This window comes from Bacteroidales bacterium (assembly GCA_031275285.1).
In the GTDB taxonomy this organism is placed as follows: domain Bacteria; phylum Bacteroidota; class Bacteroidia; order Bacteroidales; family UBA4181; genus JAIRLS01.
In genome coordinates this window covers 57,672-111,956 of the sequence record JAISOY010000203.1, presented here as the reverse complement: position 1 = coordinate 111,956, position 54,285 = coordinate 57,672, and the positions used below count along the sequence as shown (strand labels likewise).

The following is a 54,285-nucleotide window of genomic DNA, read 5'->3' as shown; positions in this document are numbered from 1 at the left end:
ACTCGACGAAGTTACCAACGTACCCAGGGAATATGCAGGTGCATGTTATACTATGTTGAAAACGGAAATTGTGGATACTTTAAGGATACCGGAAAAGAATTTTATCATGCCCCCTACTTATTCGGACAATTTCGAAAAAGAGTGTGTATTATTCCAGAAAGCACTCGAAGAAAGGGGAGGTATCGATATGCAGATGCTTGGTTTGGGTACTAACGGACATCTGGGTTTCAATCAACCGGGTACTCCTTTTGAAAGCGAAACCTGGCACTCCAGAATGGATGAAGTACTGGAAGAAAGGATCAGGAGGGAAACCAATACTCCACCTGAAAAGGAATTGGGCGGCCTGACACTGGGTATAAAAAATATCATGCATGCCCGTAAAATAATCCTGGTAGCCAAAGGAGAAAGCAAAGCCGAAATTGTGGCTAAGATGTTGAAAGGCCCCATAACCACAGATGTTCCGGCTTCCATATTACAGTTGCATCCCAATTGTGAATTCCTGTTGGATACAGATGCCGCTAAATTTTTGTAATTCAAAGTTCCGGATTCAAAATTCAAGATTACATGCTTACTCAATTTTGAATCTTGAATTTTAAATTTTGAACGTTTATTAATAAACCATCATCATTATAAACAATATTAACCTAAAATCATGAATCAAGAAAAGCAAGTCAATTATGTAGGGCCATTTATTACTTTAGTCTTCCTGTTTTTTGTAGTCGGTTTTCTAACTACAGCCAACGGCCAGTTTCAGGGACCATTAAAAGAAGCCTTTTTAAAAGGTGCAGGCGGTTTGAAAAATACCTTCGTTACGTTGATCACATTTTCGTGGTTTCTAGCATATCCTCTTACGGGCGGAGTCGGTTCATCATGGGTAACCAAATACGGATATAAAGGAACACTGGTTCGTTCTATTTTTGTCATGATCGTCGGGTTAGTGATCTTTTTCCTGTCATCATGGTTTACAGTAAAGTTTCCGGAATCGAATGTACAGATAGCATCGGCAACTGTTCCCACTGGCTTTTTTATCTTCCTTTTGGGGTCATTCGTCGTAGGAGCATCGGCTACCATCATGCAGGTGGTGATTAATCCATACCTTACAGCATGTTATGTTCGCGGTACGCAACCCATTCAACGTCTGGCTATCGGTGGCTCTGCCAATTCCATCGGAACTACCATGGCTCCGTTCTTTGTTTCCGGGATCGTTTTCGGTGGATTAGCTATGGAAGACGTACAGGTCAGTCAGTTGCAGGCACCGTTTTTAGTATTGGCAGGTATTATGTTACTTGTTGTGCTGGTGCTTCTCAAACTGGCTTTACCCGATATACAAGGTACGAAAGCAGAAGTCGGGGAAAAACTGGAGAAGAGTGTATGGTCGTTCAGACACCTGACATTAGGCGTGATCGCTATCTTTTTCTATGTAGGCGTTGAAGTCTGTATCGGTACGAATATCAACCTGTATGCGATTGAACAGGAAAGCCTGCACGGTTCTTTCTCGTTCTTTGGAAACAAATCATTGACGATTTTCGGGATCAATTTTGCTATTCCGGCACTGATGGCCACACTTTACTGGGGAGGAATGCTGATCGGCCGGTTAGTGGGTAGTTCACTGAGTAAAATACCGCCACGGGTACAGTTAATTACCACTACAGTTTCGGCAACTGTCCTTACGGTATTGGCTATTGCTATGAATAACCCATGGCTGCTGGTAGCTGTCGGATTATTCCACTCAATTATGTGGGGTGCCATTTTCACCCTTTCTGTTGCCAAGTTGGGAAAATATACCTCGGTGGCATCCGGCGTTTTTATGATCGGAGTAGTTGGTGGCGCCATACTACCGTTATTGCAAGGCGTGTTTGCCGACGCGATCCATGGATGGAGATGGACATGGGCGATTGTTATTTTCGGGGAATTGTTCATGTTGTATTATGCCCTGATCGGTTCCAGAATCAAACAATCGGCAGAATAATCATCGGAAAATTTTATTCGCGTCATGAATTATAAAATCCTTATTTGCTTTTCTTTCCTGATATGTTTGTTCATTCAGGTGCAGGGACAATTTGTGGTAAGCGAGCCCCGTACCTGGGACAGATATCCGCCCGAGGCCCAAAGGCGGGGATTTGGACTGCATAAATCCGAAACTGTCCAGATGGACGATGATCCTGCATTGGAAGAGGTATTGTTGTTTAGTGCGCACAATGGTCATTATCCTTATTTCGACCTGTTCAGGAATTATTATGTCATTCTGGATGCCTATACCAAGAAAATCAAGTATATGTCCGATGTTGTCATTTCAACCGAAAGGGAAATAAAACTCGAAGACCGTAACAAGGACGGGAAATTCGAATTATACCGCCGTTATATCAAAGACGGAAAATTTACGGTCGATGAAAAGGGCAATAACCTGTCGACACAATGGGTGTATGACACCATTGAATGGAAGCCGGAAAAGTAAATTCAAGATTCCGGGTTCAAAGTTCCGGGTTTAACGTTGAACTGTATAACTTTTGATGTTTACGGGTTCATGAACGGTAGTAAATAATATTCAATATTCTATCATCAATATTCAATAAATTAAATGAATACAAAAAGCATTGATTTTACCCAAAGAAATGTTGCAATAGACATTTTAAGGGCCCTCACCATGTTGTTGATGATCTTTGTCAATGACCTGTGGACCATAAAAGGAGAGCCAGCATGGCTGGGTCATGCCGAAAGTAATCAGGATTTCCTGGGACTGGCCGACATCGTTTTTCCCTGTTTCCTTTTTGTTGTGGGGATGTCCATACCCTTTGCCATCGAACGGCGATTCAGTAAAGGAGCTCCCGGCGTAAGTACGGTCGGGCATATCCTGATGCGTACTTTCGCTCTTTTGGTGATGGGAGTATTTATTGTAAATACCGAGTCGGGTGTTTCCCATGACACAGGATTTACCCTGGCCACATACCGGATACTGATGGTTGCCGGTTTTTTCCTCGTATGGAACGTTTATCCGACTAGCGATAAACCCATGAAACACCTGTACACGGCACTGAAAGTACTTGGTGTCGTGCTTCTGGTATATCTGGCGATTGTATTCCGGGATTCTAATGGAGGTATTTTCCGTGCCCGCTGGTGGGGTATCCTCGGACTTATCGGATGGACATATTTTATATGTGCCTTTATTTATCTTTTCACCCGTGACCGTCTGAAATATCTGATCTCTATCTGGTTGTTCTTCATTTTGCTATGTATACTGAAAAGCGGTATGTTGAGCGGAGAATCACTATGGAAACTCCCGCGGGGAAATTTCCTCGATGAGATACTGAATATCCTGCACATAGGAAACGGTGCTTTACCTGCATTTACAATGGGAGGTATTGTGCTTTCGCTGGTCAGTACGAAATATATCAATGCTGCCAATAGTAAAAAGGTCATTTTTGCTGTTTCGGCAGTAATCATATTATTAGTTGCCGGATTTATATCACATCGTTTCTGGATTGTATCGAAAATACAGGCCACACCGCCATGGATCTTCTATTGTACGGCTGCTGCAGTCGGGACATATGCCATTATTTACTGGTTAGTGGAAAAAGGAAAGGCATCGTGGTTCAATATCATCAAACCGGCAGGTACAGCAACACTGACCTGTTATCTGGTACCCTACCTTACCTATAGTATATCCAGTCTATTGGGTATACGGCTGCCCGAGTTCCTGACAACGGGATTTGTCGGTATTCTGAACTGTGTCGTATACTCGTTCTTGGTGATCGGTATTACTTATCTGTTGGGACGTATCCATATCAAGTTGAAAATATAGTTCAAAGTTTATCTTTGATGAGCTCGCAAGCTCGGTTCGGGTTCAAGATTCAAGATTTAAAATTCAAAATTCATCGTTCATCATTCAAAATTCATCATTACAATCATGAAAACCATCCAGATATTCATCATAACATTGCTTATAAATAGTGCCTGTACAGCGCAAACATCCAGGAAAGAAGACAAAGTAGTACTTGCATATGTCACATCGTGGAGCCGGATCGTTCCTGATCCCGAATATGTCACCCATATCAATTATGCCTTCGGCCATGTAAATAATACATTCAACGGTATCCGTATCGATAACGAAGACCGCTTGAAAATGATCGTTGGATTAAAAAAACAAAAGCCATCGTTAAAAATATTCCTTTCAATCGGAGGATGGGGAAGCGGCCGGTTCAGCGAAATGGCTGCTGATGAAGCCAACCGGAAAGCTTTTGCTGCCGATTGCCAACGCGTGGTCAAAGAGTTCGACCTGGATGGCATCGACCTTGACTGGGAATTTCCGACCACTTCCATGGCCAATATTTCCTCATCGCCAGATGATACTAAGAATTTCACTTTGCTGATGCGGGATATCCGTGAAACCATTGGCAAAAACAAGCTTCTGACACTTGCTTCGAATGCCAGCGCCAAATATGTCGATTTTAAAGCCATCGACCCGTATATCGATTTCGTGAACATCATGACTTACGATATGGGAGGAGCACCGAAACATCATGCCGCATTGTATGCTTCCGAAAATTCCGGGTGGATGAATGCCCATGAGTCGGTAGATGCCCATGTAAAAGCCGGAGTACCCCTGAACAAACTTACATTGGGGATGCCTTTTTATGGTCGGGGCAGTAAGGAAATCGGTGATTTTATGGATTACAAGAAAATCATCACACTTACCGGATTTACCGAAAAATGGGATGATGTTTCCAAAACGCCATACCTGGTGAATTCTGCGGGAGAAATCGTATGTTCTTTCGAAAATCCGCGTTCCATTGAGATCAAATGTAAGTATTTGCTGGAAAAAGGAATGCTGGGCGCCATGTATTGGGATTATGACGGTGATGATGCAGAAGGAACCTTACGCAAGGCTGTCTATAACGGAGTGATCAAAAGGGATTAATGATTATGCGTCCCAAATATGATGTATTTTCTCAAACCTTTGCTAAGTATTCAGGCATTAGCCTGTTTATCCATGCGGAGCATACCATATTGACGATTTTCCGTTCAAGCGCAGCCAATAGGCGGAGCGCGTTAAAACTTAACGGAGTGATCTCATGACCGAAGGGAATAATCGTCAAACCGTTTTTGGTTCTTTTTGCGGTATCAAAAAGAACAGAAAAAAGAAAAATGATATGTTCTTTACAATTTCAAAGATGAAAATAACAAGATACATTCTATTGGTTTTCATTTTCTTCGCGGGAATGAACTCTCATGTTTCCGCCCAGAAGAAAATCAAAGCGATGATTGCTACCGGCCAGGACGGAAGCCACTGGTGGAAAGGCGGCAATGATGCCATGAAACAGATACTTGAAAATACAGGTCTGTTTACAGTCGATATTATTGAAACACCCGACTGGGGCGGCGATATGAAACTGTTCAATCCTGATTTCAGTAAATATGAGTTGGTTATCATTAATTACGGAGGAGCCACCTGGGCCGAAGAGACGAGGAAAAATTTCGAAAAATTCGTGGCGGATGGCGGCGGAGTAGTAGCCGTCCATTCCTCAATGGTTCCGATGGAGGACTGGCCAGCATACAATGAAATCATCGGCCTGGGCGCATGGAACGGACGTAATGAAAAATGGGGCCCTTATGTATACTGGGCCGACGGTAAATTCGTATATGATTATTCTCCCGGATGGGCAGGACATCATGCACTTCAACGCATGTCCACCATCGAGCACCGTAATCCTGAACATCCCATACTGAAAGGGTTGAATCCGGTATGGCGTCATTTCAAAGATGAGATATACTCCAAACTGCGTGGCCCTGCCAAAAATATGGAAATATTGGCTACCACCTGGGATGGCTCTGAGGATGGCGGTTCCGGACGGCATGAACCGATGATATGGACGGTAAAATATGGAAAGGGAAAAGCATTTGTCACCCTTCTCGGACATGCCGGAAACGATCCGGAATTGCGGTATGCCATGGAATGTACCGGGTTTCAGGTGACATTGGCCAGGGGAGCCGAATGGGCGGCAACCGGAAAGGTTACACAAGGCATACCGGATGATTTCCCGACGGAGAATGTGTATACCCTGCGGCCGGAGTTCAGGTATATTGATAAAGGAAAAGTAGTAAGTAAGAATTGATTGGTTTAGTAGTTGATGTTGTTTGTTTCTACCGGTGCACGTTTTGAAACGTGTGCCGGTAAAAAACAAAACACCGGAATCGATCATATAAAAAATAAAACGCATGTTCCAATATTTATCTATTGAGTACGCAAAACCCACAAGGTTCACCGAAGGTAACCGGGTAAATGTAAATAACCACGGGTATAACCTGTGGCAGGAAGATGCTTCTCACATGATGTCCCCAAAGGGGGCAAATATTCTGGATATGAAATTCGCCCCTTTCAGGGACGGTTCGTTGGTTTCGCAATTGCCCGTGAGTTACACTCACGGTTATTTATTTTCAGTCCCTTCGGGACAATCGAAACAAGTATTTTTAATCCTTGATCCGCATAAATAAATTTATCTCATGAAAAAGACACCTGTCAGTTTTTTACCGGCTATTGTGTTATTTCTCCTGTTCTGTCTGGGAACCAATACCTGGGCACAAAGATTTCCACGCTTTAAGGTACTTGCATTTTATAATGATAAAGTCGAAAAAGCACATGTGGAGTTTGCCCTCGAAGCAGTTAAATATTTTAATTACCTGAATATCGGTAAAGGATTTGTCTTTGATGTTACTTCCGACTTTTCGGATTGTAATATTGAGAAATTGAACCAGTATCAACTGGTAATCATGCTCAATGACCAGCCTCACGGGAAAGATCAGCGTGAAGCCTTTCAGCAATATATGGAAAACGGCGGCGGCTGGATGGGATTTCACGTAGCAGCATACAATGACAGGAATACCAATTGGCCCTGGTACCTCGATTTCCTCGGAGGAGGGGTATTTCACCGGAATAACTGGCCGTCGATGACAGCCAAAGTGGTAGTAGATAAAGAGCATCCGGTGACAAGGGGATTACCCCAGGCTTTTGTCGCACCCGAAAATGAATGGTACCAATGGAAACCCAGTCCCCGGGAAAATAAAGACATCGAGGTGCTGGTAACCTTATCCCCTGAAAACTATCCTTTAGGGCTGAAGGATATACTTGTGGACGGTGATCTACCCGTTGTATGGACCAATACGAAATACCGGATGATTTACCTGAATATGGGGCACGATGGAAAAGCATTTACCGATGCGACACAAAATCATCTAATTATCAATGCATTCAGATGGGTAGTGAGCATCGATAAAAACGGAGATCCGTTCAAAAAATAAAATTGTTGTGATATGAAGATAAGAACAACCCTTGCAGTGCTGGCAATCAGCTTCTATGGAGCCAGTTCCTTTGCACAGACAAAATTGACACAGGACCCTGTTCTGGAGAAAGAGATCATTAAAACGGGCCTGATTCACAGCCCCCTGTCCCTGAATACCGAAAATTCCTTCGAAACAAACGGTTTGAAGAAAAAAATATCAACCGTCAGTACCCTTTGTGATATGAAAACCATTAACGGATGGAGTCATTCCGGGCAGGGCAGGATGAGTCATTCGAAACAGAAAACCGTATCGGGAAACGGCAGTTTACGGATAGAATACCCCACTTACACCGGGAAAAGAGCCAAAGGATCACCTTCGGACCCCGATTATGCTACCTATGGTAATGTCGGAGTTACTTATCAAACAGGTGAAGCCAACTGGGAAAACTATAACCGTATTGAATTCTACATTTATCCTGATTGTGACGGAGCACGTGTTGTCAACCTGAACTTATCTTTTCATAATAATGGTTCATCGGATAGTCCTGGTCCGCGTTCCGCTTCGCACCTGATCAATCTGGTCAACAAACAATGGAATCGTTGCTTTTTGGACATTGGCGACTTTCAACGGAATAAAGTGTCGAGGATCGGCTTTAATGTCAGTATCAAAGGAAAAGACCGGACGAGCGGTGATTCAGCCATATATTACATTGACAAAATTGAGTTACAGCAAGTAGATGACCCAGAAATCGTCAGCGGATGGTTGCCCGGAAAGAATAAAATAGTCTATTCTACAACCGGGTACATGCTGAACAGTGATAAAACTGCCATTGTCAATATGGATAAATCCCTGCATAATAACCGGTTTCAAGTGATGAATGCACAAACCGGAAAGGCTGTTTTTAACGGGCAGATAAAACAGGAAAAAACCACCATCGGTGAATTTGATGTGCTGGATTTCACTGCCTTTAACGAGTCCGGTGATTACCGGCTAAAGGTCGGCAATGTTCTTACTCCATCTTTCCGTATCGACCAGCATATCTGGGAAAATTCCATGTGGCGCGTGCTGAACTTTATTTTCTGCCAGCGTTGCGGTTATCCGGTTCCCGGAAAGCACGGCACCTGCCATACCGATCTTTGTTCCAAACACGACGGAAAAATGATATCCTATGCCGGTGGTTGGCATGATGCCGGTGATTTATCGCAACAGACTTTACAGACGGGAGATGTCACCTATGCCTTATTGGAAGCCTACAATAACCAGAAAGATAAAAACCCTGCCCTTGCCGCCCGTTTGCTCGAAGAAGCCGAATGGGGACTGGAATTTGTGCTGCGTAACCGTTATGGCGACGGATACCGTGCCAGTAGTGTCGGGTTGTTGATCTGGCAGGACGGTGTATTCGGAACACTGGATGATATCACAAGTGTCCGTGTACAGAACCTGGCCTTCGATAATTTCCTGTATGCCGCTTACGAAGCTTATGCTGCCTTAACTATCGACCGCGACCCGATGTTACAGGAACATCTCCGGCGTGTAGCCAAAGATGACTTTGAATTTGCCATGAAAAAACATGCCGAATCGGGCTATGGCGGCTTTATCCATTTTTATGAGCATAGTTATAATACTTCCGAAAGCCAGTATATGGCCACTATTTCATGGGCAGCCAGCATGTTGTATAAATTGACCAAAGAACCGTACTATGCCGGGCTGGCAGCCGAATACATCAAATATACCCTGGATTGCCAACGGAAAGAGCCTCTGGGTGATAAAAACAAAACCAAAGGATTCTTCTACCGCGATAAATCAAAACAATCCATTGTCCATTATATACACCAGTCACGTGAACAGGTGTATATGCAGGCAATAGCTTTGCTTTGCGAAACACAACCCAGACATCCCGATTATAATAAATGGACGGAATCCATCCGTCTGCACGGCGAATACCTGAAAGGCCTGATGCAGTACACAGCGCCTTACGGCATGTTGCCCGGCGGTGTGTATCATATAGATGAACACAAGGACTCAACAAGTTTTTATAGCCTACATCTCTTTCCACCCTCTAATGCAAAAGAATTGTATGTGGAGCAGGTAAAGAGAGGACTTCAGTTAGACAGCAAACATTACCTGAAACGTTTCCCCGTCTGGTTCAGTATCTTCAACGGCAATACAGCCATACACCTTTCCATGGGAAAAGCAGCTGCCATTTGCGGAAACTTCCTTAAGGATAACGAACTGCTAGGTATTGGAAAGGAACAGTTGTATTGGACCGTCGGAAAAAATCCTTTCGGACAGTCCCTGATATACGGTGAAGGACACAACTATCCCCAGATGGACAGTTTTTCTTCCGGGGAAATGGTAGGGGAAATGCCGGTAGGGATACGCAGCCTTGATAATGAGGACATCCCGTATTGGCCCCAGGTGAACAATGCCTGTTATAAGGAAGTTTGGGTTACGTCGGCCGGAAAATGGCTGACTTTATTGGCGGAATACTAAATAAGAATTGAGAATTGAGAATTGAGAATCGATAACCTTTAGCTCGGCGAACTTAGGCGCAGCCGGTCCCATGAGTAACAGCGAATAACAAAACCAATTGAAAATGTTTAGGAAAGCTTTAAAAATAGTATTATTGGCAGGTATTGTGATCTCTTCTTCCTGTAAAGAAAAATCTATACGTTTAGCCATGATTTCGGGAATGAACGAAAAGCTGGATACTGCACTTTACGCTCCATTGTTGGAAAGTCTTGAAAATATTACATGGAAGGTATACAATAACCGGGAGTCACAGGAATTGTTCAAACCGGAAAATACGGATAAATATGATGTCATCCTGTTTTATGATATTTGCCTGGAAGAATTCCCGGAAGCAAGCAGGCAAAACCTGATAAAGGCAGTGAGCGGGGGAAAGCCTGTTTTTATCCTGCATGATGGTTTGCTGACCTATAATACATGGCCTGAATTTGCTAAAATAGCCGGTATAAAATATTTCATGAGTCATCAGGATGTGGATGGAGTGGAATATGGCGTGTCAAAATACAAACACGATGTGGATATTCCTGTGAAAGTGGTAGATAAAAAGCATTTTATCACCCAGGGAATAGATGAAAGTTTTCTTCTTCACGACGAAATATACGGAAAAATGTGGAGTTCCCCGGAAATACACCCTTTACTGGTCACCGATCATCCGGACAGCGATCCGGTGATCATGTATACACATCAGTACGGCAAGGGTAAGATAGTCGGCATCGTACCCGGCCATGGTCCAGGGATCTTCAGGGATAAAAATTTCCGGATAGCTTTTCAGCGGGCGATATTATGGCTGGGAAGATAAAATATCTTAAGAATTGTCAATAGATAAACACAACAATCTGAGGTATTATCTCCGTGTACTTGTAGAATTCCTCCCGGGCGTAAGCCCGTTTATCAATGCGGAGCATTCCATATTGCCGATTTTCCGTTCAAGCAAAGCCGATAGGCGAAGCACATTTAAATCGCCAAGCCGTTTTTGTTTCTTTTTGCGGCGTCAAAAAGAAAAAGAACAAAGTGATACATTTATTTTTTTACAATGCCTTAATTATAATGGAAAACCAGGTTAACAGGCGTGATTTTCTGAAATTATCTGCTGCTGCCGGAGTCGGATTTGTTCTGGGAGAACAAACAACAAAAGGAAGCAACTCCTGCAAAAAAGAGACTTTACCCCGCCGCACGCTGGGGAAAACAGGAATTCAACTGCCCGTACTGAGTATGGGAGTAAGTTCTAATCATTTGCCTGTGGTAAGGGCGGCCTATAATTCGGGAGTCATTCATTTTGATACGGCCAACGGATACCAGAACGGTAAAACGGAAGAAATGCTGGGTGATTTTTTTGCCGGAAAAGACCGTGATTCATTTGTCCTGGCAACGAAAATATATGAGAAAACGCCCGGAGATCTTTCCCAACGATTTGCAGAAAAATTCGAAACAAGCCTGAAAAGGTTGAGAACAGATTATATCGACATCCTTTATTACCATGATGTCAGTACTACTGATGAGGTAAACTGCCAGCCGGTACTCGATGTGATGCTGAAACTGAAAAAAGAGGGCCGGGTGAAACATATCGGAATTTCCACGCACAGTAATGAGCCGGAGGTCATCCATACCATGGTGGATAATGGTAATTATGATGTAGTACTTACTGCATATAATTTCAATCAACAGCATCATGACCCGTTGAACGCGGCAATAAAACGGGCAGTAGAGTCGGGCATGGGGGTTATTGGCATGAAAGCCATGATGGGGGGATATATGGACAAGGAACGGACACAAAAAGTAAATGCGAAAGCAGCACTGAAATGGGTATTGCAAAATCCCGGCATACATACGGTACTTGCGGGCTATACCTCATTCGAAGAGCTGGAAGAATGCCTGGAAGCCGTATCCGACCTTAAATTGACCGAAAAGGAAAGCGAATTCCTGACATCGGTAAATAAACATACATTGTTGTATTGCCAGGGATGCCGGAAATGTGTCCCCCAATGTCCGCAAAAATTACCTGTACCTGACATGATGCGTGCCTATATGTATTATTACGGGTATAATGATCCGGCTATGACCAGGGATATAATTTCAGCATTTCCTTTATCTCAAAATCCCTGTAGTTCATGTGTACAATGTAATATTCGTTGTTCAGCCGGCTTTTTTGTGAAAGAAAAGATAAATGATATGATGCGGATCCGGAAAACTCCGGATAAGTTTATGATATGAAAAACTATTGTTGAAGCTAATCAAGGGCTTTGCTCTTATTCTTTTAAATGTTGAAACTAAATATAAAAATCAGCTAAAATTAGAAATTCTGAAAACGTTTTTTGCTACCTTAACGGACCCTAACTAATTCAAAACAGTATATAAGATTTAGTCAACAGGGCTGTATCGACTATAATAGTATTCTGTAACTATGATCATGGTTATTTTTCCATTTCCATAGTTCAGTATCTGCATTCATTACCTATCATGCTCCATTCCGGGCGGTAAATTCCATCTTCCGGTATTTTGAGTGGACAATAATCTGTAATGATATTTCTAAAATAATCTATAAAAATTCATGTCAGTAAAGTGAGCATTTCATGCAGCTTTTATTATACAAAATGAGAAAACCTCAGGATCGTGTCGGGATTGACATAATCCTAAGGTTTTGAAAAAAGTCTGTCTCAAAGTATTTTCGAGACAGACTTAATCATCTAAAATCAAGGTTGATATGTGAACCTTATTGCCCTGAAGTTACAGTTGGCTGTTGCGAAATAGAACCTGAGCCGCACTGTTCCTGCAGGTAAAGTAATGGTACTGCTTGCCGTTTCCCATTTATAATTGCTCCAGCCGTTATTCGCAGGAAGGTTCATAGATACCAGGGTGTTCCACTCGTTCCACGAATCGCTCTGTTTGTCTATCTCGAGTCTGACAACAGATGCGGCGTTACATGCTACCTCCGCTTCAAAAGTATATTCACCGGCGTCCTCCACTTCAACGGTATAGACCAGCCATTCGCCTGATGCGGTATAACCAATATTATTACCAGCACCTTCGATAGCAACACTTCGTGTATCGTTGTCACCGCCATCTATCCGGTATTGAATGCCGGCTGTACCCGCTTGGCTTTCTCCCGTGTTAGCATCATACCAGGCTTTATCACGACCCCCATGGTCGAAATCAGCGGCTTTCAGTGTGTAAGGAGCAACTGAGGAAAGGGTATGCGGCCCTTTGAAAGCTGTTGTAGGCCGTGGTCCAATGGACACCTCCACAGAAATGACTTTTGTAATGGTCTTTTCCGTTCCTACAATAGTACACTCGACTTCTGTAGTTCCGTAGGTCCTTCCAATCACGAGGCCTTTATAGTCTACCGTGGCAATATCCTCATCCATCGAACGCCACTCAATCACCTTGTAATCATTGGCATTCATCGGCTCCGGAAAAACCTGGACTGACATTTCACCATCACGTCTCAGAGAGAGGGAATATTCATTTAGTGTGAAATCCGCCAGCGGTATTTTGGTATCGACTGTAACAGTCACATTCAGCTTTTGACCGCCCGAACTTATAATAATGTCGGTTGCACCTGCGCTTTTCGCTGTTATCAAACCGTTGGCAGAAATTTCAGCCACTTCGGGTTCTTCGCTCACCCATGAGAAAGACGCTTCATCTGGACTGGCAGTCAGCTGAAAAGTTTCGCCTACAAACATATTCACAGACCGATGATTGACCGTAATGATGGCATCAACTTCCTTGGCATCATAAACATCGCAGCCCGCAATACCAACAAGGAACGGAAGGCATATTACAACAGCGATGAAAATATTTTTCATTTGATATTTCATGATTACTGTTTTACTTGGTTAATATTCGGGGGTCATTGATATCTTCCTTGAAATCAATACGCAATTCTTCCTTAAAATTGTAAAGAACGCCGTCTGTATCCCTGTATGTATATGAGAGTAGGAAGGTTTTATAGGTTTTGAAACCGTCATCTTCTACCATGATCACATTCGGGTAATCTTCATCGCCGTCATTTTGGGTGATTTCCTGATCGTAATAAGGTTCGATCCTGAGCTTGTCACCGTCAAGAATGGTAATTTTCATGGACCTGTGTTTGTACACATACGGATCAGAATCGTCATTCAACATATCGCCCGCCATGATACGGAACGAATTCTCGCTAAGCGGAAACACCAACTTGCTACCAAATTTGTCCAACAACATAGAGGAACCATCCTCTGCTTTTTTGGCCCGCTGGTCATAACGGGTGCCGCCATACGAAGCCCACCAGTTTTTGATACGAACCTGATAAAGCAGATATTCCTTGTCGGGATTAGCTTCATATACATTATACGAATCAATCCTTAAAGCGATGAAATAGGAAGAGTCGGGTGACAATCCTTCGGGACGGATCCTGACAGGAATGACACCCCTCACTTCTCCGGCCGGAATGACCAGTTCATAACTGGGAATGGTGTATTTGCTGCGATCCAGCGCTTTGATGTATTTCGACCTGTTCAAATCGTAAGTCAACACATTATAATCATCTATCAATTTGGTGTCTTCCACCAGCGTCACCCGGATGTCTTTGTCCGTCGGGTTGGTTCCGCCCAGCGATGCAGTCACGTATCCTTCCGATTCGCTCAACCGTAGATCGTGAAACCAGGTGGAAACATTGTCGTCGTCACTCACTAAAGCAAACAGGCTTTTGTACTGTTCCCTTTCAAATACCTCATACTGGTCGCAGGAAAACGAGGCGAAAACGAGAAAGGTTGCCAAACATATCTTGATATACTTATTCATATATTTTCGAATTATAAATTATTGATTCATTCCGGTCATTAGTCTTGCCATCCCGGATTCTGGTCTAACGAAGGAAGTCTCCTTACTTCGGTCAGGGGAAGAGGAACCAGATGCAGTCTCTTGTTCACTACCCGCTGGCCAATACGGGAGTTGTTGGGGACCACGCGCCTGTAATAACTACTCTCGTCTCCTTCGATGTTCATACCGGTCATGGTTGTCGATTCCGATTCTTCATATTTTCCCCAACGGCGGACATCGTAATAACGGCGATTTTCGCAAAGAAATTCCACCATCCGTTCCTGTTCAATCAATGATTGAATGGTTTGCGGATTACTCAATTCCGTTTCGCTTGGTGCAGGAAGACCTGCGCGGTGACGCACCTGCCCGAAAGACAGCCGGATTTCTTCCATATCCCTGGAGAATGTCTGCTGTACACCGTCCACTTCAACAATATGGCTTGTGGTGAGGTTATTCAACGCTTCGGCATACGAGAGCAGGATCTCTGCATAACGGATGATCGGCCAGCCTTTGGCCAGACGGCGTGCATTATCTCCAAACCACGAATCCGTCGGGTGGACAAACTTTTTGAGTACGTAACCCGTAGCGGTATGGTTGACCTGGGCGTCGGCGGTAGCCGAATTTTTCCCGTTGTTGCCGTTCACCAGATATGAGATTTGCTTCACACCCGCAGTGGTGTTGGTTACCGAACCGAATTCCCACCAGCAGTTGGTAAAACCTATGGATGCATAGAATCGCATTTCGCGGTTGATATACATATTATAGGTACCACCTAAGAGCTGGTAATCCGAAAAGTTTTCCGGAGCTGGCGAAAATCCTGTTTCCGAATAGGGGTATAAGCCATCGGGCCTTGGTGAATCGTAAATCGTGCGGCCATCGAACATCCGGTAGGCATCAATGATCTTCTGCGGTACGGCCAGTGAACCCCATCCCGAGTTCGTCAAAGGAAATGCCATCCGGGTATTTTCAGCGACAGTACCCGAGTTACGTCCCCATACGAATTCAGTATTGGTGGGTATTACGGATTCGCCTGTAAACATGTCCGAATAGGATTTGAAATGGTCAATTTCAGCAGCGCCCTCCGGCCATGGTTTGTAAAAGTCCGGGTCGGCAGTGATACCTACCGGCATCGGTTTGCTGAAAGCGCTTGCCGGAGCCACATGCAATTTGTACAGGCCCATATCCATCACCCTCTTGGCAGCAGCGGCAGCCACAGCCCAGCGTCGTTCGTCAGGAACCTGCGATACATAATACGCATCGTCCGTTGAGCGTTTCCATCGTCCGAAAACGCTTCGCGCCGCAGGACCACCATTATACAGCGGACTGGCGTGAATCAGGCGCAGACGGGCAACTAACCCGTAAGCGGCGCCTTTGGTAGGACGGCCAAAATCCATCAGGACCGTTTTAAGTTCAAGTCCTTTGGCGGCTTCTTCCAGTTCGGAGCAAATATATTCTACTGCCTCGTCATATGTGCAGCGGGCACGATCATAAAAATCCAGGTCCTCGTTGTTGGCAACCATGTCTTCTCCCAGCAAAATCGGTGGTCCCATGTCCACCAGTATCTGATAATAGGCGTAAGCCCGTATGAAACGCGTATTCGAAATTATCCTGAGGCGTTGGTCAGCCGTCATGTCCTTCGCTTCGTCTATACGGTTGAATATAGTATTGCATTTGCGGATCGCCATGTACATCCTACCCCATTTGTTGAGGTTATTCATATAACTTGCCGAGGTTTCACCCAGCGCAAAAGACAGACCATTGATCTGGTTGCCCCCGATGTTGAAATTACAGAAGGCTTCGTCGGTGGCCAACGGACCGGGGGTATCATTGTACTGCCAGATGGCGGCCTCATCATTAAAGTGCCTGGGAATATTCCACATATAAGCTTCCACGTAACGGAGCTCCATAAAGATGGAATCCAGCTTTAACTCTTCGCTGAAATAATCGTCGATATTCAGGTAGTCCTTGCATGAACCGAACAGAAGCGGTAAACATAGCAAAAATGGGATGAATCTCTTGATGATCTTTTTTATATTACTCATTTGATGATTTATTACAAGTTAATGTAGATTTGCAGGGTATAAGTAGTAGGTATCGGGTACACGATCCCGTTACGAGAAGCCTGTTCAGGATCAAAGTCTTTCACTTTATCCCACACATAGAGATTGTTTCCTACAAACTGTAAATCGATGGACGAAACACCGATCTTTTGCAGTACCGGATTCCTGAGATTGTAATTGAGGGTGATTTCCTGCAAACGCAAATAACGGGAATTAGCCTTCCAGAAATCGGATGTTTGTGTATTGTTGTTATCGCGGCCATACCTCAGCCTTGGAAACTTGGCGTTCGGATTTTCGGCCAATGAGGGATCAATACCGTTTGCCACGGCGTAATCTATCGGGATCCACCGGTTGGCCGGATCGTTGACGGAGCTCAATACATTACCGAATTTGCCATCATAGAAAGGTACATAACCATAACCGTTACGGAAATAATGCGTATCACCGGTGCCTTTGAACAATACACCCAAAGATAAATTCCTGTACCTGAATTCACCTCCGAAACCGTACATCAGCCGGGGGTAATTACTGAATGTCAGTGGCACACGGTCGTCCCCGTCAATTTTACCATCGCCGTTAACGTCGCGGTATTTGAGATCTCCCGGCATCACCGTCCCGAATGTCTGTATCGGGCTGGTATCGATATCATGCTGGCTTTTAAAAAAGCCCAGGTTCTGATACCCGATGGTGGGTTCGAACGGATAGTCGCTCTTTCCCTGGTAGGGATATTTCGGATTGGCCTCCTCCCAATTACTCACAACATTGTTTGAGTAAGTGAAATTACCCCTCACCGTGAAACTCATATTTTGATTGATCTCATGCATAAAGCTGACATTACCATCGGCACCGTAACTCCTCATCTTACCGACATTGCCGTAGGGAAGGGTGGGCAGTCCTGCATAATCGGGTACCTGCACACGCTGTTGGAAAATACCGTTGCGTACATCGTTGAAGAAATCCAGTACAAACGAAATCTTATCTTTCAGAAAACGGGCATCAATACCCACATTGGACTTGGTTCCCTTTTCCCATTCGAGGTTATCGGCGCCAATACTGCCATCATTAACAACCTCTACCAAAGAGGAACCCCAGGGACCATAGCTAGTGCTGTTTACCGTGGTCAGATAGGGGAAACGTTGGTTGTTTGAGATGCGGTCATTACCCACCGTTCCGTGAGAAGCCCTGATTTTAAACAAATTAACCCATGGCATATTCTCCCTTACGTAGTCGTAACCAGTCAGTACCCATCCCACCGCTATGGATGGGAAAAATCCATACTGACGGCCCGGCTGAAAGTTCTCCGAACCGTTGTAACCAAAGTTAAAGTCGATCATATAAGTATCCTTGAAGCCGTATGTCAGCCTGCTCGATACACCCTGATATCGTACAGGGATAGCATTCAGATTAGTGGTTGATGCGGATGAATATTTCTCATCGCTCAGGTAATAATAAACCAGCGCTGAAACGCGGTGTTTGTCGGCGATCACTCTTTCCCAATTGAGATTGGTTTCCAAATGATATTTACGGTAAGTGTTGGTAGTTTTGAGATATCCTATATCATCAGCCTGCTGCCTGTTGATGGTAACCAACTCGCCTTTGGTATCGCGACCTTGAGCTTCAAACAGAGCCGGAGTAACAATTCGCGCTTCGTTGAAGAAACTTTGGTTATCGTAGGCGCCCTGCACCTTCACTTTCAACCCCTTAACGAGCATATCCATATCCTGAGTGATTGCCAAGGTAGCTTTGCCTTTAAATTCCTGATCCGAACGCCTCCCCATGTGGTTCACCATCACTGAGGGCGAAATCTCAGTCAGATCGCCGACACGCGCTGCCGGCAACTCGCCGTTGGAATACCTGACAGGCAACAGCAACGGGTTAAGCCGGCCCTGCGCATTCCATATCCAGTCGGTGTTGCTTACGCCCGGCGTGTTGTTGATCGAAATAAAGCCGTCCGTACCGAAATAGACTTTGGTGGTTTTTGTTAAATTCAGGTCTAGGTTCAGACGGTAGGTATAAGTATTGTAACCTACATTGCTGGAATATACCGATTTGTCATATTTGTAGGCGGCATCTTCCTTGCTTCCCCCCAGGCTGAAAAAATAAGTGGCCACATCCGCTCCACCCCTTGCGCTGAGATAATACTGCTGTTTAAAGGAGTTGCGGCGCATAACTTCACGTTGCCAGCTGACATCCGGATATAAATCGGGATCCAGGCCTAACCTGATGATGTCTAATTCCACCGGATCGTATTGGGGTTCATCACCTCTCAGCACCAGCGCTTCGTTGGTCAATTTGGCATAATCGTATGCGCGGAGATAATCGGGCATGCGGCCCAAATGCGAAATAGTCCAGTTGGCACGCGCCGTAATACTCATTTTGCCCGCCTGTCCTTTTTTGGTAGTGATCAGCACTACGCCGTTGGCACCGCGTACGCCGTAAACGGCGGTAGCCGATGCATCCTTCAGGATCGAGAAGGATTCGATATCGGCGGGGTCGAGACTGTTGATATCGCCTTCCAGACCGTCAATCAGAACCATTGCGCTTGCATTGGCGCCAAAAGTACCGATACCACGAATCCAGAATTCTGAAAGGTTCTTTCCCGGTTCACCGCTCGTTTGCAGCGAAACAACGCCTGCGATACGTCCTCCTAACAGGTTGGCCACAGAGGCAACCGGCACCTGAAGATCTTTGACGTCGAGACTACTAACAGCAGCAACGGTTGAAATTTTTCGCTGCGAACCAAGAGCTACAACCTGTACCTCTTCCAATTGTTGAGACGATTCGGCTAATTGGATTTCAAGATCTTGCTTTTCTTCGGTTACTAGGTATTCAACACTTTCGAAGCCCAAAAACGAAAACACGATCATATCGCCACGCTGCGCCCTGATGGTAAATTCACCGTCAGCATTGGTAGTGGCTCCCCCGGGTTTGTTTTTTAGTTGAATAGTAACTCCCGGAACAGCGCCGGTCTCGTCGTATACCTTACCTTTCATAGTATAGGTCGGTTGTTGTGCCGGCAGCGTAAAACAAACCGCCAACAACATGACCCACAGCACAGATGCCCGCCGTAAGTTTTTTCTAAGATTAATTTTTATCATATTATTTAAATTTAAAAATAATTCCTATTCATTCGGTACTAATTGACAGACAGTTTCCTGAGACGCCCATTTCTATAATCGGCTACATACACCGAACCGTCCGTACTAATTGCAATCCCTCTCGGATTATTGAACAGTGCCTCTTCCCTGGAACCATCCTTATAACCTGCCACGCCGGGGATCCCTAATACGGTTTCCACCTGATTTTCGGGTGTAATTCTGCGGATACAGTGATTACCATAATCAGCAATATAAATAAAGCCATCGTCATCGCTGAATATCTGTGCAGGCTGCCTGAACTGGGCCATAGACAGTGGGCCGTCTCGATGGCCGCCGGAAGTATTGGTACTGCTCAGTTTCGTTACCACAGGCGGATCTTCGTTCAAATCAATGGTACAGATGCTGTTCTGATGTTCGTGAGGGTCGCTCCAGAATGCGAGATACAGGATATTGGGTTCACCCGGGCGGAATGTCATACCATAAGTATTGCATGTTCCGGTCTCCATCAACACTTCAGCCTCGTAAGTGTTCGGGTTGACCCTTACCAAAGCCCCCTGATACCAACGCGTGTAAACGAAATTAACATCGTTCCCATTAACATCCTTCTGAAGGGTCGGATTCACCACCATGCAGTGTTTCCATCCATACTGGTTATGCGCCGGTGCGGTTAGCCATTTCATTTCCCGGCGCCTGGGCGCCCAGTACTCAGTGGGATCGCAGGTAATAAACGAACCTATGGAAGACTCGGTAGTAGCAGTGATCACGCCTGTAACAGGGTCGGCACAGGGAACATTGGCCTGTAATGACGAGGATTGAAGACGCTCAAAGATATTCAGTTCTTCGTTGAGACGGCAAAAATAATTGTATGTCGTGTTGTCCGAAGAACGGGAGGTAATGAAAACATTGTCATCTTTATCCATACAGATGTAATATGGCTGGAAGACGGCAGCGGCAAGGGTACCTTCCTGGAATTCCATAAGGGCCCCATTTCCGGCAATCGTAGTGACAGTTACTGCTTCTTCGTATATAAAAGTGTCGTTATAGACCAGTGAATCACCGTTAATAACCACCGATATTTGGCATACGCCTCTTTTGTTACCCGTTCCGGAGGGCTCCGGCTCCGGGAAACCTTCCGCATTGCCCGGCAATCGCGGGGCCATCACATACATTTCTTTTCCCGTTGATCCGATGACAGGTGCAATACGTTTATTGAAATACACCTTAATAAGTTTAGGATCGTTAGGAAGGTTCTCTCCGTCAAGTATGATCTTTTGCTGAAATTTCCCTTCTTTAGGATAAAATGAAGAAACCTGGAAAGGCTGATTAGGGTTATACTTGTTGTCCTCATCATCGCTTCCGCATGAAACAAATAAAGCCACCATGCATATTGGAAGAATGACCAACCGCCAGATATTCCACCCGACAAGTTTAGATTTTGTTATAGGTATATACATAATTATTGATATATTAATTGTTTAATTTTGTACTTTTTCATTAGATTGTTTTGGTATTTGAATCGGTTTACCTGTGTGTACATCTCTTTCTTCTAATTCAGTTCTCGCTTTTTCATCGTTAAACAGTTTTTATTATTATACTTAAAGATTCAGTTATTAATAGTCTTACCGGAACAAAAGCGTCCGAAGGATTTGCGTGTGTTTTTAACAATTTTTTGAATTATTTCATAGGCTGATCAGTTTAGTTAATATATTAATACACAAAGTCCGGACATTGTATTACATAATACAATGTCCGGACTTTGTATCCGAAAATACGATAAAATATGTATCTTAGGCTCTCTCTCTCGCTCTCTCTCTGCAATAGCTGTGCCACAGAGCATTAATGCATCAATCCCAATAAAATAACTATCCACTTTATTACAGTGGTGGTTTTTATCAAAAAGATGATGATTTACTATATATCGGCACTTTAATCTCATGATGCAAACGTACAATGTCCTGTGATCATAGAGGTTCAATATTTGATAAAAAAGGTTTGTTATCTATCAAAAAATGAATTGGCAGATAAGTAATTGAATCATTACTAACTAGCTGAAAAACAGGAATGCCGAACTAAAGGAATATATCCTTATAGAAATAGGTTGTGAGGTAATATCTGAAACCTCTCCAAAATTTTTGAATTACCTTAAAAAAGAAATTTAAGTCGAAAAATGAGCAGGTACTATAAAAAGAAGTTAGCACGCGTTATTAATTCGGGTCTGTTCAAAACCTGATATCATTCAAATAAAAGCGTATTTTCAGCTAAAAAGTGCAAGATGTTATGACCAAAAGCACCCACCTTTTATACCTCCCCAGAAAACTCCCGAAAACTATGATTTCTTAATGAAATCATATAACAATATCTGAATTAATCAACGGAAAAGTAAAAGAGTACCTCCGCATGAGTTTGAAAAGTAGCGAAAAAGAAACTATAAGCCTTGCGGAATAAATTGAAAAGCAAGGTGAATTATTGGTGTATTCGTATATTACTCAATCACTTTTCTTTTTCGATATCATCCGGTCATAAAGGAAAAGAAAGAATGCGGCACAAAGTCCGACTGCCAGTAATACAGACCAGAGGCGGGAGGGATGATAGGTCGACCACAGCAGATTGGTCAATTCCTGTACGCCCAAATTCATTTGACCGGCAACTTCTTCAAAATAAGCATTGGTAGACAATCCTTCCGGTATCTGTAATCCTTTTTCCGATACGAATTTTCGTACGATCATTACCTTATCCGACATTCCCTGGTAAACAACACCGGAAATCAAACCTGCCAGGATATTCCCCACAAAAACCGGAATAAAAGAATATCCCATATACAACGCTTTCTTATCTGCCGGTGCGATCCGGCCAATGTACTCCGTTATTTTCGGCGAACCGGCCATTTCTCCCAAAGCAAAAATCAAAATTGCCAGCATGGAAAACAATACATTCTGGGAAACAAGTGTAAGTGCCATACCAATGGAACAAACGATGAATCCGGATATCATGGAATGCAATGGTTTTAATTTCATTACAATACTGGAAACCAGTATCTGGAAAAGAATGATATAAAAAGCATCCAGGTTGGTGATGAACTCGGCATCCATCACACCGGGTGCAGGACTATAATTCTTGCTGATAAAAGGAATATAGGTATGGAAAAAATTATATAGCGCACTGGTATCCACCCATTGGGAAACAAATACGGGGAGTGTGAAGAAAAGCTGGTTGTACATGGTCCAGAATCCCGCCACGATCAGTAAAAATACCATGAATTTACCGTCTTTCAGTATGCTGCCCATATTCCGGAAGATCTGTCCGAAGATCTGCCACAACGATCCGGAAGGCCGGTCAACTGCCTCCCCGGGCTCCCGGTAAAAGAACAACAAAATAAAATTCAATGCAAGAATTCCGGCTGATACATAAAAGATCAGGTGAGAAGTATCTTTGAACAATAAAGTAACCATCGGACCAAAAAAAGCACCGATATTCACCATCATATAAAAAATACCGAATCCGATAGAAGAGGTTTTCTCGGTAGTGGTTTTGGCAATGGTGGCTGAAATGACCGGCTTAAATAATGCTGCACCTACCGCCAGATATAAATACATGATAAAAACCCCGGTAAAGGTGGAGAACATGGGCAGTAAGATGAACGCAGATACATAAATCACAAAGGAAATAAACAACACTCGCTTATATCCGTACCTGTCTGCAATGGCGCCGGTCAATACCGGAAGGAAATAGAGGATACCCGTACCAACCCCCATCAGGATACCTTTCTGGCTTTGGGAAAACTCCAATCCTCCTGCATCCGAAGAACCGGTGAGATAATTGGCAAACAACATAAAGAAACCGTACCATGCCCAACGCTCAAACAATTCTATGAGGTTAGCTACCCAAAAAGTACGGGGAAAGTCCTTAAACAGATTCATATTGGCAGTTATTAAATCATTGAAAATTAAAAATGGATCATTGAAAATTACCTGCGATGAGGTGGCAAGTCCGGTTAAAAATCATATTAATCATTATCAATAAACTGATTGAAAAAAAAATATATTCAATTGTCCTTTATTTATTTGAGCGATTTTACAAACTTTTTAACCGTGATAATGCCATCTGGTAATCATTCACTAATTTCTTCATCACATCGGCTACCGGACTGATGGTATCGATCATGGATGCTACCTGGCCGATCTCCAGTTCTCCGTTTTCCAGATCGCCTTCAAACATACCTGATTTGGCCCGGCCTCTTCCAAGAATGGTCTTCAGTTCATCGGCATCTGCACCTCTGGCTTCCGCTTCTTTGATTGCATCGAAAAACGGATTTTTCAGCAAACGTACACCCACTGTCTTTTTCATCATCAACATGGTATCCCCTTCCCCGGCATCCAGAATACATTGTTTGAAAGCCGGATGAGCAGAAGATTCTTCGGTTGCGGCGAATAACGAACCAAGCTGGACCCCGTCGGCACCTAAGGCCATTGCAGCCAGCATGGCCTGTCCCGAGCCGATACCTCCGGCTGCGATTAACGGTAGATCTACGACTTCCCGTACATGGGGAATTAGCACCATAGTGGTGGTTTCCTCGCGCCCGTTATGCCCTCCGGCTTCAAATCCTTCGGCAACAATAGCATCTACCCCGGCATCAGCGGCTTTTTTTGCAAATTTGGTATTGGATACTACATGAACAACAGTGATGCCTTTTTCTTTCAGGAAAGATGTCCACAAAGCCGGGTTCCCGGCCGAAGTGAATACTATTTTCACTCCTGATGAAACAATGATATCCATTAGCTTATCTATCTCCGGATACAATAACGGCACATTCACACCAAAGGGTAATTGGGTGGCTTCCTGACATTTTTTGATATGTTCGGCCAATACATCAGGATACATGGATCCGGCACCGATGAGTCCCAATCCTCCTGCATTACTGACTGCCGCTGCCAAACGCCAGCCGCTGCACCAGACCATTCCTCCGGATACTATGGGATAACGGATATTGAATAACTTACAGATACTATTTTCGGTCATTTTCGTAGGTTTTTATATTTTTCATATTCTTCAAGCGACATCGGCGTTTTAGCTTTTCTCATCATTTCTTTCAATATCTGGAAAAAAGCCCTGACAGTACGCCCTGATTCCTTTCGTAAGGAATGAGATGGAAATATTTTTTCGATCATCTCCTGAGTCCATTTTTGAGTAAAAAAAGAACTGTAATATTCATCTTCCGGATTAATGATGAAATCAATATCATCTTCCCACTCATATCTTACATTGTGTAAATCACCGTATGTATTACAAAGTAACCTGTAGGCAATGGATTGAAAAGGCAGGTATGTTAAAAAAAGATTTCCGAAATCCGGTATAAATCCGCCTTTTATTCTGGATTTCTCGTAGAGAACCAGCCGGTTATCTATTTCCAGTATTACCCATCGATGGGATTCTTTGGGAAATAAAGCCTCTCCGATGAAACTGGGTGTTTCCATATACCCTCTTTTTGCTACCCGACATTGCTCGTTGATAAATTGCGCAGGATCTTCCGCATGTTCCAAAGCATGGCAACAGATCACATAATCAAATTCCTTCTCCTTAAACGGAAGAGATTCTCCGGAAGCATTTACCAGCGTTTGATGCGAAAATATCTTCACATCACCAGATCTATGATAGTTGCTGTCAATATATTTCTCTGCCAATACATCAGACCTGTAGTTCGGATTATGTCCGGAACCGACTTCCAAAACCCTGTCCTTCTTTTTTATCGACAGGCTATTTCTATTTATCGGATTACGTATTTTCATTGATATCTTTTATCTGATCAATTACGATTTTCATTTGCTTATTCCAGGATAATTCATCGATAATGGAATTACGGATTTCCTGTGGGTTCATTTTCACTGAATGATAAAAATCAATCAATGAGGGTATATTTACAGGTGTGTCATCTGCCGGTATTTTCATTACATAAGGCATATTCTCAAAATCTTCATCGATTTCGGAATAAACAAAAGGAATACCCCGTGCTGCATACTCACGGTTTTTTAAAGTTTTTATTCGGGTTATTCCACTACGGTGTCTTGCCAGGCTGGCGATGCCCATATCTGATATTTCAAAAAGATCGTCCAGTTCTTTTCCAAACCTGGTTCCATGGAAAACAACATATTTTTCCAATTGAAGATCTTTTACCATACTCCGCAAAGGTACCATATCCCCTGATCCGACAATATGAAATACTACCTGCTCCGATGGTGTTTTTTTATAAAAATCTGATAATCCTTTTATTATACGGTCAAACCCATGCCAGAAATGTATTTCGGCAACTCCTATCAGGTTTAACTGGTCTAGATTTTCATTTACTATTTTTTTTACTGGAATTTCGTCAAAATCAATGCCATTGGATATGTGAATGGCTGATACTCCAAATATAATCCCGGCATCAGAAAAAGTAACCATTCTGTACAAATATTTGGCCATGTGTTTCCGGAAATAACGATCTATCTGTAAGTGAATTCTTGACCGCAATGATGAATGGTTATATTCCTGATCATAAGGATAAGTAGGTATCTCCATCAACAGCTTTATTCCATGCTTATGAAGTTTTTTGAGCATCCGTGTAAGACAGGGATTGGCATTATGTGCGGAACGTATATATACCAGCTTTATTTTGTTGGACAGGATATACTCAATTAAACTTTTATAACGGATTCTCTTTCTTATTTTACCTTTTATTCCTGTCCCATAATCTTCCAGAATTTTATCCCCGATCATTCTGATATGATGATCATTTTCTGTAATTTTCAAATACGAAAGCTGCGTTTCTATTCCATTATAATTGAGCGCTTTCACCTGAGACATTATTTTCTTACTAATGCCTTTGTTATAGCTTTCAAACCCATGAAATATCAAGAACAAAGCTTTCATGTTATTTTCTTTGAATAATCTGTTTTATTTTCCCTTTAATATTATACTCTCCGGTCAGTTGCATATAAAACAAAACGATGGAGAAAAAGGCAATTGATTTTATAATCAGACTCATCCACAAGCTGTAATCCCTGACCAACTGATTTAAAAAAAACATAATAATCAATGAAATAATACTAATAACCAAAGGTGAAATAAATTGCTTCCAGAAAGACAACATATCAACTTTCAATGTTATCCGGTACATTATAACATAACAAAGGACAAAATTCAATACAAAGGAAATACAAATCCCCCATGCGACAGCAATTAAGGTTTTAAAAATAAAAAGCCCCACACATAATCCTGTAACTGTCAATAAAGTAGAAATAATTCCACTTACAAAAAGCATCTTTGTATCATTAGCGGCCTGAAATATAGACCCGGATGTTGACAAAATCATCTGAATTCCTACAGATAACGCCAATATCTGAAATACCGGGACGGAAGCCGTCCATTGCATTCCGAATATCAGAAGAGTGATTTCCTTCGCTGTAAAAAAAAGAAAAACAGATAATGGAAATCCGATAAATGCAAGGAATCTGACAATTTTTATATATGATGCCGAAATCTGGGACATATTCTTCTGTAAATCTGATAAAACCGGATGGAGTACCGGAGTTATCACATGAGTGATATTCTGCAATGGCAGCATCATCAAACGATAAGATTTTTCATAATACCCCAAAGGCGTCATACCTAAATATTTACCAATCATCAGCTTATCCAGATTACGACTAAAATAGTTAATCATTTCAAACAAAAACTGATAAAGCGAATAAGCAAAAATCTTCCGGACTGCGTTTATTCCAAACGTCCATTCTATCTTTTGAGGGTAAACATATATTCCAATAATAAATCTTGCAACAGCAGTGAGAACAGGTGCAATCAACAAGGCGTATAGTCCCGCCCCTGAAAAAGCTGCAATAATAGCAATTATTCCGGCAATTAATTGGATGATAAGATTTCGTGTGGCAATAAATTTGAATCGTTTATTTTTAAGAAATAAGGAATTGGGGACAATGTTTATTGTCGCAAAGAACAATTGTATAGATAAAATTCGACATATACTTAATAAATGAGGGCTTTCATAATAAGATGCTATCAATCCGGATAAAAAGAAAAAAATAACAGATAAGATTAAAGCGATCCAAATGGTAAAACAAAATATTTCCGATAAATCTTTTTCCTCGAGTTCTTTGTTTTGTACAATGGCCGGAGCAATGCCCAAATTGCTAAATGTATTAAAAAAGGTAATAAAAACCATAGCTATAGCTACGATACCAAAATCTTCCGGAACAATCAACCGGCTTAGAATTGCCGCAACAATAAGGGATATGAATATACCGCTGTATTTTGATACTGCTGTATAAGTAACACCTGATATTAGTTGTTTTTTTGTTGAGGTCATTTCTTCATAATTTGTTTTCTTTTCAATTTTGATTTAATCTTCAATAAAATTGGAAATAAAAGTACGAGCCATGACTTTAAAGAAATATATTTTCTGTATTTTTTCCAGCATTCTTTAAATACCCATAATCTTTGTTTCCGTGGCAACGAATTAGCCATGTATATTGCAGGGTTTAAGGAATACGCGATATTCTTGTCAATAATATTCCGGATTTGCTCATTTTTGTTTTGAGAAAAAACAAGTAAATATTCTGCCACAACGAAATAAGTTTCTATATTTTTTATAGAATATTTTTTGGTCATAATCGACTCCTCCCGTAACCGTCGTTTAAAAAAGGCCTTTGGAATATAACCGACTTTCTGGGCATTAAGATACAACATGGATGTAAAAATCTGATCCTCATGTAATAGTCCAGTTATGAAACCGATATTTTTATCAATCAGAAACTTTCTGTTAATAAAACTTAACCATGGTGGAACCTGATAAGCTTTTGCATCCAATAGTATTTCCATCACATCTATTCCGGAATAAATCAACCCAGGGTCTACCACATTACGCCTATCATAAGATATCGGTAACGAAAGTCCATTGTTCTGAATCAAATATTCTGCATCAAAAAATACAAAATCCAATCCATTCCCCGTTGCTTGTTCGTAACAAGCAGACAAAGCTTCCGGTTCCAGATAGTCGTCACTATCCATAAAATAGATGTATTCACCTATTGCTTTTCCCAATCCAACATTTCTGGCGACAGCCTGTCCTTTATTTTCCTGATTGAAAAACTTGATCCGTTCATCCGATTCTGCAATTCTCCCTATTATCTGAAGGCTATTATCTGTTGATCCGTCATTAATAATAATAATCTCAATATCCGGTAAAGTTTGATCGACAATGCTTAAAATTGCTTTTTCCAGATATTTTTCTGTATTAAAAACAGGAATGATAATACTTACTTTAGCCACCCTATAAATTTTTATTGTTTATCATCTCTCAAATTATATGGCTGATCTTCATAATAGGCATGTTTTGTAAAAAACCGGGGAATACGTTTTATGTCCTTATATACATGCCTCCACATCATTCTAAGCAAAGACCCATCACCGTCTTTATACAATCTCCGGGAACTGGTTTTTACTCTTGCTTTTTGACTTAATACCAGAACCGGCTTCCCGAATCTCTTTAACTCGGTTAACATTGCACCGTCTTCTCCTCTTAATATATGGGTTCTCCATCCTATTTCTTTTGCATGTTCGGTATAAAATGCGAAAGTTGCTCCCCCTACACAATACTCCGGACGCTTATATGAGCGCAGCCAAAAAATTTTATCCCTAAAAAATTCATATATCTTTAATAATCCTTGTTTTTTACCATTACCAACATAAAATCCGCATGGTGTAAAAACAGCAGAGACATTTGGTTTAGAAAGGTATTTTATCATTGTATCAATATATGTCGGCGGATATAATGTATCTGAATCAGCTGTAAAATGATACTTTCCTCTTGCAATCTCCAAGCCAGCCTGACGGGCATGGCCATGTCCCGGTTTAGGCTGAAAAACATTCCGCACCCCCATTCGATCAAGGATTTCCTGTGTTCTATCTGTTGATGCATTATTTACAACTATGATTTCTACAGACAAATCTGTCTGCATTTCTGATAACGACCATATACAAGGCAGAATATTACCTTCCTCATTGTAAGCAATTACCACCACAGACGCATCAACCTGTTCACGTTCCAGTTTGCGTAAGTTATCATGAATCTTCCGAAAGATATCATCCGATATATTACTAAAATCGCCAAACGCTGATAAATATTTTGTATACCATTTCATTTTTGGACGCGTTCCATTTCATGAATAAATTAACTCCATAAATCATATGGAAAAGATGCAAGCAATTTTTCTCTCATCATATCAAATTTTGGAGGAATATCTAAAGATATTTTCAAAGCTTCTTCTATGGTAGATGCTATTTTATATGAGTTCCTATTGGTACTGTAATAATAATCATCGTATTTAAAATTTCCTCCTTTTTCATAATTTTCAGGTTTTAATAATATTGCCGGGACACCATACGCCTCTGCAACAATAATTCCATGTAAAGAGCTGGAAATCACAAACTCAGAACTTAAAATCTCATCTATAAAATTCCTCCATTTTTTAGTTTCTATATCAACTATTTTGTTTATATATTTATTATTTATATTCCGGTTTCTTGAGCCCATCCAGTGAATTATAGAAAAAGGTTTATTTTTTATTGCTTGTTGAGGATGATAGAATAAGGGCAGCAATATTGCTGGATCACCCATAATATCAGGACATATATGTCCCATTGATTCCAGTATCCTTTTCGTTTCGGGTCCTCTGAGCGCTCTGATGTCATATTGTGATTGTTGCAGTTGAATTTTATAATGTATTGGGGAAATTATTCCGCTCCCCCACACTGTTGCATTTATTGTACTGAATCCCAATACAGAGCCAACAGCCAATAAATGTCTTGTTTCATTCGTTTTCCGGTTAATATCAATTCCTTTTTTATCCAATAATTTCTCTACAATAAGTTTTGATAAATAATCTCCTAAATTGTGGGAAAACATTGTGGGCCTCCAATAATGCAAATTGACTCTGTTTTTCTTTATTTTTCTTTTTGAGTCTCCACAAATGAAATTCTTATCTCCACCAGACAAGCTTACATATATGTTCCTGAATTTCTTTTTTAATGTTACCATAATAATCTACATTCTCCTTTTAGCTTTTTCCCATTTTGCATCCTGTTTTTTCCGGATATATCTGAAAAATCCTAAATATACAGCTAAATTCATGATGAAGAAATAATACGGGATAAAAAATACTTTATATTTAAGTTGTTTTTTTTCTAAAAACCAACCTAAAAAAGCCAATAAGTAAAAACAGACTTGTAAACCTAAAACGATCGTAATGGGATGATGAATGGTAAAACTCATCCGGAACGACAAAACGAAATTACTCATCAAAAAAAACAATAAACTTAACGGGGCCAAAGTCCATCTGAGTACACGATGTGAAATATATTGAAACGACAAAACACCAAATCTGAAAATATTCAGCAGAGGCGATAGTCTCACAATTGATTGTATTCCACCTGCGGCAATCCTTACCTTTCTTTTTAGTTCTTCCCTGACATCCGCCGATGGTAATTCATAAGCATATGCTTCCGGATCATATTGGGTAACATATCCCTGCATAGCAATGCGTAAGGATATGATAAAATCATCCAGTATGGTATCTTTTTCCACTTCAGTGAAGTACTCCCGCCGTATGGCAAATAATTCTCCGGCAGCACCTACTACAGAATATAGCCTGGCATCATACTTTTTAAGGAATGACTCATATTTCCAGTACAATCCTTCACCTGCTCCGGCAGCCATGTCTTTGTCCTTACTAAGGATGCGTTTTTCTCCGGAGACACAGCCCACCTTCGGATCGGCAAATAAACGTACGATCCGCTCTATGGATTCCTCCCCCAGTAAGGTATTAGCATCGGAAAAAACAACAATCGGAGATGTTATTAACCGCATTCCCCTGTTCATTGCCATTATTTTTCCTTCCCGGGAGGATTGGTGGTAGACAATTATATCCGGATATTGCTGCAATAGTTCAGGGGTTCCATCGTCTGATCCGTCTGTAACCCAAACAATTTTTAATTTTTCTTTTGGATATTTTAAATTACGGCAATTCCTGACTTTTTCATCCACATAATCTTTTTCATTGTACGCCGGGATAAACAGTGTGACTTCCGGGAATTCTTCCAACGGAAGTATATATTTTCTACTTTTTATCAATTCTTTGATCTTCACTAAAAACCACAACAATATCCCATAACCGATATAGGTATAAACAATGATAATGAGCGAAATACAGAATATCACTTCAAATACATACATATTGCTTTCTTACAAATCAACTAAACACTTATTTCAGAATTCATCATGGATGAAAAAATAAAATGGTATATACGTAGGAAAAAACTTCAGTCAGAATGTCTTTCACGCCTTCACTGCTCCGCCACCAGCGGTCGGATGGATATCCTCCTTCGGGGAAAGAAATCACGCCTATTTCCCATGTGTCTCCGAAAGCTTTCTCAAACAATATCCGCGACCTCCGTCCATGAACATTACTGCATATCAGATTTATTTTTCCACCATTATAGCCTGATTCAACCAACTTATTTTTTACAGATAATGCCATGGCGTATGTTCTGTCTCTTTCTACAGGTACAGCCGGAGCGCTTATGACCTGCAATGGGTCTACACCTTCGGAAAGAACTATTGAAGCATTATAATCGGAATAATTAGCATATTCCGAACAGAGTATTCCCTTACTTATTGGTAATCCGGAACATATGATCTTATCAAAACCGGCAATCGTGATATACTCAACAGCCTGTTTGATAATAAAATCGGGCACATATCCTTCAATTACATACAATTTTGTTTCTACCGGTTTATTTTCTGCTAAAAAACCATAAACTTTCCTGAAAAACAGAAGAATGGCTAAAATCAGGCAGATCAGAATCAACAACCAACTCCAGAAAGTTAACCTTTTATAGGTACCGGTTTTTATTAATTTGACTTTCAATTATACATTCAGTTTAATGTGCAGTATACATTTTCATAAACTTCCAGTACTTCTTGTGCCGACCGTTCCCATGAAAACGCCTTACGTCTTTGCAATCCCCGTCCAATCATCTTTTCACGTTCTTCAGGATGAGATTCCAAAAACAACAATTGATCACTTATTTCTTCAGGATGAAATGGATTTACATATAGTGCCGCATCTTCCCCGATTTCCGGCATCGACGACACATTAGAGGTGATTACCGGTACTCCGCAAGACATCGCTTCCAGAATGGGTATACCGAAACTTTCATGTAAAGACGGATACAGGAATACCTGTGCTCCATTATATATGTATGGCATGTCCTTATTGGGAACATAATCGCAAAGCCGTAACATTTTCTTTATTTGCCGGTCGATACCTGCCTCTTTCAGAAAAGTATCAATATGTTTCTCTTTTATATCCAGTATCAGCAAAGGTAACGGATTTTCCGACTGTTGTATATATAAATCATAAGCTTTCAATACCCTTAGTGTATTCTTTTTGGGGTCGGTGTTTCCTAAAAACAGGATGTATGATTCATCATCAATATATTTCTGAGTGATCATTCGATAATCATCCAAGATACGGAACCTGCTACTGCAAGCATTATAAACAACGGTTAATTGCTCCGGAGTAATTTTTGTTTGTTCTAGTATATATTGTTTCTCTGAATTTGATACGGTAATGATCTTTTTACATTTAGGCAGGATCCGGGGAAGAAGATGCCGTCTGTATCTCCTACCTAAAGCCTGATAAAAAGATTTGCTTCCTGCGTATTTTTTTCCCATAAAGATAATATCGTGTAATGTTAGGATTAACGGAACATTATTGGATAGCGGAGCTGTGCTACTGGTACAATGAAGAATATCCGGTTTTATTTTACGAACGGCTCCGGGCAAAGCAATTTGTTCCCAGAATACATAAAACGGGCATTTGATTTCAATAACACGGACATTTCCGGAAGAAGTCAAACAGGTATCTTCACCTGGTTTTACAAATATATAATATTCGTTCTGCGTATCCATCTTCTGTAATTCCTTAATGATTTCCAGAATCACAAAATCCATCCCGTGTTTGTTTTTCCTGAAAATCCGTTGTGCCTCTATTGCGATTTTCAAACGTTCTCCGTCCGCCGTTAAATTGGTGGGGCCGGATATAATCCCATGCTTCGTTGCATGGAATTTTTTTGCGGCTCCTTTTGTCTTAAAAACAGAAATCAGCATAAGCACAGCACCAACAGGAAGATAAAACATAGAGCTGAAAAGTTGTTTGTTATACATCCGGCGAGGTATACTCAAGGCCATAGATATACAAACACAAAAAGTGATCAATATCCACCACAGGGAATAGGAAAACGGTAAAAATATAATAGCCGGTATGGCGAACAAAAACACCGATGAAAGCAATAATATCCTGGGTAATAGAAAATGTTGCAATACTTTATCGAAAAAATCAAAATTACCGCGAAAAAGTTGTATCACACCTTGTCCCAGATTATTTCTTGCCTGTAGTATCTGGTTGGCAATCCACCGGGCCCGTTGATGGACGAATGAATCTGCCTGCTGGATCTTTTCATCCAATATGATCAGATTATCGGCATAGGCTATCCGGATATGTTTTTTCAATAATTTCATTTCCAATTCCTTATCTTCTCCCGATGAAGATATATCCGACATTTGTTCCTTATACAGGGCATAATCAAAAGCCATCCCCGAACCGATCAAACCAGAAGAAAGTCCCAAGGTTGCATGTCCACGACGAAACAGATGGTTATTGATTTCCTCGCTCACTGCATCCAACAGGGCTAAACTGGTATTGGTATTTTTAGCTGTACGATGGGTTTGTAAGGCTTTAATGCCTGATTCAAAAGCATCATTTATTTTGTGCAGGTAATCTCTCTCTACAATCAGGTTATCCGCATCCAGAACTAAAGCGATGTCATAATTATCAGGCAAATCAGATAAAATCGTATTGATGGCTAATGCTTTGGTCCTGTTTTCGTTTGAAAAGCGGATCACCTTTACGGATTTGGCTCCCAAACGATTTAAGGTATCTTCTTTTAGACTATCTGCAATGATAATCAGATCATATGAAGGGTAGTCCTGTAACAAGACATTTTCCGCTAATTCTTCTATTACATTATCCGCTTTATATGCAGGGACCAATATGGCTATTTTCCTGTATCTTTTTGCCGGCAAATATTTCGGATTCTTATAAAACAAACCACTTACCGCATATATAAAGATATATAAGGTGCAGAAAACATAATATCCGGTAATCAGAAAAAAAATGATCTTCAGTACAAGCATATCATTAATTTCTACAGATATTCGTATTTACACATCGACCGCGGCATTCTTATGCTTGCCCACCATGCACGGAATACCGCTTTCATATTTTTAAAATGTCTGCGAAACAGGAATTTCAACATATTCTTAGGCATAACTACCAACAGCTGGTAAATGATGCTTATTATTTTCTGCATCCCGGATGTATTACATTTCACATACAGCACCCTGTTACGATTCATATAATATACCTGTAAAGAGCTGTTTTTTCCGGTTGAAAGCGCTTCCTTATGCAGAATATAAGTATCCGGAATATATACGATCCGGTATCCTTTACTCCTGATACGTCTGCTCCAGTCCAACTCTTCATAATACAGGAAATAATGTTCGTTCATTAAACCTGTTTTTTCTATCACCTCCCGCTTCAACATCATAGCCGCACCATGGGCAAAAGCAGTTTCGCGCCGCAGATCGTATTGCCCGTTATCCGGTTCTGCATATCCAATACTTCTATTGCGGAATGTATATTCAGACATTTCCGTGTATCCGGCAAACTGAATGATATCAGGATCCGAATAGAATTTTATTTTCGGACAAACCACTCCAATTGCCGGATCATCCGCTAAAACCGTAACCAGACACTCCGGATTCCCTTCTGGAATAACAGTGTCATTATTCAATAAATATATATAGTTCCCGTTTGCTTCCTTCAATGCGATATTATTCCCACCGGCAAACCCGAGGTTTATTTTATTCTGTATAAAAATGACTCCGGGGAATTTTTCTTTTATTTTTTCTGCATTATCTGCTGCCGATGATGCATTATCCACGACGAACACTTCCAGATTCGGATAACCGGAGGCATATAATGATTCCAACATTTCGCAGGTAGCATCAGATTGATTATAATTCACTGTAATAACCGATATCAATGGCAGGTTCTTCATTTTTCCGAAAGTGATTGATCCATTTCCCCATCTATTCTCGACGCACAGAATATTAAAGCTATACTCAAAAACATCACCAACGAGGTAGGATGCTGAAGCATCACCGGATTACCGTAATTGGCAACCGCCATCCCTCCGATTCCGGCTATCAGGGCAATAAGCACTGTCCTCAACCAATCATTTTTGATGTTAAACCATACCTGCCAGGCTCCTTTCGTCAGAAAATAGACAATCATGGCCAAAAACATGACCAATCCTACAATTCCCTGTTGTCCCCAGATAGTTACATATCCACTGTCAGGTGGCGTTTCTCCAAGAAATGTCCCCGGCGTTCCCGCCGCAATAGAGCCTATTCCCCCTCCGAAAGGGCGGGAAGATAAATAATCACGGAACCTTGCCTGGTTGGCTTTCCTCACCTGATATGATGCATCTTTATCGGGATTAAATGCACTACGCATACGTCTTATTTCATAATTACTATGCCCGACATAAGTAAATTTCATTGCATAAAAGAAGGTTCCCCCACACAGTAAAACAAGTAACCATAATTTGGCATTCCGTACCAATAACAAATAAGTCAATCCTCCGCCAAGGAGTACAAACATAGCTGTTCGGGTACCACTGATGAACATACCATATATTCCGGCGATACAAACTATCAAGTAAAATAATCGTTCTTTCAGACTTTTTGCTCCCAGGAACAATATGGCGCCGACCAATCCTGCATGTGCCTGCGAGGCTCCGAATTGTCCGGCATCACTCAGGAATGAAAAAACCCTTAATTTCCCCCATAATAAATGTGTATTCTTCAACCTTCCGGCTATTAACGACTGTTCAACAGTATCCAATCCGATGTTAAGCTGGATAAAGCCTTTTATAGTAAGCAATATTGAAAATATTCCCCAACAGATCACAAATATCTTTAGCGACTTGGCATTCAGCAACATGCAAAACAAAGGAACGGTCAGAACCATATATAGGAAAGGTCGGACCCCTATTAAAAAAGAAGAAAATCCCGGACATTCGGGATTAAATAAAGAAGTAAAACAGTAAAGCAGCCAGATAAAAAACACAAAAACGGGAGCATCTCCGGCTTTCTTCCATTCGATCTTCTCGGATAAACTTTTAAACAGCAGGATCACATAAATATAAGCAATCAATGCATCGACCAATATTCCTGTCGGGAATAAATCTTTTACAAAATACCTGGAAATAATGTTTAGGAAAAAACTTAGAAAAAATAATGCGTATAATCCCACTATCGGCCGTTGATAAGTTGCTATAACAAAAACTATAGCCACAGGCAGCATCAGGATCACCAAGCCGGATACCATACCATACAAATGAATCAACCATGCGGACAGGATGCATAATCCGGCAAGCAAGAATAACTGTTTCTTGTCAAAAAACCGATCAGCCAAAGAGAGTGGATATTTCATGAGTGAAATATTAACCATTGATCTTTCCCAATAAATCTCTCACCACATCGTCATTTACTCTGTTCAGGATAATATAAGGAATTGTCTCCGAGACATTAACGAAACTATCCAGCGCAATCTGATCGGCATTGGTCCATTCCCTGTTTGCATCACAAACCAGGAAAACGATGTTGAACTGCCGGATCAGTTTGATCGGATAATCGTTGGAAATTAACGGAGGTAGCTCCCAAAGAAGAATATCGGCATCATCCAGTTTATCCGCAGGCACCAAATCTTCAATGGTGGACCGGAGAAATGTATGATCTGTGTCATAATTCAAGGTATTGATACCTGTTATGTTAAGATGGGGTACAGCTACCATGGTCTTTTTTCCTTTCTGGATCAACCTTTCGGACAAAAAGTTCCCTATCACCGTTTTACCCTCACCCGGTCTTGTACTGATGATAAGTATTTTTTGACATCGCTGATCATACGAATGATATAATTTTTTCAAAATAGTATCAGCCAGACTATGCCTGATAATTTCAGCATTTTTATAATTATTCAACCTTTTGACATAGGGAAAGATTCCACCGACCTGTAACTTTGTCATTCTTTCTGCTCTTTCGGGAGTACTTATTTTCCTACCGAAATAAGCGATTGACAAAATAAGGATCACAGGAATCATAAAACCGGCCATCCCGCCCATTACCACTTTCAGTTTACGGGATCCTGATTCGGCCTTTACCGGATAGTTCGGATGATCGATAATCTGCAATGTCGACATGGATTGGTTCTGCTGGCGCGTTTTGCTCTGGTAGAAATTCTGTAATGCTGAAAGATAAGTCTGTTCTTTGATATTTATTTCCCGTTGAATCCTCTTCAGAGTATCTCCCATTGGCAAAAAATGACTATACTGGAGGGCTTTCTCATTATTCCTGATTTCCAAAGCTGCTAATTTCGCCTTACTTTCTTCGTAGGCTACCACCCTGTTGAAGTATTCCGTTCCCATCACTTCACCCGAGACATTACCACTATTAAAAGAAATATCCTTAATCAGTCCATGCAGTTTATCTTCCAGTTGTTTTTTCTGTGATTGTAGAAAAGATATCTTATCCATGGATGCTCCGTTGATCTCAGCTATGGTCAACTGATTATACAATTTCCCCAATTGTTCACGCACACTTGTCAACTCCTGGCTTTTTGAAGTTCTTACCGATACGTCCATCTGCGATTCTATATTCTTTAATACGGCTTCGGTCGCTGATATAATCTCCTGTTCTTTGTGGATCTGATCCATGATATCCTCACGTTGTGATATCACAATTTCTGTCTGTACATCATAATTAACCAGGTTATTGGCTTTTTTAAACGACAATTCCTTTTCTTCCGCCTGTTTCAGTTCCTTCCTGGCCAGCTCCAACTGATGCTGAAAATAAGAAACTACAGAATCCGTCTGGCTCTCATTGAGTCTTCTGAAATTCCTGATACTAATATCAATTAATAATTCCAGGGTGTTCCGGGAAACACCCCTGTCATTCGATGCATAAGAAACTTTTACCATATCTCCGGATAATAAACGGACAACATCTACATTGGATAAATCCCGGATACTGTAATATGAACCATCATCATTGAGTAATGAAATCAAAAACGGGTCTGAATCAGCTATTTCCGAAATATTCCGATAAGTTTCGTCTAATGTTCCGGCCTTTAAAGACAAAATATGAGGAGGTAGCTGCCGGTGCAGATCATATAAGTGTTCCCCTTCAATGATCATCTGATCTGCTTCTTCCAACATCAAATGAATGGATAATAATCTCAAACTAACCTCCTTAAGCGTCTCACGACTTTTTACAATAATTAGCATATTATCCAATATGGAATTTGCAGCATTGTTATCAAACCTTCTTTCCATGACCGATTCCGGAGTATAGCCTGTCCTGATACCGGTAAATACAGTAGCTTCCGACAGGTATTTCCTGGAAGTTCCTATGGTAAATAATAGGACCAGAACTCCGGTAAAAACCGCACAACCGATAATAATGGCCGCATGCCTGTATAATATTTTAAATATCTGATGAATACTCATACCATAGTTATTTAACTATTTTAGTCCCAATTACCTCTTCCATTAATCTCACAGCCTTAAAAAAAGTATTTTTTTGCATCTCCTGGTTATTTTTGGTTCCAAGGTATGTTTCAAAAACGGAATTATAATCCTTTAAAGAAATCTTATTGGATGCATAATCATTTTTGGCTTGTTCGTACAATATATTATTGGAATACATGACCTGCGTATACATATCCAATGTGCTTTTTATCGACAATAATTCAAAGTAATTACTGATGATTAACTGCCGTAACGAGGATTCCAGTTCTTCTTTCTTTAATTCGGCCTGTTCAATAGCAATTTTTGCGCCCTGCTTGTTGATTTTCCGATCGGTAAATTCTGTAATGGGTACCCTCACATATGCGCCGACACCATACCGCCATTGGTTTCTGTCGCTATAAGGAACCCATATATTATTCTGGTTGTAAGAATTATCCGCCCCATAACGGGCATCTGCCTGAAGTGAAATACCTTCCACCCATGTCCTTTTTACCAATGTTAAGTTATATTTACTCAGGAGGATTTCATTCCCTGCCGATTTTATCACCGGGGAATACAACATGGCGGAATCGATCAATGCCTGCAATGGTGGTAAAGACCATTCCAGACTATCCGTATTATCTGGTTGGATAGCAGGTATATCTTGTGCATCTCCGGTCCCGGTAAAAGACAAGTGTAAAAAAAGAGCAAGAATTACGATCCTCATATTTTATTTAATATCCTGATACGATTAAACATTCATTTTCCGGAATAATGCCGGGATTGTCCTCAGAAGCAATAACAAATCGCCCCAAAAAGAATTCTTTTGTGCATACATATTATCCAGTATAAAACGGTCTTCTTCCGACATAAATCCTTTACGTTTCCGGAATTCTATCTGCCATAAGCCTGTCATTCCTGCTGCTGACCTGAAGCGTCTCGACCAGCGGGATTTGGTTAAAGCATGCGCCTCATATACCGGCAACGGACGATTACCGACAATGGACATATTTCCCTCCAACACATTAAATAACTGGGGCAACTCATCGATATTGGTAGTACGGAGAAAACGACCGACTTTCGTAACCCTCGGATCGTTCGGTATTTTCCAGAATGCTTTCTGGGAATTATTCCTGATCAGTGCCAACCGTTCACAAATACGCTGACCATCATAGTAATATGCTGGAGAGCACAACTCACCTTCAGGCAATTTGGCACATTCAGAACAAACCAATTCTACTGCTTCTTCCTGTATTACATATTGGTTTAAATTACCCATTTCCCTCAGGCGGCGATCGGCATCTTCATACATAGATCTGAACTTGTAAAAATCGAATTCTTCATAATTACGTCCGATCCGTTTTGACTTATAAATGACTTTCCCTTTCGATTCTAAGCGGATGACTATGGTCACCAGCAAAAAAACCGGAGATAAAATGATGATGGCTAAAGAAGCAACTATCACATCAAAAATACGTTTCGCAACCGGTGTTTTATATGGACGGGCAAAATCATCATGTTTTTTATCTAAAAGTACCGGATGGTGATCTTGTAAGTATCGTATACGATCATAAATACGATCTGCATTCAACGGTTTTTGCAAACATCCGTCCGCATAAAAAGACCTGGCTTTGCTTCTTAAAGCATCCGTTATAAACTGTGCGACCAGGATAAATACAATTCCCCTGCTTAAATGTAGTTTACGTATTTCCTGTAATAAGGAAAGGCCATTTAAACCTGGCAAATTGATCTCGGATATAATTGCATCTATTTCAACTCGTAGTTCTAAGTTTTCCGGCGGACCAAATGCTTTAAATTCCCCTCCGGTCATCCACTTGATAGCCATCAACCCGTTGGGTTCGTGATGCATTTCGAACAGACGGCTGTTTTCAAAGGTATTTATTACCGAAGGATCATTGCCTATGTATAATATTTTAACCGGAGTTTGTTCCATTTTTTAAGTTCCTATCCGGCTCAGGAAACGTTCCCGTACTGCAAGCCGGCGCTTAATACGTGCTATTACTTCGCTCGGATTAAATGGCTTTACCACATAATCTTCAGCACCCAGTTCAAAACATTTTATTTTGTCTTTGCTCCATTCCCTGCCTGATAGAATCATGATCGGGATATCATCGAAAAATCCACTGCTCTTTATTTTTTCCAAAAATTCAAATCCATTCATTTCCGGCATTACCAGATCACAAATAATTAAATCCGGAAAATTACCGGTTTCCAGATAGTCAATTGCTTCCTGCCCATTTGGCAATGAAACTACTTCAAACTCTCTTTTAAGGGTATTTTCGATAATGTAACGGATACTTTTTTCGTCATCAATGACCAAGATTTTCTTTTTTGACATAAAATAACCCTTTTACAATATGATGAATATGTGTATTATCTAATACGGATTTTTAGTTAAAAAGTTCCAAAAAGAGTAATTACATCCCGTTCAGGAAAGGATTATGCATCATTTCCTGCCCAATGGATGTTTCAGGTCCATGGCCGGGAAAAACAATTGTTTCCGGAGGTAACACGATTAGTTTCCTTGTAATTCCATCGATCAGCTGGTCATAATCTCCACCGGGCAGATCGGTCCGGCCTATGCTTCCGTTAAACAAAACATCGCCAACAATTACATTTTTATAGTCGGGAAGGTGAAGAACAATACTCCCGGGTGAGTGACCGGGAATATGATATATCTTGATTTTCACATCCCCCATTTCGAGTACTTCGCCATCATTGAAGAATACATCCGGCATAGGTGGCTGTTCCACAGGAAAGCCGAACACCTCACCTTGCTTGTAGGCATTCTGCAACAGGAAAAGATCACCTTTATGCGCTGCTGCTTTCACTTTCCAGGTATTGTATACATAAGCATTGCCTATTACATGATCGAAATGCCCGTGGGTATTGATCATCCAGATTGGCTCAAGCTCATTGTCTTCAATGTATTTTTTCAACACAGCCTGCTCATTTGGAGAATAGCATGCCGGATCTACAATGATGCTTTGTTTGTTGTCGCTTGATATAATATAGGTATTTACTTCATAAGGGTTAAATACAAGATGATGTAATTTCATTGCTTCCGGTACTTTAATTTATAAATGATCAGTTGATATGCTGTGGAATGGTGAATTTAAATACTTCCGAATCGGTATGCGCCTGGGGGATAATTCGTCCCAATTCACTGATTAATTCGGGATGTCGCTGCGCAAGGTCATGGTCTTCATGAATGTCTTTTGACAGATCATACAATTCGATACTGGTTTTTTCAGGACGATTAACATTAAGCCAGATTGCTTTCCAGTTTCCCTTCTGCACAGCTATCTTACCGCCCTGCTCATGAAATTCCCAGTACAGGTATTCATGTTTTTTTTGTTTTCCTTTTCCGAATAATGTGGGTAAAAATGATATTCCATCTGTATGGTTCCGGATATCACTTCCCGACAATTCGGCAATTGTAGGCATTACATCCCAGAACGCAGACACATGATCGCTTACGCTTCCCGCTTTAATTTTTCCCGGATACCAGGCTACAAAAGGTACCCTGATACCGCCTTCATACAAATCACGCTTTACACCCCGCAAAGGTCCATAACTATTGAAAAAATCAGGATCCGCCCCACCCTCACGGTGTGGACCATTATCACTGGTAAACATGATAATGGTATTTTTATCCAACCCTTCTTTTTTCAATAAGTCAATGATTTCTCCCACATATGCATCTAAACGGGTAATCATTGCTGCAAAGTCGGCCTTCGGATGAGGAGTACTCCCATAACCCCCATTCTTGTATGATGGGCCGCTATCTACTCCGTTATAAGGCTTTTCAGGGAACTTGTCTTCATATGTCTGCATGATACTGTCTTCCGGGTTCACCAATTCTGCATGCGGAATAACATAGGTCAAAAAGGCAAAAAAAGGTTCATCTTTATGATGAATGATAAATTTTAAGATTTCCTCCTGGATAATATCCTGGGAATAATCCTCTTTGCCAGTCCCTCTGTTTCCTTTGAGCCATACTGTATCCTTGTTGTGCCATAGATAATACGGATAATAATTATGGGCAATACGTTGACAATTATAGCCAAAAAACTCATCGAAACCTTGGTTCTCCGGAGCTCCTTCCGATCCCGGATAGCCTAGCCCCCATTTACCGAAACACCCTGTAGCATAACCGTTCTCTTTTAACATTTTGGCTATGGTATAAGTGTCACCGGGTTGAGGATATTGTCCTTCCGGTTGATGTTCCTTGTTTCCACGGATAGGTGTATGCCCGGTATGTAATCCGGTTACCAGCGAAGAACGCGATGGAGCACTTACCGTACATCCTGCGTAATGACGGGTAAATAGCATACCCTCTTTAGCTAATTTATCAATATTAGGTGTACGGATATACTTTTGCCCATAACATCCTAAATCGCCATAACCCAGGTCATCAGCTAAAATATAAATAATATTAGGCTGCTCAGGTGTCTTTTCCTGCCGGCATCCTGTAGTAAATACAGAACAGATCCCTATCCCGATATATGAAAATATTGTCGGTTTCATCAATATTTTTTCACAAAGATAATTGTATCATGTTCAACAAAAAAGTTTATTTTATCTTCCTCCGGGAGGAAGATTTTCTTTCCAGTATTTATCGATCGACAAGCGTAGATGCATGGTGGTATTTTCGCCTTCATAGATGCCATGTCCCCGCATCGGATAAGACAACAGGGAAAACATTTTCTTATGCCGGACCAGTTCATTGATCATCAGTTCACAATTCTGGTAATGTACATTATCATCACCCGTACCATGTACCAATAACAGATTTCCTTTCAGATTCCCGGCATACTTAACTGTCGATCCCTGTTCAAAAGCGTCGTCATCACCTGTGGGTAAACCCATATAACGCTCCTGGTAAGCGGCATCGTACAGTTTTTGGTGTGCGATAAAAGCAATAGCAATACCGGTTTTGTAAATTTCCGGATATTGGAACATACAAGTCAAAGTAGTGGATCCTCCCCCACTCCAACCGGATATACCAATCCTCTCCGGATCGATAAAATCATATTGCTGTATCATCTTTTCCATTGCGGCGGCCTGGTCAGCTGCATTAAGAATGCCTATTTTCCGGTAAATACTTTTACGCCATGCCCGGCCACGGGGTACATTAGCGCCACGATTATCGATACTTACGACAATATATCCTTCCTGCGCCAGATAACGATGCCACAAATCCCCTCCGGACCAGCTATCCTGAACGGTAGAACCGGCAGGTTCCCCATATACATGGACAATCACCGGATATTTTTTGGCCGGATCAAATCCTAACGGTTTGATCATCCAGGCATCCAATATAATTTCCCCGATATCCACCTTGATAAATTCTTTTTTTGCCAAAGACAAGTCATCAAATTTCCGCTTGGCTTCAGCATTATCCTCCAGTATCCGTATCGTTTTGTTCTGGGGAAACTGTACCATGCCGTATTCCGGAGGGGTTGATGCGTTTTGAAAAGTGTGTACCGCCCATTTCCCTGTCGGCGAAAAATTATATGAGTGTTGTCCCGATTGCCCGTCAACCGGTATTTTCTCCACTTTGCCCTTACCTTTCAATGAGGCTCTATAGAGGTAACGCTGGGTGTAATTTTCTTCTGTTGCCATAAAATAAACATACCCTTTTTCCTGATCCATACCAGTTACCTGTATTACATCAAAAGCGCCGGGTGTAAGACATTGAATATCTTTTCCGTCACGACTGATTTTGTATAAATGGCACCATCCGTCGCGTTCGCTCATCCATGTAAACGAACGGTTCTTATCCAGCCATCTGATCTCATCATTCACATCTACCCAGGCATCATCTGTCTCGGTAAAAAGCACTTCTGGCTTTCCGTTCCTGAGCATCCATACGGTATTGATATTTTGCGCCCGGTTGAACTGATGTACCATCAAATCATTGCTTTCCGGAACATAATCCATACGTGGGAGATAATTTTCACGGGGATCACCGGGAATATCCATCCATTCGGTAGCTCCGCCGGAAACAGGTACAATACCGACTTTAACTGCAGAAAGTGTAGTCCCTACTTTCGGATAAGGCAATGGTATCATCTGTGAATAAATGGAATCAACATTATCAATCATATAAAATACACCTGTTCCCCTGGTATCCGATTGCCAATAGGCAATACTTTTTCCGTCCGGACTCCATCGAAACCCATCCCGGCAACTGAATTCTTCTTCATACATCCAGTCAAAGGTACCGTTAATGATCGCGTCGCTTCCGTCAAAAGTAAGCTGGGTTATTTTCTGACTGGAAATATCTTCCACATAGATATTATTACGGCTTACATAGGCTACATAATTACCATCCGGAGAAAATTTGGCAAACATCAATGATTTTCCGGCTAATCCTTTTCCCAGCACCGTACGTTTCCCTGTCTCCATATCCAACACCTGGTAATCCCCCCTTGTCGGATATCGCCACACCCTTTGCGCATTATGGTACAAAAGCATTTGCCGGTTATCTTTACTCCAGATATAGTCCTGTAGCCGTAATGATTTCCCGGTCGCTTCATCTTTCAGCCATCCGGAAGGAACGATCACGGTACGATGATTGGTTGCTACATCATAACGAACGATTTCATTGGCATTGTCTTCCTTATTAAATTCTATGCGGCTGTAACTTTTTCCATCTTCCATCCATTTCATCATCTGGATGCCTTTGGTATGAATTACTCCCGTAGCATATATTTTCTCAACAGAAAGTGCCTTTTCCTGGGCATTTGAATAGAGTGTAAAGAATAGAAAACAGATAAATAAAATACTTTTCATTTTTTCCATATTAAAACATCTTACAAGTTACGTATTTTGCTTCAAATATAGTGAAAGGTGAGAGCAATTGTAGAAAGCTTGCTTTCAAAAAATTGCCGAACCGCATCCTATATTCTACAAATATGCAAAAAAATGTGTCTGTAAAAATTGATTTTTATCCTTTTTATTTTAAATCAGACTGAGATAATCGATTGTTTTATATTTTTGAATGACTATAAATATTCAATCGGAGCAGATGAAAAAGAAATTGGTTGTTTTGACAGGAGCAGGGATCAGTGCAGAAAGCGGCATTACCACATTCCGGGATTCCGGTGGTCTCTGGGAACAATACGATGTAATGGAAGTGGCCAGTATTGACGGATGGAACAAAAATCCGGAACTGGTACTGCAATTTTACAATGATCGCCGCAAGCAATTGGACTCCGTAGAACCCAATGCGGCACATCGTATTCTTGCCGAACTGGAAGATCAGTTTGACGTCCACATCATCACCCAAAATGTAGACAACCTGCACGAACGTGCCGGAAGCACCAATATTCTCCATCTGCACGGAGAACTGACAAAGGCCCGCAGTTCCGTAAACCCCGGCTTAATTACAGACATCGGGTATCGCCCGGTCAAATGGGGAGAAAAAGCAACAGACGGCAGCCAGTTAAGACCACATATTGTCTGGTTCGGAGAAGCTGTTCCTATGATTGAACCAGCCATCAATATTGTTGCTTCGGCAGATATCCTACTGATCGTCGGCACATCATTAAATGTATACCCTGCAGCAGGACTTGTCGGTTATACGAACAGGGCTATTCCCATCTATTTAATCGACCCTAATGAAGTCTCATACCCGGGAAGGAATATCAATGTTATCAAAGATAAGGCAACAACAGGAATGGAAAAATTCCGCAAATTAATGGAAACTTAATCCCAAACGACTTCATATTATTTTATATCAATATAAGTACACTTCAAAAGCACCTATAAATCAGCGATCAATACTACTGACGGAATAAAGCCTGTTCCCTAATTCACACATTCAACCTATAGTTTAAGGGTACTAAGACCTATCCGGATCCCTTTCGGCAACTCACGCTATCATTTCAGTATTCAAAAAATACGCTTCGGTATTCTTTTCAATTTATTCCATTGTTTGGCTAATACTTTTGTAATGTAAAAATAAATCAGACATGGATAATAAAATTTCATACCCAACAAACAGAATAAAAATGAGACCGTTTTTTTCCGTTGCACGCATTCCATCAGGTAATTTTTCGTTGCCTGCACAAGTAGTAATAAAATAAAAAATTATCCTTATGAAGCTGTATCGGGAAATTGAGCAGGAAAAAAGTTTCACTCATTCACTCATCATGACAAAAGAAGAAAAATATGCAAAAGTACTCGCCTTATCCATCATCTATGAAAAGGAAGAAGGCTGTAGGATGCCCTTCGTTGAAAGGATCGCATGTCATGAAAATGAAGTCGAAGAAATTCTAAATGCTGTTCATGACAAAGATTTCAAAAACTGGATCAAATCAGTTGCCCCCTATTTTAAGTATCACTAAAATCAAAATAAACATGAAAAGAGAGGAGATATTCATCCGTTTTCTGTCCCTAGTCCGGACACATTTCAAGGAAGAATTCAATATTGGGTTTTACTCAGAACATCTTGGAGTAAGTTCAGATGAACTTTCTGAGATCATCTGGGAAAAGAGTGAGAGCACCTTATCAGATTGGTTGGACACCATGCAGAAAAGAGCATAGCAATAAAAAAATAAAAGTTAAATCATAAAATAAATCTATCATGGAAAAGGAAAAATTGTTTCTCAGGTTTTTGACACTGGCAAAACTGTATTTCAAGGAAGAACAAGACACAGGTTTTTATGCAGAACAACTTGGAATAAGTCCAGTAGAGCTTTCGGATATTACCATGGAACATACCGGAAGAAGTCCTTCCGAATGGGTAAAAGAAATGCGAAAAAGGGCTTGAATATCTACTTGATATCCAAAATGTAACCGGATATGAATCCGTAAATCGAAAAATAGGAACGACTCATGAATATCGGCCGATAAGTGAGTCCTATTTATTATACACAAATCTAATCACCAAAAAATTTAGAAATCATGAAAAGAATAATTTTATCTCTGGCAGTTATATTAGCAGCTGGCTTTACACAGATAAGTGCTCAAAGCGTAACAAGCGGGGTTAAAGCAGATTTAAATATCTCGAACTTTATCCTGAAGGACCTGGATCACATGGATAGCAAAATGAAAGTAGGCGCATCGTTAGGTGGCTTTGTAAAAATAGAGTTCACACAAAATTTTGCAATACAACCTGAGTTATTGTTTCATTTCAAAAGTTCGGAAATAAAAAATAACTCTACCCGACCAAAGACCAAAAGCGATTATGAGTACTGGGGAATGGAAATTCCGGTATATGCAGTTGGTCAGATGCAACTGGGGCTAGGAACAGGTTATGTAGGGATAGGTCCTTATGTAGGCTTAGGATTCAGTGCAAAATCAAGTCCGGGAAGTAGTGATTTGTATAAGAGAGATGTTTTGCAACGCTGGGACTTCGGATTTGGCGCTATGCTCGGATATGAATTCGACTTTGGCCTTCAGATCAATGCCGGGTACAAGATCGGGGTAATCAACGCAATGGATGAAGGAAGCGATGATGCCAAAATGTTACCGCAAATGATCAGTGTGGGATTTGGATATAGATTCTAATCTTCAAAAGCACAAAAAAGCTGTCTTCAAAATCCGTGAAATTCGTCAATGCAAACAAAGTGAAGCGACTAACACAGTAAATTCATCCTATATGCAGATGATAAAAATGCTTCTACCAGTTCTGTATTAATTCCCTCCTGTAACGACAACATGTTCACGAATTTTGGACAGCTTTTTTCCTGAGTTATTAAGAATCCATATATGAGTACCTTATTTTTATGAAAAAGCTTTTATTAGTATTGACATTATTTATTTCCGGATGGATACATCCCGGGATAAAGGCCCAGTACAATATCAGCGTCGGATTTAAATCTTCCGCTATTGGCTTCGATTATATCATGAAGCACAAAAACGGACATTCAAGCGACATGAGATTCGGAGTATCTTTGGGAGGCATGATTCCAGTGGAAATTTCAAATCATTTCATTGTCCAGCCGGAATTTAATGTTTATTACAGGTCAAACATGATCAAAAACGATATGGACGGGACTTCCCGGGAATTGATGATCTGTGGTGCGGAAATACCGATTTATGCTTTATACCGATGGGGATCTGATAACAGTTCTATCCATATGGGTGCGGGAATATACCTGGGGGCAGGATTTATTGCTTCAGACCGGACAAACGACATAGACCTGTACGATGAAGAATACCTGAAAAGAATGGATTTCGGACTTGGATATATGATCGGATATCGTTTTAAATTCGGACTTTCTCTTCAACTAGAATATAAGATAGGAGTACTCAATGCGTTGACATCACAAAATAACAATAACAAAATGTATCCCCAATCGGTAGGAATAGGTCTGGGGTATATATTTCCTGCTATTAAGCCAAAATTTACCGGGCAAGCTTTATCAGAGCTATAATAATATACTTCTGGCCTACATCACATTAAAGCTTTATGAGAAAACGAGTGTTCTTTTCCTGTCAAATTCAAAGTCATGACCAGAGGCGATCTTTTCCAGATGTTCTTCAAAGTACACCATAAAATGATAGTGTCGGTCAATGGACAACTGAAATCTTAACTTTTTCCCATAACGGAAATAAAAGTCATAGTTGCGAACACTGGTTCCATTATAATTCCTGGTACGGATTTTTATCCGGACAAGTTCCCGGAAAGTAATATCGCGGCGGATATATGTAATATTGAATGTTCCCTTTTCCCTGACATCTGCTATCTTCAGGTCATCATAACAGATATATTCCTTTCCGCCCCAAAAAGGCAGGCTACAAAGGAACAGGATAACAACAGGTATTGTCACGATAATACTTTTGAAGAAAAAAGGACTCAAAAAAACGGAAGAAAAAAAAGACAAGCAATCCGACAAAAACACTGTATTTGTAGGTATATCCTGAAAGAACAACATGTTTCGGGTTTACATCTTCATTATATTGTTCCTTAAAAATCCCGACAACAAACGTTGCTTCGTTTTCAGGAGAAACAGAAACAATACGTTTTTTTTAATTGATCAATGATGATTAAAAAATCTTTCTTATTCATGAAAGTCAAACAACCGGTAAAATAAAGTGACTGATGTATTTATTCGCAAATTCACGAGTAAATCACCAGTATCAGATCATTGTTCCTCCCTGAAGAATATCTTGTAGTACCTCATATCCCGATCATCATCATAGCCTTTTTCTATTAACTGCCGGTTACCGTGAACATAAATATGAAAATTCTTGTCCAGTTTAATGACGCTTTTGAAAACTTTCGCCTGCTTTTTGACAGCCGGGTCGGATATGGCAAATTCTTCTTCAATTTTCACATCCCGGTCTTCCTCATATTCTTCTTTATACTGTTTGAAAGACTCTATCACTTCCGGTTGCTGGATCACCTGACTGGCAAAGTCATCAAAAGAAAATTCATCATTTTCCCTGAAAAACTGAACTGATTTGTTCAAGATATCCGCCTGATCTATTTTATCCACATTAAAGCTCTCCGGAAGCCGTTCCACCACAAATTGCTTGCACATATCAAGGCATTGTTCGGTCTGATGAAAGTTATCATTCCGCCGGGCGATATTCAGAAAACTATCACGCCAATACATGGCTTCTCCAGTTTGCCGTAGGTTATCTACCACAGAAACCAGATAACCGTTTTCCCGTTCGCTGTTAAATATCAGGCAGCCTTTATCCAGTTTATTGATGTTGATCCCATCTTCATATTCGATCTCAAAGCTATCAGATGTAGGATATACCTTCAGGAAAGTCTCTTTTGATTCGGATTTGAATAAACCGACAGCATCAACTTCTTCTCCGTCTACAACGCAATTGAGTAGATGCACCACATATAACTCGCCGCTTTTAATTTTCGGATGCGTCGATTCTTCATACAAATGACGGGCAATACTCACAGATTGTTCATAAAATGTTTCAGGATGATCAAAAATCTGGGATACATAATTATATACCTCATTCAGATTAATATCCGATTCATGTGTCAGGTTATAATATTCTTCTGATTTAAAAGGAGACAGAAAATACTGCAATAACAGGCTTTGTACTGCTTCATCCACCTGCATAGGAGCATTGGAAAGCCGTATTCCTTCTTCCTGTGATTTATTACCCACTTTATGCAGTACCAGTGAGTGAATACCTATTTCATCTGTATATAACATGTGCCGGAAAAGTATTATTATTTAATTCAACAAAGATAATCGGATTTCACCAAAGGGAGTTCGAAAGACGATCTCTTTTTGACAAGATAATATTCACAAAAATATTTGGAGATTGATAATTCGTCCTTATCTTTGCAGCGTTTTAAACAATCGGGGTGTGGCGCAGTTGGCTAGCGCACTTGCATGGGGTGCAAGGGGTCGAAAGTTCGAGTCTTTTCACCCCGACTTGTTTTATAAAACTTTGACTATCAGTACGTTTATTTTGCGACTTTTACGATTTATGCGACCGGCTTACTATCTATTGCAGCTTACTAAAAATCAGATGTTTATAAATAGGGTTTATACCTCAATATTCCTGCTTCCTGGAGGGAGCTGAAATCAATCATTTACTACCTTTTGTTTGATATTCTGGTTTCCCTATCCCTTTGGGATGCAAAGGGCAACCGGACAAAAAGAAAGAATGAGAAAGCCAAATAGGTCAATCATGTATTTGATAAGATAAAGGAGTAATCATCCAACTCTATAATCAAATCCGGGAGCGGGAAAACTTTGTTACCGTCGAGATGGTATGGAACATCGGCAACGAGTATGACGATTATTTCAAGACTATTCGTAAATTCGGCGACGAGAATGAGGCTAAACAAGAATTAAAATGCGATTTTTTTGTTTATCTTATAAGCAATTGTCGTCTTGTTAAGATTCATAAAGGTCAACTCCATTATTGAAAATCAAAAACATGAAAGTTACCAACCAAACCGAGAGCAAGATAGGCCACAAAACCATTAAACATAACGGAAATACGATACATTATTTTATAAACGGAAACGTGCAGGGAGAGAGTATTGTTTTTTTGCATCCCGCATTCGGGGACCATCGGTGTTTTGACAGGCAGATTGATTGTTTTTCATCCAAATATCGGGCAATAACCATTGATATGTTGGGACACGGATTAACGGGCGTGGGGAAATCCAAAGACAAAATTTCAGCGACCGCCGGGCACATTGCGGAAATATTAAAAGTGGAAAACCGGGAACAGACGCATATTGTCGGTGTCTCCCTGGGATCTCTGCTCGCACAGGATTTTGCGTTGAAGTATCCCGATAAGGTTTTGTCACTCACAGCACTTGGCGGATATAACATTAACAGGGAGCAGCCGGAGGTGGCTAAATCCCAAGGACGGGAGATGTTCAAATGGTTCTTCAAGATGATCTTCTCGATGGATGCCTTTCGTAAGTATACGGCGAAAGTATCCGTAATAAATGAGACGGAACAAACCTGCTTTTATGAAAGTGCAAAACACTTCACACGAAGATCGTTTACCGTTATGTCGGGACTGGATGCCTTGATAGCAAATCGAAATGTGGAGCGGGATTGGCCTTTGCTTATTCTATCTGGTGAAAAAGACAACGAATTAGCACTCAAAATGGCAAAACAATGGCACAAAGATGATCCTGACAGCAAATTTCATATCATTGAAAAAGCGGGACATTGCGCCAACATGGATAATGCGAAAGCGTTTAACAGGATATTGATGAATTTTATCCCAACAAAAACCGCTTGATTGAAAGATAAATGAATAAAAAAAGACACTCCATTAGTCACCAGTCATTTGTCACTGATAACCATGTTTGATCACCAGTCACTATTTATAATATTTCCCGGTGACTTCCTTAATACTGATTTCAATAATACCGGTTGCTTTTATCATTTTTTCGGGAAATTCCTGATCACTCAATTGCGGGGTATATTTCTGCACGATCGCCCTGAGTGCTTTTATTTTTACGTCGACATCGTTTACCAATACCGCATCACCCAGAATAATGACACTTTTGAATATGGTATTGGTATCACACGGGTTATCACCAAATGTTAAATCACCCATTTCGTCCACTTCAAAACCCACTTTCGGATCCGACAAAATATTGGATATCTTCTGTCCTTTAATCAGGCCATGTACATAAATCTTTTTCTCCAGATATACGAAATGTACGGGCACGACATAAGGGTACCCATTTTCATAGTTGGTAGCTATACGCCCTACAGATGCCTCCGTCAATAAAATTTCCGTTTCAGCTTCCGTCAGCTGATGCCTTTTCATTCTGCCCTGCATAATTATTTCCCTTTAAAAATTGTTTTGCAAAGTAACAGGAAATTTTTCCCAATCATATAATGATCGGTGCATTATTTTATTCTGGTATACAATCCTGAATCTATAATACAGGAATTATCTTTGTACCCTGATTTACTTTACTTTGGTGTAATATCCGGGATTAATATATAACATTCCCGGTCCTACATATAGCTGATTTCCCTGCAAATCGAGATCTATTCTCTTTAACTTTTCCTCTTCTTCAATAAACAGGCCCAACAGTTCGGCAATAGTCCGGTTTCCTTCATAGAAAGTCCTCTGTATGATATCATATTCGCCGTAATCGGTGTACAACAGGATATTATTGGTTCCCCTCTGGTAAATATATTCTTTGAGCCGTGACTCAAAGACCAGTATAATGGAATCTTTCGTCATATTCATCGCCCACTCTCCTTCAAGAGAAACCAACTTGTCGGTATAGTTCCAGATCCTGTTCAATTCCACCTTTGCCAGCTTGTCCGACATATTATAAACGG

At 41.0% G+C, this 54,285-nt stretch carries 46 protein-coding genes, 1 tRNA gene and 3 pseudogenes (1 of these 50 cut by a window edge); 19 read left to right on the top strand and 31 right to left on the bottom strand.

The genetic code is table 11. From position 1 onward, the window contains the following. The 11 genes and pseudogenes from LBQ60_20030 to LBQ60_19980 form a co-directional block, all read left to right on the top strand. The coding region (locus tag LBQ60_20030) for a 6-phosphogluconolactonase (protein MDR2040215.1) at nt 1-532 on the top strand (532 nt) is incomplete at its 5' end. A 117-nt stretch (nt 533-649) separates the two neighbouring features. Beyond that, nucleotides 650-1,969 (top strand): MFS transporter, encoded by a 1,320-nt coding sequence (locus LBQ60_20025; protein ID MDR2040214.1) that lies wholly within the window; start codon nt 650-652, stop codon nt 1,967-1,969. Between the two features lie 24 nt (nt 1,970-1,993). Continuing rightward, nucleotides 1,994-2,455, top strand: coding sequence for a hypothetical protein (locus LBQ60_20020; protein ID MDR2040213.1), 462 nt, complete (start codon nt 1,994-1,996; stop codon nt 2,453-2,455). 123 nt (nt 2,456-2,578) lie between these two features. After that, on the top strand, nt 2,579-3,799 hold the full coding sequence (locus LBQ60_20015) for a DUF5009 domain-containing protein (GenBank protein MDR2040212.1): 1,221 nt from the start codon (nt 2,579-2,581) through the stop codon (nt 3,797-3,799). A 105-nt stretch (nt 3,800-3,904) separates the two neighbouring features. Continuing rightward, a pseudogene (locus LBQ60_20010) lies at nt 3,905-4,888 on the top strand (glycoside hydrolase family 18 protein). 280 nt (nt 4,889-5,168) lie between these two features. Beyond that, nucleotides 5,169-6,110, top strand: coding sequence for a ThuA domain-containing protein (locus LBQ60_20005; protein MDR2040211.1), 942 nt, complete (start codon nt 5,169-5,171; stop codon nt 6,108-6,110). A gap of 103 nt (nt 6,111-6,213) precedes the next feature. Then, on the top strand, nt 6,214-6,489 hold the full coding sequence (locus tag LBQ60_20000; GenBank protein ID MDR2040210.1) for a hypothetical protein: 276 nt from the start codon (nt 6,214-6,216) through the stop codon (nt 6,487-6,489). A gap of 9 nt (nt 6,490-6,498) precedes the next feature. Next, on the top strand, nt 6,499-7,293 hold the full coding sequence (locus LBQ60_19995; protein MDR2040209.1) for a ThuA domain-containing protein: 795 nt from the start codon (nt 6,499-6,501) through the stop codon (nt 7,291-7,293). A 12-nt stretch (nt 7,294-7,305) separates the two neighbouring features. Continuing rightward, nucleotides 7,306-9,768, top strand: coding sequence for a glycoside hydrolase family 9 protein (locus LBQ60_19990; protein MDR2040208.1), 2,463 nt, complete (start codon nt 7,306-7,308; stop codon nt 9,766-9,768). A 103-nt stretch (nt 9,769-9,871) separates the two neighbouring features. After that, complete coding sequence (locus LBQ60_19985; GenBank protein MDR2040207.1) at nt 9,872-10,603, top strand: ThuA domain-containing protein; 732 nt, start codon at nt 9,872-9,874, stop codon at nt 10,601-10,603. Nucleotides 10,604-10,851: 248 nt separating this feature from the next. Beyond that, nucleotides 10,852-12,015, top strand: a complete 1,164-nt coding sequence (locus LBQ60_19980) for an aldo/keto reductase (GenBank protein MDR2040206.1) — start codon at nt 10,852-10,854, stop codon at nt 12,013-12,015. A 479-nt stretch (nt 12,016-12,494) separates the two neighbouring features. Here the strand turns inward: LBQ60_19980 and LBQ60_19975 are convergent, their stop codons facing one another. The 27 genes and pseudogenes from LBQ60_19975 to LBQ60_19845 form a co-directional block, all read right to left on the bottom strand. Then, nucleotides 12,495-13,607: an Ig-like domain-containing protein gene (locus tag LBQ60_19975; GenBank protein ID MDR2040205.1), complete on the bottom strand. Its 1,113-nt coding sequence runs from the start codon at nt 13,605-13,607 to the stop codon at nt 12,495-12,497. Between the two features lie 22 nt (nt 13,608-13,629). Then, nucleotides 13,630-14,580 carry a DUF1735 domain-containing protein gene (locus LBQ60_19970; protein MDR2040204.1) on the bottom strand — a complete coding sequence of 317 codons (951 nt, stop codon included), beginning with the start codon at nt 14,578-14,580 and terminating at the stop codon, nt 13,630-13,632. A 38-nt stretch (nt 14,581-14,618) separates the two neighbouring features. Further along, nucleotides 14,619-16,640, bottom strand: a complete 2,022-nt coding sequence (locus LBQ60_19965; protein ID MDR2040203.1) for a RagB/SusD family nutrient uptake outer membrane protein — start codon at nt 16,638-16,640, stop codon at nt 14,619-14,621. An 11-nt stretch (nt 16,641-16,651) separates the two neighbouring features. Beyond that, on the bottom strand, nt 16,652-19,702 hold the full coding sequence (locus LBQ60_19960; GenBank protein MDR2040202.1) for a TonB-dependent receptor: 3,051 nt from the start codon (nt 19,700-19,702) through the stop codon (nt 16,652-16,654). A gap of 92 nt (nt 19,703-19,794) precedes the next feature. Continuing rightward, on the bottom strand, nt 19,795-21,210 hold the full coding sequence (locus LBQ60_19955; GenBank protein MDR2040201.1) for an IPT/TIG domain protein: 1,416 nt from the start codon (nt 21,208-21,210) through the stop codon (nt 19,795-19,797). Between the two features lie 1,032 nt (nt 21,211-22,242). Next, nucleotides 22,243-23,673, bottom strand: coding sequence for an MFS transporter (locus tag LBQ60_19950; GenBank protein MDR2040200.1), 1,431 nt, complete (start codon nt 23,671-23,673; stop codon nt 22,243-22,245). A gap of 154 nt (nt 23,674-23,827) precedes the next feature. Continuing rightward, complete coding sequence (locus LBQ60_19945) at nt 23,828-24,772, bottom strand: nitronate monooxygenase (GenBank protein MDR2040199.1); 945 nt, start codon at nt 24,770-24,772, stop codon at nt 23,828-23,830. After that, a complete protein-coding gene (locus LBQ60_19940; GenBank protein MDR2040198.1) occupies nt 24,769-25,539 on the bottom strand; it encodes a class I SAM-dependent methyltransferase in 771 nt (256 codons plus the stop codon). The genes LBQ60_19945 and LBQ60_19940 overlap by 4 nt, the downstream gene beginning before the upstream one ends. Further along, entirely contained in the window at nt 25,526-26,659 is a 1,134-nt protein-coding gene (locus LBQ60_19935; protein ID MDR2040197.1) for a glycosyltransferase, read from the bottom strand. The genes LBQ60_19940 and LBQ60_19935 overlap by 14 nt, the downstream gene beginning before the upstream one ends. A gap of 1 nt (nt 26,660) precedes the next feature. Beyond that, nucleotides 26,661-28,109, bottom strand: a complete 1,449-nt coding sequence (locus LBQ60_19930; GenBank protein MDR2040196.1) for a lipopolysaccharide biosynthesis protein — start codon at nt 28,107-28,109, stop codon at nt 26,661-26,663. Then, nucleotides 28,106-29,071, bottom strand: coding sequence for a glycosyltransferase (locus LBQ60_19925; protein MDR2040195.1), 966 nt, complete (start codon nt 29,069-29,071; stop codon nt 28,106-28,108). Before LBQ60_19925 ends, LBQ60_19930 begins: the two co-directional genes overlap by 4 nt. An 11-nt stretch (nt 29,072-29,082) precedes the next feature. Then, the gene (locus tag LBQ60_19920) at nt 29,083-29,943 is read right to left on the bottom strand and encodes a glycosyltransferase family 2 protein (protein ID MDR2040194.1); all 861 of its coding nucleotides are present in this window, start codon (nt 29,941-29,943) and stop codon (nt 29,083-29,085) included. Between the two features lie 29 nt (nt 29,944-29,972). Further along, nucleotides 29,973-30,839, bottom strand: coding sequence for a polysaccharide pyruvyl transferase family protein (locus LBQ60_19915; GenBank protein ID MDR2040193.1), 867 nt, complete (start codon nt 30,837-30,839; stop codon nt 29,973-29,975). 6 nt (nt 30,840-30,845) lie between these two features. After that, nucleotides 30,846-32,033: a glycosyltransferase family 2 protein gene (locus tag LBQ60_19910; protein MDR2040192.1), complete on the bottom strand. Its 1,188-nt coding sequence runs from the start codon at nt 32,031-32,033 to the stop codon at nt 30,846-30,848. Between the two features lie 43 nt (nt 32,034-32,076). Further along, nucleotides 32,077-32,727, bottom strand: a complete 651-nt coding sequence (locus LBQ60_19905) for a hypothetical protein (protein MDR2040191.1) — start codon at nt 32,725-32,727, stop codon at nt 32,077-32,079. Nucleotides 32,728-32,735: 8 nt separating this feature from the next. Beyond that, on the bottom strand, nt 32,736-33,866 hold the full coding sequence (locus tag LBQ60_19900; protein ID MDR2040190.1) for a glycosyltransferase family 4 protein: 1,131 nt from the start codon (nt 33,864-33,866) through the stop codon (nt 32,736-32,738). Between the two features lie 204 nt (nt 33,867-34,070). Further along, nucleotides 34,071-35,057, bottom strand: a pseudogene (locus LBQ60_19895) (glycosyltransferase). An 11-nt stretch (nt 35,058-35,068) separates the two neighbouring features. Continuing rightward, the gene (locus LBQ60_19890) at nt 35,069-35,983 is read right to left on the bottom strand and encodes a glycosyltransferase family 2 protein (protein ID MDR2040189.1); all 915 of its coding nucleotides are present in this window, start codon (nt 35,981-35,983) and stop codon (nt 35,069-35,071) included. After that, nucleotides 35,980-37,422 (bottom strand): hypothetical protein, encoded by a 1,443-nt coding sequence (locus tag LBQ60_19885; GenBank protein MDR2040188.1) that lies wholly within the window; start codon nt 37,420-37,422, stop codon nt 35,980-35,982. Before LBQ60_19885 ends, LBQ60_19890 begins: the two co-directional genes overlap by 4 nt. Nucleotides 37,423-37,432: 10 nt before the next feature. Further along, on the bottom strand, nt 37,433-39,493 hold the full coding sequence (locus LBQ60_19880; GenBank protein ID MDR2040187.1) for a hypothetical protein: 2,061 nt from the start codon (nt 39,491-39,493) through the stop codon (nt 37,433-37,435). A gap of 7 nt (nt 39,494-39,500) precedes the next feature. Beyond that, nucleotides 39,501-40,220 carry a TolC family protein gene (locus LBQ60_19875; protein ID MDR2040186.1) on the bottom strand — a complete coding sequence of 240 codons (720 nt, stop codon included), beginning with the start codon at nt 40,218-40,220 and terminating at the stop codon, nt 39,501-39,503. A gap of 24 nt (nt 40,221-40,244) precedes the next feature. After that, a complete protein-coding gene (locus LBQ60_19870; GenBank protein ID MDR2040185.1) occupies nt 40,245-40,958 on the bottom strand; it encodes a sugar transferase in 714 nt (237 codons plus the stop codon). Nucleotides 40,959-41,054: 96 nt separating this feature from the next. Next, nucleotides 41,055-41,324, bottom strand: a pseudogene (locus LBQ60_19865) (response regulator). 126 nt (nt 41,325-41,450) lie between these two features. After that, on the bottom strand, nt 41,451-41,852 hold the full coding sequence (locus LBQ60_19860) for a response regulator (GenBank protein ID MDR2040184.1): 402 nt from the start codon (nt 41,850-41,852) through the stop codon (nt 41,451-41,453). A gap of 79 nt (nt 41,853-41,931) precedes the next feature. Further along, on the bottom strand, nt 41,932-42,573 hold the full coding sequence (locus LBQ60_19855) for an MBL fold metallo-hydrolase (protein MDR2040183.1): 642 nt from the start codon (nt 42,571-42,573) through the stop codon (nt 41,932-41,934). Nucleotides 42,574-42,601: 28 nt separating this feature from the next. Then, nucleotides 42,602-44,044: an arylsulfatase gene (locus tag LBQ60_19850; GenBank protein MDR2040182.1), complete on the bottom strand. Its 1,443-nt coding sequence runs from the start codon at nt 44,042-44,044 to the stop codon at nt 42,602-42,604. A gap of 51 nt (nt 44,045-44,095) precedes the next feature. Then, nucleotides 44,096-46,315: a S9 family peptidase gene (locus tag LBQ60_19845; protein ID MDR2040181.1), complete on the bottom strand. Its 2,220-nt coding sequence runs from the start codon at nt 46,313-46,315 to the stop codon at nt 44,096-44,098. 235 nt (nt 46,316-46,550) lie between these two features. Here LBQ60_19845 and LBQ60_19840 point away from each other — a divergent pair, with 235 nt between their 5' ends. From LBQ60_19840 to LBQ60_19815, 6 genes are all read left to right on the top strand, one after another. Further along, nucleotides 46,551-47,234, top strand: coding sequence for an NAD-dependent deacylase (locus LBQ60_19840; GenBank protein ID MDR2040180.1), 684 nt, complete (start codon nt 46,551-46,553; stop codon nt 47,232-47,234). A 388-nt stretch (nt 47,235-47,622) separates the two neighbouring features. After that, nucleotides 47,623-47,871: a hypothetical protein gene (locus LBQ60_19835; protein ID MDR2040179.1), complete on the top strand. Its 249-nt coding sequence runs from the start codon at nt 47,623-47,625 to the stop codon at nt 47,869-47,871. Nucleotides 47,872-47,884: 13 nt separating this feature from the next. Next, entirely contained in the window at nt 47,885-48,070 is a 186-nt protein-coding gene (locus tag LBQ60_19830; GenBank protein ID MDR2040178.1) for a hypothetical protein, read from the top strand. A 40-nt stretch (nt 48,071-48,110) separates the two neighbouring features. Beyond that, on the top strand, nt 48,111-48,296 hold the full coding sequence (locus tag LBQ60_19825) for a hypothetical protein (GenBank protein MDR2040177.1): 186 nt from the start codon (nt 48,111-48,113) through the stop codon (nt 48,294-48,296). Nucleotides 48,297-48,430: 134 nt separating this feature from the next. Further along, nucleotides 48,431-49,036 carry a PorT family protein gene (locus LBQ60_19820; protein ID MDR2040176.1) on the top strand — a complete coding sequence of 202 codons (606 nt, stop codon included), beginning with the start codon at nt 48,431-48,433 and terminating at the stop codon, nt 49,034-49,036. Nucleotides 49,037-49,254: 218 nt separating this feature from the next. Next, nucleotides 49,255-49,905 carry a PorT family protein gene (locus tag LBQ60_19815; GenBank protein ID MDR2040175.1) on the top strand — a complete coding sequence of 217 codons (651 nt, stop codon included), beginning with the start codon at nt 49,255-49,257 and terminating at the stop codon, nt 49,903-49,905. 33 nt (nt 49,906-49,938) lie between these two features. Here LBQ60_19815 and LBQ60_19810 read toward each other — a convergent pair whose 3' ends face one another. Beyond that, on the bottom strand, nt 49,939-50,301 hold the full coding sequence (locus LBQ60_19810) for a hypothetical protein (GenBank protein MDR2040174.1): 363 nt from the start codon (nt 50,299-50,301) through the stop codon (nt 49,939-49,941). Between the two features lie 315 nt (nt 50,302-50,616). Continuing rightward, nucleotides 50,617-51,660 (bottom strand): nucleoid-associated protein, encoded by a 1,044-nt coding sequence (locus tag LBQ60_19805; GenBank protein ID MDR2040173.1) that lies wholly within the window; start codon nt 51,658-51,660, stop codon nt 50,617-50,619. A gap of 151 nt (nt 51,661-51,811) precedes the next feature. Here LBQ60_19805 and LBQ60_19800 point away from each other — a divergent pair. Together LBQ60_19800 and LBQ60_19795 are read left to right on the top strand one after the other, a co-directional pair. Continuing rightward, a tRNA-Pro gene (locus tag LBQ60_19800) sits at nt 51,812-51,885 on the top strand. A 511-nt stretch (nt 51,886-52,396) separates the two neighbouring features. Further along, the gene (locus LBQ60_19795) at nt 52,397-53,221 is read left to right on the top strand and encodes an alpha/beta hydrolase (GenBank protein MDR2040172.1); all 825 of its coding nucleotides are present in this window, start codon (nt 52,397-52,399) and stop codon (nt 53,219-53,221) included. An 81-nt stretch (nt 53,222-53,302) separates the two neighbouring features. Here LBQ60_19795 and LBQ60_19790 read toward each other — a convergent pair whose 3' ends face one another. Both LBQ60_19790 and LBQ60_19785 read right to left on the bottom strand, forming a co-directional pair. After that, nucleotides 53,303-53,758, bottom strand: a complete 456-nt coding sequence (locus tag LBQ60_19790; protein ID MDR2040171.1) for a pyridoxamine 5'-phosphate oxidase family protein — start codon at nt 53,756-53,758, stop codon at nt 53,303-53,305. A gap of 144 nt (nt 53,759-53,902) precedes the next feature. Continuing rightward, nucleotides 53,903-54,285: the 3' portion of a hypothetical protein gene (locus LBQ60_19785; GenBank protein ID MDR2040170.1), read on the bottom strand. It continues 367 nt past the right edge of the window; the window shows 383 of its 750 coding nt (coding positions 368-750); its start codon lies beyond the right edge, outside the window; its stop codon occupies nt 53,903-53,905.

What these genes read in the sequence shown, in the direction of transcription:
- LBQ60_19845 (MDR2040181.1), bottom strand. Translation starts at nt 46,315, where the DNA reads ATGAAAAGTATTTTATTTATCTGTTTTCTATTCTTTACACTCTATTCA.
- LBQ60_19915 (MDR2040193.1), bottom strand. Translation starts at nt 30,839, where the DNA reads ATGGTAACATTAAAAAAGAAATTCAGGAACATATATGTAAGCTTGTCT.
- LBQ60_19945 (MDR2040199.1), bottom strand. Translation starts at nt 24,772, where the DNA reads ATGACCGAAAATAGTATCTGTAAGTTATTCAATATCCGTTATCCCATA.
- LBQ60_19940 (MDR2040198.1), bottom strand. Translation starts at nt 25,539, where the DNA reads ATGAAAATACGTAATCCGATAAATAGAAATAGCCTGTCGATAAAAAAG.
- LBQ60_19960 (MDR2040202.1), bottom strand. Translation starts at nt 19,702, where the DNA reads ATGTTGTTGGCGGTTTGTTTTACGCTGCCGGCACAACAACCGACCTAT.
- LBQ60_19910 (MDR2040192.1), bottom strand. Translation starts at nt 32,033, where the DNA reads ATGTATGTATTTGAAGTGATATTCTGTATTTCGCTCATTATCATTGTT.
- LBQ60_20015 (MDR2040212.1), top strand. Translation starts at nt 2,579, where the DNA reads ATGAATACAAAAAGCATTGATTTTACCCAAAGAAATGTTGCAATAGAC.
- LBQ60_19805 (MDR2040173.1), bottom strand. Translation starts at nt 51,660, where the DNA reads ATGTTATATACAGATGAAATAGGTATTCACTCACTGGTACTGCATAAA.
- LBQ60_19970 (MDR2040204.1), bottom strand. Translation starts at nt 14,580, where the DNA reads ATGAATAAGTATATCAAGATATGTTTGGCAACCTTTCTCGTTTTCGCC.
- LBQ60_20005 (MDR2040211.1), top strand. Translation starts at nt 5,169, where the DNA reads ATGAAAATAACAAGATACATTCTATTGGTTTTCATTTTCTTCGCGGGA.
- LBQ60_19815 (MDR2040175.1), top strand. Translation starts at nt 49,255, where the DNA reads ATGAAAAAGCTTTTATTAGTATTGACATTATTTATTTCCGGATGGATA.
- LBQ60_19965 (MDR2040203.1), bottom strand. Translation starts at nt 16,640, where the DNA reads ATGAGTAATATAAAAAAGATCATCAAGAGATTCATCCCATTTTTGCTA.
- LBQ60_19985 (MDR2040207.1), top strand. Translation starts at nt 9,872, where the DNA reads ATGTTTAGGAAAGCTTTAAAAATAGTATTATTGGCAGGTATTGTGATC.
- LBQ60_19830 (MDR2040178.1), top strand. Translation starts at nt 47,885, where the DNA reads ATGAAAAGAGAGGAGATATTCATCCGTTTTCTGTCCCTAGTCCGGACA.
- LBQ60_19875 (MDR2040186.1), bottom strand. Translation starts at nt 40,220, where the DNA reads ATGAGGATCGTAATTCTTGCTCTTTTTTTACACTTGTCTTTTACCGGG.
- LBQ60_19790 (MDR2040171.1), bottom strand. Translation starts at nt 53,758, where the DNA reads ATGAAAAGGCATCAGCTGACGGAAGCTGAAACGGAAATTTTATTGACG.
- LBQ60_19885 (MDR2040188.1), bottom strand. Translation starts at nt 37,422, where the DNA reads ATGAAATATCCACTCTCTTTGGCTGATCGGTTTTTTGACAAGAAACAG.
- LBQ60_19890 (MDR2040189.1), bottom strand. Translation starts at nt 35,983, where the DNA reads ATGAAGAACCTGCCATTGATATCGGTTATTACAGTGAATTATAATCAA.
- LBQ60_19855 (MDR2040183.1), bottom strand. Translation starts at nt 42,573, where the DNA reads ATGAAATTACATCATCTTGTATTTAACCCTTATGAAGTAAATACCTAT.
- LBQ60_19950 (MDR2040200.1), bottom strand. Translation starts at nt 23,673, where the DNA reads ATGAATCTGTTTAAGGACTTTCCCCGTACTTTTTGGGTAGCTAACCTC.
- LBQ60_19955 (MDR2040201.1), bottom strand. Translation starts at nt 21,210, where the DNA reads ATGTATATACCTATAACAAAATCTAAACTTGTCGGGTGGAATATCTGG.
- LBQ60_19825 (MDR2040177.1), top strand. Translation starts at nt 48,111, where the DNA reads ATGGAAAAGGAAAAATTGTTTCTCAGGTTTTTGACACTGGCAAAACTG.
- LBQ60_19935 (MDR2040197.1), bottom strand. Translation starts at nt 26,659, where the DNA reads ATGAAAGCTTTGTTCTTGATATTTCATGGGTTTGAAAGCTATAACAAA.
- LBQ60_19880 (MDR2040187.1), bottom strand. Translation starts at nt 39,493, where the DNA reads ATGAGTATTCATCAGATATTTAAAATATTATACAGGCATGCGGCCATT.
- LBQ60_20020 (MDR2040213.1), top strand. Translation starts at nt 1,994, where the DNA reads ATGAATTATAAAATCCTTATTTGCTTTTCTTTCCTGATATGTTTGTTC.
- LBQ60_20000 (MDR2040210.1), top strand. Translation starts at nt 6,214, where the DNA reads ATGTTCCAATATTTATCTATTGAGTACGCAAAACCCACAAGGTTCACC.
- LBQ60_19930 (MDR2040196.1), bottom strand. Translation starts at nt 28,109, where the DNA reads ATGACCTCAACAAAAAAACAACTAATATCAGGTGTTACTTATACAGCA.
- LBQ60_19795 (MDR2040172.1), top strand. Translation starts at nt 52,397, where the DNA reads ATGAAAGTTACCAACCAAACCGAGAGCAAGATAGGCCACAAAACCATT.
- LBQ60_19820 (MDR2040176.1), top strand. Translation starts at nt 48,431, where the DNA reads ATGAAAAGAATAATTTTATCTCTGGCAGTTATATTAGCAGCTGGCTTT.
- LBQ60_19980 (MDR2040206.1), top strand. Translation starts at nt 10,852, where the DNA reads ATGGAAAACCAGGTTAACAGGCGTGATTTTCTGAAATTATCTGCTGCT.
- LBQ60_19850 (MDR2040182.1), bottom strand. Translation starts at nt 44,044, where the DNA reads ATGAAACCGACAATATTTTCATATATCGGGATAGGGATCTGTTCTGTA.
- LBQ60_19840 (MDR2040180.1), top strand. Translation starts at nt 46,551, where the DNA reads ATGAAAAAGAAATTGGTTGTTTTGACAGGAGCAGGGATCAGTGCAGAA.
- LBQ60_19995 (MDR2040209.1), top strand. Translation starts at nt 6,499, where the DNA reads ATGAAAAAGACACCTGTCAGTTTTTTACCGGCTATTGTGTTATTTCTC.
- LBQ60_19975 (MDR2040205.1), bottom strand. Translation starts at nt 13,607, where the DNA reads ATGAAAAATATTTTCATCGCTGTTGTAATATGCCTTCCGTTCCTTGTT.
- LBQ60_19920 (MDR2040194.1), bottom strand. Translation starts at nt 29,943, where the DNA reads ATGAAATGGTATACAAAATATTTATCAGCGTTTGGCGATTTTAGTAAT.
- LBQ60_19860 (MDR2040184.1), bottom strand. Translation starts at nt 41,852, where the DNA reads ATGTCAAAAAAGAAAATCTTGGTCATTGATGACGAAAAAAGTATCCGT.
- LBQ60_19835 (MDR2040179.1), top strand. Translation starts at nt 47,623, where the DNA reads ATGAAGCTGTATCGGGAAATTGAGCAGGAAAAAAGTTTCACTCATTCA.
- LBQ60_19990 (MDR2040208.1), top strand. Translation starts at nt 7,306, where the DNA reads ATGAAGATAAGAACAACCCTTGCAGTGCTGGCAATCAGCTTCTATGGA.